This window comes from Pseudomonas sp. VS40 (genome assembly GCF_018587885.1).
Taxonomy (GTDB): domain Bacteria; phylum Pseudomonadota; class Gammaproteobacteria; order Pseudomonadales; family Pseudomonadaceae; genus Aquipseudomonas; species Aquipseudomonas pergaminensis.
Window position 1 is genome coordinate 230,223 of the sequence record NZ_JAGYWD010000008.1, and the last position, 55,498, is coordinate 285,720.

The window sequence follows — 55,498 nt, forward strand, 5'->3', positions numbered from 1 at the left end:
CTGGCCCTGGTGGACTACCACCTGGACCACGGTGAAACCGGTACTGAATTGATGGGGTGGCTGCGCGCGCAATTGGCCGAGCCGATTCCCGGCGTGGTGATCAGCGCCGACGGCCGCCCGGAGATGGTGGCCGAGGTGCATGCGGCCGGGTTGGATTACTTGGCCAAGCCGGTGAAGCCGGCGGCGTTGCGGGCGTTGCTGAGCCGGCACCTACCGCTGTAGGTCATCTGTAGGAGCCTGCTTGCCGGCGATGAGGGCCTTGGGAATGGCGCCGATTGTACCGACGCCATCGCCGGCAAGCCGGCTCCTACAATGGCCGCGTTTATTCGGGCAGGTGCGCTACACCATCGGAGTCGGTCATCGCCCGCTCCAGCAAATCCGTCGGCAAGCTTTTACTGGCGCGCGCACCGAGCAACTTCAATTGCTCTGTGCGGCTGACCAGATTTCCGCGTCCATCTGTCAGCTTGTTCCGTGCTGCGCTGTAAGCCTTATCCAACTGCTGCAAACGGTTGCCCACTTCATCAAGGTCCTGAATAAACAGCACGAACTTGTCGTACAGCCAGCCCGCACGCTCGGCGATTTCGCGGGCGTTCTGGCTCTGGCGCTCCTGCTTCCACAGGCTGTCGATCACCCGCAGGGTGGCGAGCAAGGTGGTGGGGCTGACGATAACGATATGGCGGTCGAACGCTTCCTGGAACAGGTTAGGTTCGGCTTGCAGCGCGGCGGAAAACGCCGCCTCGATAGGCACGAACAGCAACACGAAATCCAGGCTGTGCAGGCCTTCCAGGCGCTTGTAATCCTTGCCGGCCAAGCCTTTGACGTGATTGCGCAGCGACAGCACGTGTTGCTTCAACGCCGCCTGACCGATCACGTCGTCCTCTGCGGCCACGTACTGTTGATAAGCAGTGAGGCTGACCTTGGAGTCCACCACCACCTGCTTGTCGCCGGGCAGCATGATCAGCACGTCCGGCTGGAACCGCTCGCCGTCCGGGCCTTTGAGGCTGACTTGGGTCTGGTACTCGCGCCCCTTCTCCAGGCCCGCATGCTCAAGTACCCGCTCAAGGATCAGTTCACCCCAGTTGCCTTGGGTTTTCTGGCCCTTGAGCGCACGGGTGAGGTTGGTGGCCTCGTCTGACAGACGCAGGTTCAGTTGCTGCAGGCGTTCAAGCTCCTTGGCCAGGGAAAACCGCTCACGCGCCTCGTTCTGGTAGCTTTCTTCCACGCGTTTTTCGAACGATTGAATGCGCTCTTTCAGCGGGTCGAGCAACTGGCCCAGGCGTTCCTGGCTGGTCTCGGCGAAACGCTGTTCACGCTCATCGAAAATCTTGCCGGCCAGCTCGGCAAATTGCGCGCGCAGCTCATCGCGCGAGCCTTGCAGGTCGGTGAGGCGCTGTTGATGGCTGTCCTGTTGCTCGCGCAGTTCGGCACGCAAGGCCGCCGCCAACGCGTCAAGGCGGCGCAGTTCGGTCTCCTTGGCGCTGCGGTCGAGGTTCCAGGCGTGGGCCGCGTCGCGGGCATTGTCGCGGTCGATCTGCAGCAATTCGACTTCACGGCGCACGGCAGCGAGGTCGGCCTGCTTGGCGGCATTGGCTTGGCTCAGGTCGCTGATTTCATCACGACTGGCATCCAACTGGGCGGCGAGGCCCTCCTGGGCCAATTGTGCAGTGGCCAGGCGCTCTTCGAGCAGCTCCCAGCCGGTCATGCGCGCGGTCAAGCGGCGCTGAAGCTGCCAGCACACAGCCAATAAAGGCACGGCAGCGCCAGCGAGGCCCAGGGCAATGCTGGTCCAGTCAAAAGCCATAGACATGTCTGCCATCACCGAAAAAAAACAAGGTTAGCGGAGCGCAGGGCCTGAGGACAGCTCAGTCTTCGACCTGGCCCAGTTCACGTTGGGCGCGGCGGTCACCGGCGCGGGCCGCGAGGCGCAGCAGGTCGTGGCCGATGCGGCGGTCGCGGGCATTCCCGCATTCACGACACATCAGTTGGCCCAGGCGGCTTTGGGCAGCGACCACGCCTTCACGGGCCGGCTGCTTGAGCAAACGCCCAGCGAAGTGTTTGACGTTGGTGTTGTGACCCAGGCGCGGACTGTCGAGCAACCACAAGGCAACTTTCAAGGAGAAGCGCTTGGGGGTGGTAACAGTTTGAGGGGCGTCGGTAACAGAAGGTGATACTGAGCGAAACTTCATAAAGCACTGTGGGACAGATCGGAAGGCGCGCCACTCTACTCTTTTTTTCGTACAGGTAAAGCTGAAAAAACTCTGCACGCCCGTTCTAGAGCAAGCGCTCGGGACAATCCACAGAAGCTGTGGATAACTCAGTGGACAACCCCCCTTTAACTCGCTCAAAGCCGCATGGAATGGGGGCCGCAGTCAAACTGACGATTTTTTCACCAATAAAAAAAAGCCAGATTTTTCATTGACTTAAATTTCCATTGCAGGCAAATGGCAACCCCGCAGGGCAGATGACAGCGCGGTTACACACCCCGCAACTAATGTGCACAAGTACCCATCTGATGGTTATATCAGCAGCTTTTTTTGAAGCGACACGCGTCATAAATGTTACCGCCGGGACAAACCTGGGACTTTTCAAATCTTTCCTGGCTCGCCACACTCCCGGACCTACAGCGCGATGGTAGTAGGGTCGATGAAAGGAATTCTGTTGTTCGCCGTGTTGCTACTGGCCATCTGCGCCATTTCCCTGGGAATCAATGCCGCACTGCCGTCACCGGATGGGGCGTTGTTTGCCATCGCTATCTTGCTGTCGGCAGCGTTTACGGCGGTCAGCCTGTGCATTGAGCTGGGTGAAGGTCGAATCAATGACATGGGCGATGTGATGAAGGTGGTGGAGACTGGCCAGTCCCTGCGACTGACGCTCGCCGCCTACGCGCTGGGCTGCTCGCTGGCAGCCGCGATGACAGTATTGGTCTATCGCGGCCTGCTGGGCGGCTGATTGAAGTTTTTTTGCTATCACACTTCCCTTACCCGATTCAATCCGCTACTATCCGCGCCGTTAGTACCAAGCTGAAAGTCAATTCTGGTCGAACAACTCCCCTGTCCAACACGGGATCGACCACCTCGATGGTTTCCAGGTATCGCTTGTGACGACACTGCCTTTGAACACGCAAAGGGTGTCGCGAAGTTTCAATACTCTGACCGAACCAGCCTGCAAATTGATCAGGATCTTCACCCTGGGCCCAGAACCTTTGCCCCTGTTGTGTTGCCTGCCCTCCTAAGTACCTACCTGCCAGCCCAAGCGCGCCTAACTTATTAGCGCTTCAAACTGGCTGCTTTGTTCCAGTCGGGTTCTTCGTTTGATCAATGGTGATCAACGTTACTGGAACGTTTTAACGTTGCACGGTTCTTAATCCGTGTCATTTGTAGGAACACCAATAATATGAACGCTCAAATCCACACTCAGGATGCCATTCGCACCCTCACTAACGCTTTTGCCCCAATGAACTGCCTGATCATGGCCGCTCGCAAAGGCTGCTTCAGCTTCACCCTGGTCAACGAACACGGCATCGCTCGTCACAGCGAACGCCTGTACCCCGATCAATACTCCAGCGCAGAACCGCTGCAGGCCGTGATCGAGCGTACCCGTCAGGCACTGACTGCCTGATCGACCCGAGTCGCTGAAACACAAAAACCCTGTTTAAAAAGCAGGGTTTTTTATTGCCTGGCTTTTATGCACAGGCGATGGCACTCAGTTCAAATAGATATAAACGTTATAACTAAATGAAGAAGATGTTTTAAAAACAGTCCTTTACATCACAAATATGACACTACACTTCAACTCAAGCGGCATGATCCGCTTCCGGCGAGCCTGAGATCCGATTCACTGCTGCCAAGCCCCCACCTTCTCAGGCCTCGTCGACCACTTTCACGGATTGAGGCTTGTATGGGTATCGCCGCCAGCGAATTGTGTCGTTATGTGATCCGGCCGACCTTGATGTATCTCGGCCGCCATAACCCGACGGCCGAGTCCCTGCTGCTGGGCATTGCCGCCAGCCAGTCGGAACTCGGCTCCGCGTTGCACGATCGCCGTGGGCATGGCTTGTACAGCATCACCGAACCGCGCCACCGCGCCTTGTGGGATGACTACCTGGCACTCGACCCCGAACGTGCCAGCCTGGTACGCGGGTTGGCCAGCCAGCATGCCTTCCTCAGCGCGCCACAACTGGAGCTGACGGTAAACCTGCGTTACGCCACGGCAATCGCCTGGCTTTTGGTCGAACAACACACCCCCGCACTGCCACCGCCTGGAGATGTACTGGCCATGGCGCGTATCTGGAAAGAAATTTTTCACCCACACGGACGACTGCGCGATTTCACTCAAGCCTGGCAAACCTGTGTTTCACCCATGAATCACGTGGTTTGCTGACCGGGCAATTTGCAAGATTCGGCAAAAACCCTGAATTTTGGTCGGATTGTCCTACAAAACCGCTCTATCTCCTGCATTACAGCCTATAGCGCGATCTTAAATTTATTGTTACTTTCCGCAGCGGTGATCACCACGGAGTTCTAATAATGAAAAAAGTAATGCTCAAGACCACACTTAGCCTCGCCGTTGCCATGGCATCCTCCCAACTGTTTGCAAGCGGTTTCGCACTGAACGAACAGAGCGTCAGCGGGATGGGTACGGGTTTCGCAGGCCGCTCTTCTTCTGCCGATGATGCAAGCACTGTTTACGGTAACCCTGCCGGTATGGCTCGCCTGAATGGCCAGCAGATCACGGGCGGCGTTGCGGCAATCGATGCCTCGACTGATCTCAGCGATACTGGCGGTAACTCGCGCGGCTCCAACAAAGGTGACATGGTTCCATTCACCGCGGTGCCATTTGGTTTCTACACCAACAAACTTAACGACCAGTGGGCTATCGGCTTCGGTGTGTACGCACCGTTTGGCTTGGTAACCGACTATGAAAGCGGCTTCCAGGGCAAAGGTTTCGGCAGCAAGAGCGAAGTGAAGGTCATCACCTTCCAGCCAACTGTCAGCTATGCCTTCAATGATCGGGTATCCGTTGGCTTTGGTCCGACCATCAACCGGATCTCTGGTGTGCTGGAGTCAGACAAGACCCTCAACCCTGCCGTCAGCGATACCAACGTCAAAATCAAGGGTGATGACACTGCACTGGGCTTCAACGTCGGTGTATTGGTCCAGGCGACCGATACCACACGTGTGGGCCTGACCTACCACTCCAAGGTCAAGTACAAGCTGGACGGCCATACCACCGTCAGCGGCCCCGCAGCCACTCAACCTTTCCTGCGTAACAACCGTTACGACGCGTCGCTGAAAATCGATACCCCTGAGTCCTACGACCTGTCGGTCACACAAGACCTGACTGACGCCTGGAAACTGTATGGCGGTGCTACCTGGACGCGCTGGAGTCGCCTGAAAGAGATCACCGTCAACAACAAAGGTGTGACCGCGGCAGGCGGTGCATTGGCACCCAGCCAACTCAGCGCTATCACTGAAGAGCAAAACTGGCACGATACCTGGGCCTACGCCGTGGGTACTTCTTACCAGTTGACTAAACAAGTGGTGCTGCGCACCGGCTTGACCTTCGACCAGTCGCCCACTAACAACACCAACCGCTCGCCGCGTATCCCTACGGGCGACCGCACGATCTTCAGCCTGGGCCTGGGCTACAAAGTCATGGATAACATGACCATCGACCTGGCTTACTCGTACTTGAAGGAAGAGGACGTCAAGGTCAACCAGACCGCTGCCGCTCCTTCTACCGCCAGCTACCGTGCCAAATACGAAAACAGTGCCAACGGTTTCGGCCTGGGCATGACCTACACCTTCTGATTCAGACGGGTGTGAAAAAGCCCCGCTCTCCTGCAAAGGAGGCGGGGCTTTTTAATGGCTGACTCTCAAGGCTTGGAGGCTATCGCCGCCTCCACGGCCTTGATCAATTCCGGACTGTCCGGCTTGGTCAGGCTGGAGAAATTGGCGATTACCTTGCCTTGGCGGTCGACCACATATTTATAGAAATTCCACTTCGGCGGCGCGTCAGTCTGCTGCGCCAACACCTTGAACAGGTGCACCGCATCCGGCCCCTTGACCTTCTGCGGCTCGGTCATGGTGAACGTCACGCCGTAGTTCACGTAACAGACCTTGGCGGTCTCTTCGCCAGTCTTGGCTTCCTGCTTGAAGTCATCGGACGGCACGCCGATCACTTCCAACCCTTCGCCCTTGTAGCGCTGATACAAAGCTTCCAGGCCTTTGAACTGTGGAGCGAACCCGCAGAAGCTCGCGGTGTTGACAATCACCAAGGGCTTGCCAGCAAAACGTTCGCACAGGTCGATGGATTCCTTGGCGCGCAGCTTGGGTAATTGGCCTTCCAACAACGGCGGGCAACTGGCGGCCAGGGCGGCACCGCCAATGGCCATCAGGACGGGTACAGCGAGCCAGCGCATCTGCATGTCGTGTGTCCTTGAAAATATTCAGGCTACGAACTTAACAGATCGACATACCCAGTTGCATCAACGCCAGCCCACCGTGTTGCCAGCCCCACCAGGCCAGTAGCACCAGGACCAACCCTGCCGCAAGTATCACACCGCGTACCGCCAGACTCATGCTGCCTCCATCTGCGCCTGCAATCGCGCCACTGGCCGCTCACGCACCGGCCAGTTCAGGGCCGCGGCGAGCAGGCTCAACAGAATTGCCACCTGCCAGATCAAATCGTAGTTGCCCGTTCGATCATAGACCACCCCACCCAACCAGCCGCCCAGGAACGAACCGAGTTGGTGGAACAGGAACACGATCCCACCGAGCATGGAGAGGTTTCGCACACCAAACAGTGTCGCGACGGTGCCGTTGGTCAGCGGCACGGTGGACAGCCACAAAAAGCCCATGGCCATGCCAAACAGGTAGGCCGTGACTTCGGTGACCGGTGCCCACAGAAACAGCACGATCACCACAGCGCGCAGCAGGTACAAGCCGGTCAGCAAACGTGGCTTGGACATGCGCCCGCCTAGCCACCCGGCAGTGTAGGTCCCGAAGATATTGAACAAGCCAATCAGCGCCAACACCGTGGTGCCGACGGTGGCCGGCAGGTGCTGGTCCACCAGGTAAGCCGGCAAATGCACACCGATGAACACCACTTGGAAACCGCAGACAAAAAAGCCAAAGGCCAACAGCCAGAAACCGGAATGGGAGCAGGCTTCCTTCAAGGCTTCACGCAGGGTTTGCTGGCCGGCCATCACCGGCAGCGGCTTATCCTTGAGCATCGCGACCAGCGGCAATATCAGCGCCACCATCAAGCCCAATGCCAGCAGTGCGGCAGACCAGCCGAGCCAACTGATCAGGCCCAAGGTGCCCGGCACCATCGCAAACTGGCCAAATGAACCTGCGGCACTGGCAATCCCCATCGCCATGCTGCGTTTTTCCGGGGCCACCGCACGGCCGACCACGCCGAGGATCACCGAGAACGACGTACCGGACAGACCGATACCGATCAGCAGGCCCGCACTGAGGGACAGCGACCATGCCGAATCGGACATGCCCATCAACACCAGGCCTGCGGCGTACAGGACGCCACCGACGAAGACCGCTTTGGTGGCGCCAAACCGGTCGGCCAGCGCGCCGGTAAACGGCTGCGCCAGGCCCCAGATCAGGTTTTGCAAAGCGATGGCAAAGGCGAAGGTCTCACGGCCCCAGCCGAACTCGCTGCTCATCGGTGCGAGGAACAAGCCGAAGCCGTGCCGCACGCCCAACGACAGCGCCAGGATCAGCGCACTCCCCACAAGAATCCAGCCACTGGTGCGCCACATCGAGTTCATTTCTTATTCTCCGCTCGCGGGTATATACCCGCTTATAGTCGGACAAACCCGCGCTCAGGCGAGTTCGTCTAGCAAGGCCAACAAGGTTTCGCGTTTTTCCGCGCCGAGTTGATCGATCAGTTTCTGCTGTGCCGCTTCCCAGGCGGGTAATGCGGCGGCGAGTCGCGCTTCACCGTCCTCGGTCAACTTCACCAGGCGGTTACGCAGGTCGTCACCCTCAACCAACTGCACCAAGCCCTCGCCTTCCAGCACCCGCAGGTTGCGCCCCAAGGTGCTGCGATCCAGGCCCATCGCTTCCGCCAGGCTGGAAATGCTTGGCTGGTCGAGGCGCTGCAGGTTGCACAGCAGAGAATACTGGGCGACGTTGATCCCGAAGCCATCAAGGGCGCCGTCGTAATGCCTGCTGACGCCACGGGCGGCACGTCGCAGGTTGGTACACAAACATTGGGAGGCAAGCATGGAACGTGTATATACCCGCGATTAAGGAAATGCAAGAAAGTGTTACAGCGCCAGACCGACCACGACCGCTACTTCCAGCAGTTCAAGCATGGCGCCTGCGGTATCCCCCGTGGTACCGCCCAGGCGATTGACCATCAATTGGCGCAGGCCCATGAAGCAGATCGCCGCGAGCAATACGGCCATCCCGCCGCTGACACCGCCGATCAGCACGCAGGCCAGGCCACAGAGGATCAGTACCTGTTGGCCGACAATCCTCGGTAAATGGTCCGACAATGCCTGGCCCAATCCTCCGGCACGCACATAGCGTGTGCAGAGGAACAACGCCAGCATCGACGCGCGTCCAATCAGCGGTGCCAGGATCAGCGCTGCGCCGTTATGTTGCTCGATCAAGGCCACCAGCGCGGTGAATTTGAGCAGCAGCACCAACCCCAGCGTAACCACGGCAATCGGCCCGCTGCGCGGGTCTTTCATGATCGTGAGCGTACGCTCGCGGTCGCCGAAGCCACCCAGCCAGGCATCGGCGCTGTCCGCCAGGCCGTCCAGGTGCAGACCGCCACTGAGCAACACCCAGGCCGTCAGCAACAGTGCGGCGTGCAGCAACAACGGTGCCCCCATCAAGACGGTGTTCAGGGCCCACAACAGCACACCGAACAACAGCCCGACGACGGGATAGAACAGCAACGAGCGTCCCAATTCCTGAGGCTGCGGCATGCCCGGCAAGCGAATCGGCAGGCTGCTGAGAAACTGCAGGGCAATCCAGAATGGCAGCATGTCTACACCCTTTCCTTCAGGACACCGTCCGCCGCGACCTGCACACTGAACAGCCCGCCGTGGCCCACTTCGACATTCAACAGTTGCTCCCGGGGCAAGCCACGCGCTTGTGCCAGCAGAAGACGCATCACGCCACCGTGACTGATCAGCAACACACGCTCACCGGCGTAGGCCTGGTGCAAGCGTGCGACTGCGCCCAGAACGCGGTCGGAAAAAGCGCTAACAGGCTCGCCGTCGGGTGGTGTAAAGCTGTAGGGATCGGCCCAGAACAACCCCAGGCTCTCAGCGTCAGTCTCCATCAAGGCTGCCGCACTCTGGCCTTCCCAAGCGCCGAAGTGCAGCTCTTGCAGGTCCTTCTCCAGTGTCACCGGCAGATTGAGCTGAGCGCCCAATGCCTCGGCAAACCGCGCACAACGCTGCAGTGGCGAACTGACCAAACGGTCCCACGGCCCCTGCTCCACCACCGCCGCGCGCATCTGCGCCCAGCCCTTGGCGGTGAGTGCGTCGTCCAGGCTGCCACGCAAGCCACCCCCCAATTCGGTTTCGCCGTGGCGCAGCAGGTCAAGGCGCAAGGTCATGCCGGGCGATCTGCCACGGCGGCTTCGGCGAAGGTCGCCATCTGCCCGTGCAGCGCGCAGGCCAGGCGCAACAACGGCACCGCCAGCGCAGCACCGCTGCCTTCACCCAGGCGCAGGCCTAGTTCCAGCAACGGCTGCGCGTCGAGGCGCTGCAGCACATGGCGATGACCAGGCTCGGCGCCGCGATGGCCGAACACCAGCCACTCACGGCACGCCGGGTTCAAACGTGTAGCAACCAACGCCGCGACCGTGCAGATGAACCCATCCACCAGCACCACGATGCCTTCCTGGGCACACGCCAGATACGCGCCCACCAGGGCGGCAATCTCAAAGCCGCCCAGATTGAACAGGGTCTGCAACGCATCCCCACGCTGACCGGCATGCAACGCCAGTGCACGCTCGATCACGGCCACCTTGTGGCTGACACCCTGGGCATTCAACCCAGTGCCCGGCCCCGTGAGGTCGCTGACCTGGCAATCGAGCAAGGCACACGCCAGCGCACTGGCGGCGGTGGTGTTGCCGATGCCCATCTCACCGCCGATGAACAGTTGCGCACCGTTCGCCAATGCACGTCGCGCACTGTCGCGACCGGCCTGCAAGGCGAGTTGCCCCTGGGCCTCGGTCATCGCTGGAGCGTTGACGAAGTTGGCGGTGCCGGCACCGATATTCAGGTGACGCACACCCGGCAGGTTCAAGGACGGCGTTACTGTCCCCAGGTCGACCACTTCCAGCTGCGCGTCTAGTTGCAGCGCCAATACGCTGATGGCCGCGCCGCCGGAGACAAAGTTTTGCAGCATCTGCCCGGTGACTTCCTGGGGAAACGCCGACACGCCTTCGGCGACCACGCCATGGTCACCGGCGAAGATGGCGATCCACAGTGAATCCACCGACGGTTTGACCTGGCCCTGCAAGCCAGCCAATTGCACCGCCAGCGCCTCCAACTGACCGAGCGAGCCGGCCGGCTTGGTCAATTGCTGCTGGCGCGCCAGGGCTTGTTCGTACGCTTGAGCGTCGATCGCCTTACAAGGGTTGAGCCACCAGGTGTCAGTCATAACGCAGTACCTTTCAGAGTCAGGGGCAGGCCGGCAACGGTCAGGACAACACGCTGACAACGCTCGGCCAAGGCTTGATGTAGCCAACCGGCTTCATCCACATAGCGGCGAGTCAATTCGCCCAGCGGCACGACACCCAGACCGGTCTCGTTGCTGACAAAAATGATTTCACCCGACAACGACGCCAGGGCGTCCAGCAGTTGATCGCGCTCGGACGCCAAGCGCACGGCGTCTTCGAGCATCAGCAGATTGGTCAGCCACAGGGTCAGGCAGTCCACCAGCAGACACTGCCCGGGGGCCGCGTTGTCCCGCAGCACGCGAGCCAGTTCAATCGGCTCTTCGATCAGGCCCCAATGGTCAGGGCGACGTTGGCGATGCAGCGCGACACGCTCGTTCATTTCGCCATCCAGCGGTTGGCTGGTGGCGATGTAAGTGACTGGCAAGGCGCTGTCGCTGGCGAGCTTCTCCGCCAGGCGACTTTTACCGGAGCGCGCGCCGCCGAGGATCAGTTGAAGCATGGGATGGCACCTTGGATTGGCTGAAATGGGTTGACCGTAAGGCCGCGTTCGCGAGCAAGCCCGCTCCCACATTTTGGGCGTGGTGCGTCCGTTGAATAGTGGTCGGCTGTATGGCCGCCTTCGCTGGCAAGCCCGCGCCCACACGAGGACCACGTCCCCCCGCTCAAATCCCACATAGATTGCGCAACAACTCAGTATCCAAATGATTCTCCACCAGGTCTGCCAGGCGCTCGATATCGCGCTCGCGCAAGGCGTGGTAGTCAACCTCCTGCACATCCTGCAACCCAGCCCAGCGCAATAAGGCACTGCACGCCGCCGGTGTTTCGAACACGCCGTGAAGGTAGGTGCCGAGAATCTGCCCATCAGCACTCTGGGCGCCATCGCTGCGACCGTCGTCCAGCAAAACAGCGGCGTTCGCCAAGGCAGCACCGGTCGTCACGCCCGCATGAATTTCATAACCACTGACGTGCACATCCTCCAGTAACAACCGCCCGCGCACATTGCGCAGTTGCTTCTCTTCCTCCAGCGTGGTGCTGAACGCCAGCAACCCCAGCCCATCACTGGAGCCGGCAGGCCCTTCCAGGCCCAACGGGTCATGCACCTGCTCGCCAAGCATCTGCAAGCCGCCACAGATACCGAGCACCTTGCCGCCATAGCGCAAGTGCCGCGCCACGGCGCTTTCCCAACCGTTGGCGCGCAGATAGGCCAAGTCGCTGCGCACGCTTTTCGAGCCTGGGAGGATGATCAGGTCGGCAGCCGGGATCGGCTGGCCAGGGCCAACGAACTGCAAATCCACCTGGGGATGCAGGCGCAGTGGGTCGAAATCCGTGTGGTTGCTGATACGCGGCAACACCGGCACCACCACCTTGAGCACCTGCGCCGCCTTGTCGATCTGGCGCTGGTCGATGCCGTCCTCGGCTTCCAGGTGCAGGTCCATCACGTAGGGCAGAACGCCCACCACCGGTTTGCCGGTGCGCGCTTCCAGCCAGTCCAGGCCTGGCTGCAATAAGGCGATGTCACCGCGAAAACGGTTGATGATAAAGCCTTTGACCCGCGCCTGTTCCGTGGGCGAGAGCAATTCCAGGGTGCCGACCAAGTGAGCAAAAACGCCGCCACGATTGATGTCGGCGATCAACAGCACCGGGCAGTCCACCGCCTCGGCGAAGCCCATGTTGGCGATGTCGTTGGCGCGCAGGTTGATCTCCGCCGGGGAGCCCGCGCCTTCGACCATCACCACCGGGTAGGCCTGGCTCAAGCGTGCATGGGAAGCCAGCACCGCCTGCATCGCGATGGCTTTGTAGTCGTGATAGGCCACCGCGTTCATGCTGGTCACGGCGCGGCCGTGGATGATCACTTGAGAGCCGGTATCGCTGTTGGGTTTGAGCAGCACCGGGTTCATATCGGTGTGCGGCGCCAGGTTGGCGGCCTGGGCCTGCACCGCCTGGGCGCGGCCGATCTCGCCGCCTTCGGCCGTCACCGCGCTGTTGAGCGCCATGTTCTGTGGCTTGAACGGCGCCACCGCCACGCCCTGGCGTACCAGCCAGCGGCACAGTGCCGTCACCAGCGTGCTCTTGCCGGCGTCGGAGGTGGTGCCTTGCACCATCAGCGTACTCATGTCGCTTCCTTATAGGCGACCAGGGCTGCGTCGAGACGCTGCCAGTCGGCCTCGGTATCGGGCAAGCCAAAGCGCAGGCTGCTGTCGTGGACAAACAGGCGCAGCAGGATGCCGCGCTGGGCCATGAATTCGTGCATGCGTTCGGCGTGGGGCGTGATCAGCCATTGGAACAGGGCACAGCCGCCCTGGGGTTGAAAGCCATGGCGCTCAAGCGAAGCGAACAGACGCTGGCCCGCCTCGATGCATCGTGCGCGTTGCCGCGCTTGCCCGGCGGTGTCGCGCAGGCACACTTGGCCCAGCACCCGCGTCGGCCCGCTGACCGCCCATGGCCCGACCTGTTCGGCGAGCAATTTGAGCAACTTGCGCTCGGCCAACACGAAGCCCAGCCGCACACCGGCGAGACCGAAAAACTTGCCAAACGAGCGCAACACGATCAGGCCGACCTGATGCGCGTGACCCGCCAGGCTCAGTTGGGGCGTCACGTCCATGAACGCTTCGTCCACCACCAGCCAGCCGCCGCGCTGGGCCAACCGCGAGTGCCAATCCAGCAAGCGCTGTGGGCTGAGGCTCAAGCCGGTGGGGTTGTTGGGGTTGACCACCACCAGCACGTCGAGGCCATCAAGGAAGAAGTCGACTTCCTGTTCCTGCACTTCGCGCACCACGTAACCGGCGCGGCGCCAGGCTTCGGCGTGTTCGGCATAGCACGGCGACAGCACGCCGACCTTGCCGGCACGGCGCAGGCGCGGCAGCAACTGGATGGCCGCCTGGGAGCCGGGCACCGGCAACAGGTGCGCAGCGCCGTAATACTCGCTGGCGGCCTGCTCCAGGCCGTCGTCGGTTTCCGGCAGGCGTGCCCAGGCGCGCAGGGGAACCTCGGGGATCGGCCAAGGCCAAGGCGCGAGGCCGCTGGACAGGTCGAGCCAGTCGGCCTCGGCTATCCCGTACTGAATCGCTGCCTTGCGCAGCCGGCCACCGTGTTCAAGCATAGAATTGCGCCCCCGCACATAGGATCAGCAGCCACAACCATACGCCGCGCTGCACCAGTTGCCAGCCCCGCTCGATGGAATCGGCATCCGCCGCCGGGCCTTCGCCCAATTGCGGACGCTGGTGCACTTCACCGTGATAGATCGCCGCACCACCCAGCTCCACGCCCAGGGCACCTGCACCGGCAGCCATCACAGGGCCGGCGTTGGGGCTGTCCCAGGTCGGGCCCTGGGTGCGCCAGCATTTAAGCGCCAGCCGCGTCTTGCCCAGCAGCGCGTAGGTCAATGCCACAAGACGTGCAGGAATGTAGTTCAGCACATCGTCGATTTTTGCCGCAGCCCAGCCGAAACGCTCGAAGCGTTCGTTGCGATACCCCCACATGGCGTCAAGGGTGTTGCTCAGGCGATAAAGCACCACGCCCGGCACACCGGCAACCACAAACCAGAAAATCGCGGCGAATACCGCATCGCTGCCGTTTTCCAGCACCGATTCGGTGGCGGCGCGGGCGACTTCGGTGCGGTCCAGCTCGCTGGTCTGGCGGCTGACCAGGTAGCTCACGCGCGTGCGCGCTTCCTCCAGGTCATCGCTGCGCAGGGCCTGGGCCACCGGCATCACATGCTCGCCGAGGCTGCGCATGCCGAGGGCGCAGTACAACGCCAGGATCTCCAGGACCCAGCCGATATACGGCGCCCACGACAAGGCCGTGGCCAGCAGGGTCAACGGCACCACGGCGATAACCCACGCGGTCACACCATGGCTGCGCCAGCCGCGACCACCGCTGTTGAAACGTTGCTCGATGCGCCCGGCAAAATTGCCGAACGCCACCAGCGGATGCCAGCGCCTGGGCTCGCCCAGCAGCGCATCCAGCGCCACGGCAGCGACACACAGCAAGGCCACACTCATTGACTCACTCCCCACACATTCTCATACAACATGTCACTTAATGGCCGAGGCTCGGTCCAGCCTTCGAGCTGCAACATCGGTGCCGGATAGAACTCGTCCACCGGCCCCAGGCACAGTACGGCCAGGGGTTTGGCACCCGGCGGCAAACCCAGCAGGTCGGCCAGCGCCTGGGGCTCGAACAGCGAGACCCAGCCCATGCCCAGGCCTTCGACGCGGGCTGCCAGCCACAGGTTCTGGATCGCGCAGGACAGCGACGCCATGTCCATTTCCGGCAAGGTGCGCCGGCCGAAAATGTGGCGCTCACGGTCATCCATCAACGCCGCCACCAGCACTTCGGCGCAGTCGTGGATGCCTTCGACCTTGAGCTTCATGAACTCATCGGAGCGCTCGCCCAGGGCTTCGGCAGTGCGTATGCGCTCTTGCTCCACCAGTTGTTGAATCTGGCCACGCAAGGCACGGTCGCTGATACGGATAAAACGCCACGGTTGCATCAAGCCAACACTCGGTGCCTGGTGCGCGGCCTGGAGCAGACGGTGCAGCAATTCGGGGGCGACAGTGCCGCCGCTGAAGTGGCGCATGTCGCGGCGTTCGGCAATGGCGCGGTAGACGGCTTGGCGGTCGGCCTCGGGGAAGGCGTTGTCGGTCATGGCCTCTTCGCGGGCAAGTCGAATCGTCGCACCGCCCCTCCCACCGGCTGGTCTGTTAACACTGTCGATGTGGGAGCTGGCTTGCCTGCGATGCCGGCCTCCCGGAGCGGCGCAAACAACGCGGCCACCGCAGCCGGATTCGACGGAAAATAAAAATGCACATAGGACGCGGTCATCCGCCCCTGTCGATACACCGCCTCGGCACCGCGCCCGCCATTGGGGCTCAGGCCACGGGCAATCGGTTGCCACTCGGTGCTAGTCAGGGAGTGATGATAGGTGTGGCCGCGCAGCCTACCTTCCGGCAATTCGACGCTTTGCAGGGCCAGGGCCGCGAGTTTCTTTTGCATCACGGCATCGCCCTGCAACAGGCCAACCAGTTCGGCGCGGGTGCCGTCGACATCGGTCAGCGAGTCGAGCAGGTAGAGCATGCCACCGCACTCGGCGAGCAAGGGTTTGCCGGCCGCGTGGTGGGCACGGATAGCGTCGAGCATCGAGGTGTTTTGCGACAGCGCCTGGTGGTGCAATTCAGGGTAGCCACCAGGCAGATAAAGACTGTCGGCGTCAGGCAATTCGCGGTCATGGATCGGCGAGAAGAAGCTCAATTCGGCGCCCATTGCCCGCAGCAGGTCGAGGCTCGCGCCGTAGGTAAAGGCGAAGGCTTCGTCACGCGCCACGGCGATGCGCACGCCCTTGAGCAATGGCTCGGCGTCGATCACTTGCGGCGCGGCAAAGGTCACCGGTGGCGGCAACGCCACTTCGCAACTGCTGCCCAACGCTTGGGCAGCCGCGTCCAGGCGCGCATCGAGGTCATTCAGTTCGCTGGCCTGCACCAGGCCGAGGTGACGACTGGGTAATTCGATACCGGTCTCGCGGGACAAGGCGCCGTACCAGCGCAGGCCTTCGGTGAGGCTGCCTTCCAGCAATTGCGCATGGCGCAGGGTGCCGACGCGATTGGCCAGTACGCCAGCGAATGGCAAATCCGGCTGATAACGCGCCAAGCCCAACGCCAAGGCGCCGAACGTCTGCGCCATGGCCGTGCCGTCGATCACACCCAGCACCGGCACGCCGAAGTGTCGGGCCAGGTCGGCGCTGGACGGTGTACCGTCGAACAGGCCCATCACGCCTTCGATCAGGATCAGGTCCGCCTCCCCCGCCGCTTCCCACAGCAGGCGGCGACTTTCCTGTTCGCCGACCATCCACATGTCCAATTGGTAAACCGGCGCACCGCTGGCACGCTCGTGGATCATCGGATCAAGGAAGTCCGGGCCGCATTTGAACACGCGCACCTTGCGCCCCAGGTTGCGGTGCAGCCGCGCCAGTGCGGCGGTGACGGTGGTTTTGCCCTGGCCGGACGCCGGTGCGGCAATCAGGACAGCCGGGCAATGACGGGGCTGATTCAAAGTTCGACGCCCTTCTGTGCCTTGATGCCAGCCTGAAACGCGTGCTTGAGCATGCCCATTTCGGTGACGGTGTCGCCCATTTCGATCAATTCAGGCTTGGCACCCCGACCGGTGACCACCACATGTTGCATCGGCGGGCGGGCTTGCAGGTCGCTGAGAACCTGGTCCAAATCGAGGTAGCCGTGCTTGAGGGCGATGTTCAACTCGTCGAGCACCACCAGGCCGATGGCCGGGTCTTGCAGCAATTCACGGGAAACCGCCCAGGCGGCTTCGGCGGCAGCGATATCGCGCTGGCGGTCCTGGGTCTCCCAAGTGAAACCTTCACCCATCACATGGAAGCGCACTTGCTCGGGGAAGCGGCGGAAGAACAACTCTTCGCCAGTGCTGTTGCGCCCCTTGATGAATTGCACCACGCCGCACTGCATGCCGTGGCCCATGGCCCGGGCCAGCATGCCGAACGCGGAGCTGCTCTTGCCTTTGCCGTTGCCGGTCAATACCAGCAGCAAGCCACATTCGTTGGGGGAGTTGGCGATGCGCTCGTCGATCACGGCTTTTTTGCGCAGCATGCGCGCCAGGTGGCGTTCGTCGCGGTCGGGGGAATCGGTCATGGCAGCTCTCCGTTGGGGCTGGACAAAAACGGCGGGCAGGAAAAAAGAAAAAAGACAGCCAAGCATCGCCCACCGTGATGCTGTTGGATGTTTCAGGCCGGTCTCCGGGCTCATGAGTGACGCTTGCTCTTGTCGAGCAGGCAGGCCGACGGCGCGCCTTCCCATATCGCTCGCGATACAGTGGCAAAAGGCGCCGTCTTGACTCATTTACCGTTGCGGGGGCAGCGCCGGAATCGCGGCAGCACTGTGTACAAGTGCGCTCACTCACCGGCTTCCCTGTTTCACTCCGTCGACCCATGGGTCACAGAGCACCTGGAACAAGCGGCGAAGGTTAGTGGGTTGGGGGTGGAGCGTCAATTAAAGCTGGCCTTGCACTTGAACCATCGCACTGCCGCCCTCCTCTACCCTTACAGGTATCAAGGAGAACACCATGCATAAAACCAGACTCGCCCTACTCATCATGGTCGCCGGCACCCTCGCCGCCTGTGGTGAAAGCTCCACCCTCCAGGTCTCCGACGGCACCGGCCCCTCGCCCAAGCTGCCGGAACCGAACAAGACGCTGATCCCCACCGTGAATATCGCGCCGGCCATCGGCTGGCCCGAAGGCGCGAAGCCCACCGCCGCCGCTGGCACCCAGGTGGCGGCCTTTGCCGACGGCCTGGACCACCCGCGCTGGCTGTATGTGCTGCCCAATGGTGACGTGCTGGTGGCGGAAACCAATGCGCCGCCCAAACCGGATGACGCCAAAGGCATTCGTGGCTGGGTCATGGAAAAAGTCATGGGCCGCGCCGGTGCCGGTGTGCCAAGCCCGAATCGCATCACGCTGCTGCGTGACGCCGACCACGATGGCGTCGCGGAAACCCGCACGGTGTTCCTCGAAAATCTCAATTCACCGTTTGGCATGGCACTGGTCGGCAACGACCTGTACGTGGCCGACTCGGACAAGTTGCTGCGCTTTCCCTATCAACCGGGTGAAACCGCGATCAAGCAAGCCGGCACCAAGGTCGTCGACCTGCCGGGCGGCAGCATCAACCACCACTGGACCAAGAACGTAGTGGCCAGCAAGGACGGCAGCAAGCTGTACGTCAGCGTCGGCTCCAACAGCAATGTGGGGGAAAACGGCCTCGAAGCGGAAGAGGGTCGGGCAGCGATCTGGGAAGTAGACCGCGCCAGCGGCGAGCACCGCATCTTCGCCTCCGGCCTGCGCAACCCCAACGGCATGGCCTGGGAACCCCAGAGCGGCAAGCTGTGGACGGCGGTGAATGAGCGCGACGAGATCGGCAGCGACCTGGTGCCGGACTACATCACCTCGGTCAAGGATGGCGCCTTCTATGGCTGGCCATTCAGCTACTACGGCCAGCATGTCGATGTGCGCGTTTCACCGCAGAATCTGGACCTGGTGGCCAAGGCAATTGCACCCGACTACGCAGTAGGCCCGCACACGGCGTCCTTGGGGCTGACGTTTGCCGAGGGCAGCAAACTTCCGGCGCAGTTCAGCAACGGCGCATTTATCGGCCAGCATGGTTCGTGGAATCGCAAGCCGCACAGTGGCTACAAGGTGATCTTTGTGCCGTTCGAGGGCGGGCAACCCAAAGGACAGCCGGTCGATGTGCTGACGGGGTTCCTCGACAAGGATGAGAAAGCCATGGGCCGGCCGGTAGGCGTGGTGATTGATCAGCAGGGGGATTTGCTGGTGGCCGATGATGTGGGGAACAAGGTGTGGCGCGTGTCGGCCGCTAAATAAACGGTAGGAGCCGGCTTGCCGGCGATGGCGGCATACAGGGCCTCATCGCCGGCAAGCCGGCTCCTACACGGCGATATGTCAGGGGTTGCGCGCCAGGTTTCCTGGCAGCACGCGCTTGGCGCTCAGGTAGGCATTCTGCCAATACGCCTTGGACAGGGTATCCAGCTTGACCGTACCGCCGGTTTGCGGCGCGTGCACGAAGCGGCCCTCCCCCACGTAGATCCCGGCGTGGCTGACCTGGGAACCACCACCGGTGGCGAAGAACAGCAGGTCGCCGGTCTGCAGGTTTTGCTCGCTGACATCCTGCGCGCGCATCACGATCAGTTCGCGGGTGGTACGCGGCAGGGAGATCCCCGCCGCATCGCGGAAGACAAAACCGATCAGGCCGCTGCAATCAAAGCCGGAGTCCGGCGTGTTGCCGCCCCAACGGTAAGGCGTGCCGACCAGGCCCAGCGCGCGGAAGAGCACATCTTCGGCCGCAGGCGAAAAATTCTGGGTGGAATAATTGAACACCGGCTTGGGTTTCACCGCTACAGGAGCGGGAGGCGGTGGACGACTTGCGCAGGCGCTGAGCAGCGCGGCGCAAACAATGAGAATAAGGCGGGCCGAGGTCGACATGTGCAGAACAATCCTGGTCTGGATGCGGCTTTCGCTGCCGAACGCTGAAAACCAGAACGCGCAAGCAAAGCTCGCGCGAACGGATTACAACAATATCCAGGGATTCTAGCGCTTACACGTCAAACTTCAAGTATCACTTTAAGTTTACTTGCTAGCGGTAACCGTAGTCGGGGCCATGGCGAGTGCGCGCTTGGCTTCGATGAAGGTTTTGCTCCAGTAGCTGTCACCCAGGTTGTCGACTCGAACACCGCCACTGCGACGGCTGCTGGAGTGGATAAACTGGTTATCGCCCAGGTAGATACCGGCATGGCTGACGCGACCACGGCCTGCAGTACTGAAGAAAAGCAGATCACCCGGCTTGAGGTTGTTGCGCGCGACCAACGGTGCATTCACGTTGATCATTTCGCGAGTGGAGCGTGGCAAGTTCATGCCAGCTTCTTCACGAAACAGATAGCCGATGAAGCCGCTGCAGTCGAAGCCGGCTTCAGAGGTACCGCCGAAACGGTAACGGGTACCGATCAGGGACATGCCGCGTTCGAGGATGCTGTCGGCCAGAACTGGAAGCTGGTAAGGCTTGCTGCCAGAGAAGTTGGCCAGCTCTTTTTCAGTTGCCACTTCTTCTTCGTAAACAGAGGCAGACTGTGCAGCAACGAATTTTGCCTGATTTTGAACCTGTGTTTTTTGCTGTTCTGCCACCTGCTGAGGGTGGGAGGCGCAACCAAACAACAGGGTAACGAGTGCGAGAGGCACGAGGGGTGCGAAGCGATTTAGCATGGGCACGACCGTGGCTGATATGTAAAGAAGTCGAGACTATGCCCACTATCACATCGATTTGCAAATTCAATCGTGATCTATGTGACTTCTTGTTTGGACTATGACATCTAAGCCCTTAACACCCTGTACCTGCCTTTTGCGTGGCCAAACCGGCTAAAACGCATGTTTTCTGGCGCCTGGAATTTGCCGAAAGCCGCGAAAACAGTGGGCTGGCTACCAGCCGAGGGTTTCTTTCAGGAAGGGGATGGTCAGCTTGCGCTGGGCCTGCAAAGACGCCTGGTCGAGTTGTTCGAGCAAATCGAACAACGCGCTCATGCTGCGCGTGCCACGGGTGAGAATAAAATGCCCGACTTCGTCGGTGAGGTGCAGGCCGCGACGTGAGGCGCGCAGTTGCAAAGCGCGCAATTTGTCTTCGTCGGAGAGCGGGCGCATCTGGAAGATCAGCGCCAGGGTCAGCCGCGACTTGAGGTCGGCCAGCTTGATCGGCAGCTCACGTGGCGAAGTCGACGCGGCAATCAGCAGGCGCCGGCCGCTGTCACGCAAGCGGTTGAACAGGTGAAACAATGCTTCTTCCCAGTCCGCCTTGCCGGCAATTGCCTGCAGGTCGTCAAGGCACACCAACTCGTATTGCTCGAGGTGGTCAAAGATGCCGATACCGCGATCCATCAATTCCGCCAACGGCAGGTATACCGCCGGTTCGCCCATCTGCTCGAAACGCAGGCACGCGGCCTGCAACAGGTGGGTACGCCCTACGCCGTGCTTGCCCCATAGATAGATCAGGCTTTCGGTCCACCCGGCGTCGGCTTCGCAAAGCCGCTCGACATAGCCGAGTGCAGCGGCATTGGCGCCTGGGTAGTAGTTGATAAAGGTGGCGTCATCACGCAGACGCACACCCAAGGGCAGCTGAATCGGTTTCATGCTGACTGAACGGCTCCAATCGAACCGTTAGTGGCCTCTGTGTAAAGTTTGCAAAGTTTATACCCGTGACGCCGGGCGCACAATGCAACAGACCCCAAGCAAAATCAAAGGTTTGCGTTAACTTGTTGGATTTGTGCAGATTGTTTGACGGCCCACCTGCACAAATGACAAACCCGGCCTGGGCCGGGTTTGTGAAGAAACGGTTACAGGTCGGGGTCTTCAACCCCCGTATACGCATCCGAATCCTTGTACAGATCATGCACGTGGCGCACCAGCACCATGATCACCGCCGCTACCGGCAGCGCCAGCAGGATACCGGTGAAGCCAAACAGCTCGCCGCCCGCCAGGATCGCAAAGATCACCGCCACCGGGTGCAGGCCGATCCGATCGCCTACCAGCAACGGCGTCAGCACCATGCCTTCCAGGGCCTGGCCGACCATGAACACCGCCACAATCCCCAGCATCGGGTACAGGTCGCCGCCAAACTGGAACAGCCCCGCCACCAACGCCGCGCCGATACCAATCACAAACCCCATGTACGGCACGATCGCTGCGAGACCGGCGATCAGGCCGATCAACAGGCCCAGTTCCAGGCCGATAGCCATCAGGCCAGCAGCGTAGATGATCCCCAGGGCCAGCATCACCAGCAACTGCCCGCGCACGAATGCCCCGAGCACCTCATGGCATTCTTCAGCCAGCGAGACGATGCGCTCCTCACGGTTGCGCGGCAGCAGGCTGCGGATCTTGGCCATCATGATGTCCCAGTCGCGCAGCAGGTAGAACGCCACTACCGGGATCAGCACCAGGTTGGTCAACCAGCCGATCAGCGCCAGGCTCGACGCTGTTGCCTGGCTGAGGATCACCCCGACGATATCGGTGGTCTGGCCCATGTGTTCGCTGATGGCGGCCTTGACCTTATCGAACTTCCAGAAGCCATCTGCCAGACCCAGTTTGGCCTGGGCCCATGGCATCGCCGTGTGTTGCAACCAATCGAGCATCTGCGGCGCCAACTCATAAAGGCGGAACAGCTGCTTGGCCAGCATCGGAACCAGCACCAACACCAAGGCCGTGATGATCAGGGTAAACAGCGCGAAGACCGCCACCACGCCCCAGGTTCGCGAAAGCCCGGCTTTCTCCAGGCGATCCACCACGGGATCGAACAGGTAGGCCAGCAGCAATGCGACCAGGAACGGCGTCAGGATCGAATGCAGCAAGAACACAAAAACGCACAGCAGGGCAATCCCGCCAAGCCACACCCAACGACGCGTATCCGCCATAAACCACTCCATCTGTCATGTGCTTCTATATAGAAAGAAACTGTTTACCAACGAAAACGCAGCTGCGCCTGAGGCTCGGGTGCCGCAGCCGGCTGGGCACCCTCTGCTACCGGTTGCTGGACCGGCGCCTCGCCCGCAGGAATTTCCTGCAGCTTGGCCAGGCTCAACTGGGTGCGCAATTGATCGGCACTGCCGTTGACGCGATACACAATCCGATTGCCATCCACTAATTGAGGCTGACCACCAAAAGGCTCCAGCAGATGACCCAGCGCGGCATAGCGCTCCAGGGTCATGCCTTGCACTTCGAGCAGTTGCTCAGTGCTCACGCCAGGCTTGACGGCAAACCGCGGGGCCAATTTCTGACTGACCGCCAGCATCACCGCATCGGCCACGGCGCCGGTGTCAGCCCCTTGGGCGGTGCCCTGCTCGCTCTTGTCACCCAGCCACAGGCGCCATTTGGCTTGCCATTGGCTGCCTTCCTGGCGCGCATGCACGGCCAGCAAGGCATCGGCGCCGTAGCGCTCGGAGGCGGCGCGCAGTGGCGTGGCGTCGGCGCTTTCCAGATTCGGCGCGGTGGCCACCACCTGCTCATTCAGGTCCCCCAGCGGCAGACGCAACGGCAAGCCACGGTGTTGCGCCGCTCGACGCAGCGCCTGGGCGACGGTTTGGCCATCCCCCACCAGGCTGCTGCCTTCCGTGGAGTCGTTCAGCCACCAGCCGAGGATCGATGGGCGGTTGCTGCCCCAGATTGACAGGCCCGCTTCACGCAGCGCGCGGTCAGTACTCACCGGGTCGAAATCCACTTGCAGGCTTTCCGGCGGGCCGGCGTCGTAGCCGTATTGGCTGATGATTTGTTGTGGGTCTTTGCGCACTGCTGCCAGCCCCGGGCCGTCGGCGGCCTTGGCGTCGCCGGTCAGGCGGATCACCAGGGTCTGCACGGCTCGCTGGGTGGCCTGGTCGCGCTCTTGCGGCGATTGGCTGCTGACAGGTTCAAGTACTTGATAAAGGCCATTGAGGGTTTCGGCATGACTCGCCAGGCTGACCAACGACAAGCAGCCTACAAAGAAGAATTTACACAGACGCATGGAAGATTCCCGAACGACAAATTTAGCGGTTGGAACAGACCGCGTGAACTCGGTTTGGCAAGGCTGTGACCACAGGCACCGGCAAAACATTCACAGGGTCTTGGCAGTTTTTGTACTGTCATAACGATAGCGGGTTAAAGGCTATACCTTAATACGCGCCAAAGCCGAGCCGATTAGCATTTTTTTAACCGGCTTTTTTTGCCTATATGGCCCTGCCCGTCGGCCCGAGGATGGCCGCTGCCCCTCAAGCCTGATAAAATCGCGCGCCTTCGCAGACCGTCAACGGCTGGGGCTTTTACCAAAAGCGCCTGCCCGCTCGGTCGTTACCCCTGAATCCCCCCTAAAGGCCTGGATCATGAGCAAGCAACCCTCCCTGAGCTACAAGGACGCCGGTGTAGACATCGACGCCGGTGAAGCATTGGTCGAACGCATCAAGAGCGTCGCCAAGCGCACTGCGCGCCCCGAAGTCATGGGCGGCCTGGGCGGTTTTGGCGCCCTCTGCGAAATCCCGGCCGGCTACAAGCAGCCTGTCCTGGTGTCCGGCACCGACGGTGTAGGCACCAAGCTGCGCCTGGCACTGAACCTGAACAAGCACGACACCATCGGCATCGACCTGGTCGCCATGTGCGTCAACGACCTGGTGGTATGCGGCGCCGAGCCGTTGTTCTTCCTCGACTACTACGCTACCGGCAAGCTGAACGTGGACACCGCTGCACAAGTGGTCACCGGCATCGGCGCTGGCTGCGAACTGTCGGGTTGCTCCCTGGTCGGCGGCGAAACCGCTGAAATGCCAGGCATGTACGAGGGCGAAGACTACGACCTGGCCGGCTTCTGCGTCGGCGTCGTGGAAAAAGCCGAAATCATCGACGGCTCCAAGGTTGCCGCCGGTGACGCCCTGCTGGCCCTGCCCTCTTCCGGCCCGCACTCCAACGGTTACTCGCTGATCCGCAAGATCATCGAAGTATCCGGCGCCGAGATCGAGAACACCCAGCTCGACGGCAAGCCGCTGACCGACCTGCTGATGGCCCCGACCCGCATCTACGTCAAGCCACTGCTCAAGCTGATCAAGGACACTGGCGCCGTCAAGGCCATGGCCCACATCACCGGTGGTGGCCTGCTGGACAACATCCCGCGCGTGCTGCCAAAAGGCGCCCAGGCCATCGTTGACGTGGCCAGTTGGCAGCGTCCGGCAGTATTCGACTGGCTGCAAGAGAAAGGCAACGTCGACGAAACCGAAATGCACCGCGTGCTGAACTGCGGCGTCGGCATGGTCATCTGCGTGGCTCAGGAGCATGTTGAAACCGCGCTGAACGTCCTGCGTGAAGCCGGCGAGCAGCCTTGGGTCATTGGCCAGATCGCAACCGCTCCGGAAGGCGCGGCCCAGGTTGAACTGAAGAACCTCAAGGCTCATTGATGTCTCAGACCTGTGATGTCGTGGTGCTGCTTTCCGGCACCGGCAGCAACTTGCAGGCCTTGATCGACAGCACGCGCACCGGCGACAGCCCGGTGCGCATCGCTGCGGTGATCTCCAACCGCAGCGACGCCTACGGCCTGCAACGCGCCAGGGACGCAGGTATCGACACCCGCTCCCTGGACCACAAGGCATTCGACGGCCGCGAAGCCTTCGACAGCGCCCTGATCGAACTGATCGACGCCTTCAACCCCAAACTCGTGGTACTCGCCGGCTTCATGCGCATCCTCAGCGCTGATTTCGTGCGGCATTACGAAGGGCGCTTGCTCAACATCCACCCTTCCCTGCTGCCCAAGTACAAAGGCATGCACACGCACCAGCGTGCGCTCGACGCCGGCGACAGCGAGCATGGCTGCAGCGTGCACTTTGTCACCGAGGAACTCGATGGCGGGCCTCTGGTCGTACAGGCAGTGGTTCCGGTAGAGTCTGACGACTCGGCGCAGAGCCTTGCGCAACGGGTTCACACCCAGGAACACAGGATTTACCCGCTGGCGGTTCGCTGGTTTGCCGAGGGGCGGTTGATTCTCGGTGACCAGGGTGCATTATTGGACGGTCAGTTACTTGCGGCCAGCGGCCACTTGATTCGAACCTAGGAGATTTTATGCGTCGCGCCCTGCTCTTCGCTTTTGCGCTGTTCGCCTTGCCTGCCGTGCAAGCAGCAGACCTTCACCCTTTCTCCGTAAGCTACACCGCCGACTGGAAACAGTTGCCCATGAGTGGCTCGGCTGAACGCAGCCTGGCCAAGAATAGCGATGGCTCCTGGACCTTGAACTTCAAGGCTTCCATGATGATCGCCAGCCTGACCGAAACCAGCGTGATCCAGTTTGACAAGGACACCCTGCAACCGAAGAGCTACACCTTCGAACGCGGTGGCCTGGGCAAGGCGAAGAAGATCAACCTGGACTTCGACCAGACCGCGAAGAAAGTCACCGGCTTTGAAAACAAAGACGCCGTCAACGTGGCCCTGCAAAGCGGCATGCTCGACAAGTCGACCTACCAGTTGGCCCTGCAGCGCGACGTGGCTGCCGGCAAAAAGAGCATGAGCTACAACGTGGTCGAAGGCACCGATGTCGACACTTACGACTTCCGTGTGATCGGCCCGGAAAAAGTCCAGACCAAGGTCGGTTCCATTGATGCGATCAAGGTCGAGCGCGTGCGTGATCCGACACAAAGCAAGCGTATTACCCAGATGTGGTTTGCCAAGGACCAAGGCGGCATCTTGGTTGCCCTGCGCCAGGTGGAAACCGATGGCAAGGAATACAACATCATGTTGCAGGACGGTACGGTTGACGGTAAGGCTGTCAAAGGTAGCTGATCGGTAGATGGAATAAAGAGCCTCGCAGATGCGGGGCTTTTTTTCGTCTGGAGGTTTTGTGTTGACGCGTCTACCGCTATCGCAGGCAAGCCAGCTCCCACATTTGGAATGCATTTCAAAATGTGGGCGCTGGCTTGCCTGCGATAGCGGCGGTCCAGTCAATACGAGGCTGACGCCTTACGCCAACATGAAACTTTTGTCATAAATCTCAACCCCCTGTGCCGCAACATCACGGTTTACGTGGCCTGTAGCACTGTTGCATTTACCGCAATAAATTGTTGTGCAAAAAGTCAGTTTACTTAGCAAGCTAACAAAACATATAACAAAGGCCTGCGACGACTTGCCGCAGATCCACCAGAGATTGGAGCAAGCAGATGACTGTAAAAGTAACTGAACGCGACGACGAACATATGTCCCACGAAGCGCTGGGCCATGGGATTCACATCTGGGATGTACACCAACAAGACCTGTTGGTCGGCATGTTTCACAACGAGAGCGACGCTCATAATTATAAAAACGAGCTCGAAGCCCTTGAGATGAGACGCCAGGCGCAAGGCTCCTGAGACTCTGAAATTCGGCAGGCATCCAGCCCCACACAGCAGCTGGATTGCCTGCACACAAAAACCCCGCCTTTTGAGCGGGGTTTGTTGTTTCTACAGCCTTACCACATCAGATCATCCGGAATCTGGTAGGCCGCGTATGGATCATCCTCGTCCGGCACCTGGCTCTCCGTCAGGATATTGAGCTGCACGATACGCTCCGGTGCACGCTCCTGGATCTTCAGCGCCGCTTCACGCGGGATCACCTCGTAACCGCCACCGTGGTGCACGATCGCCAGGGAGCCGTTGCTCAGCTTGTTGCGCATCAACGTGTTGACCGACAGGCGCTTGACCTTCTTGTCATCCACGAAGTTGTAGTAGTCCTCGGTGGTCAGCTTGGGCAGGCGCGAGGTCTCGATCAATTGCTTGACCTGAGCTGTGCGGGCCTTGGCCTCGGCTTTTTCCTGCTGCTGACGGTTCAGTTCCTGGTCGCGCTTGACCTTCTCGGCCTGGGCCTCGGCCGCCAGGCGGGCCTGGGTGTCATCCGCCTCGATCTGGCCTTTGTGGACCAGGCGCTGCTGCTTCTGTTTCTCTTTGCCGACCTGCTTGGCCTGCTTTTGGTTGACCAGACCTGCTTTGAGCAACTGGTCGCGAAGGGAAAGGCTCATGGTGCTTACTCACTTAGGCAACTGCTCAACCGCAGCTGGACACATTCTTTTCCTGACGCTTGGCTTCGCCCCACAGGGCGTCCAACGTTTCGAGGGTGCAATCTTCTATGGATTGGTGCGTATCGCGCAATGCCTGTTCGATAAATCGGAAACGTCGTTCGAACTTGGCATTGGCGCCACGCAGCGCGGTTTCCGGGTCGACCTTGAGGTGGCGGGCCAGGTTGACCGCTGCGAACAACAGGTCGCCGACCTCGTCTGCGATGGCCGCCGAGTCGTTGTCCGCCATGGCTTCGAGCACTTCATCCAGTTCTTCGCGCACGTTGTCCACCACCGGCAAGGCAGAAGGCCAGTCGAAACCGACCTGGCTGGCGCGCTTTTGCAACTTGGCGGCTCGGGACAAGGACGGCAGCGCCGTGGGCACATCGTCCAGTAGGGAGAGCTGCTCGGGGGCGTCGGACTTTTCCGCGCGCTCCTCGGCCTTGATCTGCTCCCAACGCTCCTTGACCTGCTCTTCGCTCAACTGCGGGACATCCAGCGGTGCGTACAGCTCGCCAGTGGGGAACACATGGGGATGGCGGCGGATCAGCTTGCGCGTGATGCTATCGACTACCCCGGCGAATTCGAAGCGCCCCTCTTCCCGCGCCATCTGGCTGTAATACACCACCTGGAACAGCAGGTCGCCCAACTCACCTTGCAGGTGATCGAAGTCGCCGCGCTCGATGGCGTCGGCGACTTCATAGGCTTCTTCCAGGGTGTGCGGGACGATGGTCGCGTAGGTTTGCTTGATGTCCCACGGGCACCCGTATTGCGGGTCCCGCAAGCGATTCATCAGGTGCAGCAGGTCTTCTAGTGAATACATCGGTCTCTTTCCGCTGAAGTGGGAACGCTAGAGATCAAATGTGGGAGCGGGCTTGCTCGCGAAAGCGGTAGGTCAGCCACTGCATCCGGCACTGACAAACCGCATTCGCGAGCAAGCCCGCTCCCACATTTTATTCCGCGTTTATCCAGCTATTCATGGGGTGCGGTTACGGCGTGTCTCGATGATATTCGGCAACTGGGAAATCCGTCCCAGCAACCGTCCCAATGCGTCCAACCCCGGAATCTCGATGGTCAGGGACATCAGCGCGGTGTTGTCCTCTTTATTCGAGCGGGTGTTGACCGCCAGCACGTTGATCCGCTCATTGAGCAGCACTTGCGACACGTCACGCAGCAAACCGGATCGATCGTACGCGCGGATGATGATATCCACCGGGTAGGTGAGCACCGGCACCGGGCCCCAGCTGACCTGGATGATGCGCTCCGGCTCGCGCCCGCCCAGTTGCAGCACCGAGGCGCAATCCTGGCGGTGAATGCTCACGCCACGGCCCTGGGTGATGTAGCCGACAATCGCATCCCCCGGCAGTGGCTGGCAGCAGCCGGCGATTTGCGTGAGCAGGTTGCCCACGCCCTGGATCTGGATATCGCCACGCTTGCCCGGCTTGTAGCCGGTGGCCTTGCGTGGGATCAGCTCCAGTTGTTCGTTGCCGCGCTCTGGCTCTACCAGCTGTTGGGCCAGGTTGACCAGTTGCGCCAGGCGTAAATCGCCAGCACCCAGGGCGGCGAACATGTCCTCGGCGATCTTCATGTTGGCCTTTTCGGCCAGCTTGTCGAAGTCCACCTGGGGCAGGCCCAGGCGTGCCAGTTCGCGTTCGAGCAAGGTTTTGCCGGCGGCGACGTTCTGGTCGCGCGCCTGCAATTTGAACCAGTGGACGATCTTCGCCCGCGCCCGCGAGGTGGTGATGTAGCCCAGGTTCGGGTTCAGCCAGTCGCGGCTCGGCGTACCGTGCTTGCTGGTGATGATCTCGACCTGCTCACCGGTCTGCAGACTGTAGTTGAGCGGCACGATGCGCCCATTGATCTTGGCGCCCCGGCAGTTATGGCCGATCTCGGTGTGCACGCGGTAGGCAAAGTCCAGCGGCGTAGCGCCCTTGGGCAAGTCGATGGCGTGACCGTCAGGGGTGAAGATATAGACCCGGTCCGGCTCGATATCCACCCGCAACTGTTCGGCCAGGCCACCGATGTCGCCGAGCTCTTCGTGCCATTCCAGCACTTGGCGCAGCCAGGAGATTTTCTCTTCATACTGGTTGGACCCGGCCTTGACGTCGGTGCCCTTGTAGCGCCAGTGCGCGCAGACGCCGAGCTCGGCCTCTTCGTGCATGGCGTGGGTGCGGATCTGCACTTCCAGCACCTTGCCCTCGGGGCCGATCACCGCCGTGTGCAGCGAGCGATAGCCGTTTTCCTTGGGGTTGGCGATGTAGTCATCAAACTCCTTGGGAATGTGCCGCCACAGGGTGTGGACGATACCGAGCGCGGTGTAGCAGTCGCGCATTTCCGGCACCAGCACGCGTACGGCACGCACGTCGTAGATCTGGCTGAAAGCCAGGCCCTTGCGCTGCATTTTGCGCCAGATGGAATAAATGTGTTTGGCACGGCCGCTGATGTCGGCTTCGACACCAGTGGCCTGCAACTCGGAGCGCAGTTGGTTCATCACGTCGGCGATGAAGCGCTCACGGTCGAGCCGGCGCTCGTGCAGCAGCGTGGCAATCTGTTTGTACTGATCGGGTTCGAGGTAGCGGAAGGACAAGTCCTCCAGCTCCCACTTGATATGGCCGATGCCCAGGCGGTGCGCCAGCGGCGCGTAGATGTCAAAGACTTCGCGGGCGACGCGGTTGCGCTTCTCGTCGTCGGCGGTTTTTACCGCACGGATCGCGCAGGTGCGTTCTGCCAGCTTGATCAGGGCGACGCGTACGTCGTCGACCATCGCCACCAGCATCTTGCGCAGGTTCTCGACCTGGCCCTGGGTGCCCAGCACCATGGACTGGCGCGGGCTGAGGCTGGCGCTGATCGCAGCCATGCGCAGCACGCCATCGATCAGCTTGGCCACCACCGAGCCAAAACGCTGGCCAACGGTGGCCAACGGAATATGCCCTTCACGCACGCCGCGATAGAGCACGGCGGCGATCAGCGAATCCTGGTCCAGCTTGAGATCGGCGAGGATCTCGGCGATTTCCAACCCGGTACGAAAGCTTGAAGTGCCTTCGGCCCACAGGTTCTTGGCCGCATTGTCTTGCTGTTCAGACTCACGAGCGAACTCGCAGGCTGCTTTCAAGGCTTCACGGTCCAGTGCCGGGTCGACACTGATGGCATGATCCAGCCATGCCTCGAGATTGATACTGCCGTCGGTGTTGATCGGCTGGTGTGCTCTCACCTGTACCATCTTGCTTACCTTCCCTACGACGCACCTTGGATGCGTCAAAAATCATCGCTGACCTGCTTTACCTTAATAAAGCTTACACACGCTCCCTGGCAGGTCACGGCCTTGGAGAATGCAGGCCAGTCGGATTAAACGGGCATCCTAGCCCGCTTCAAATAACGCCATGGCCTCGACATGCGCGGTTTGCGGAAACATGTCGAGGATCCCGGCACGTTTTAGCCGGTAGCCTTGCTTGACCAACTCAACCGTGTCCCGCGCCAGCGTGGCCGGGTTGCAGGACACATACACCAGACGCTTGGCCTTGAGGGTCGCGAGCTTGCGCACAACCTCCAGGGCACCGTCACGGGGTGGGTCCAAGAGTACCGCAGAAAAGCCTTGTTTGGCCCATTCCGCGTCGGTCAAAGGCTGGGACAAATCGGCCTGAAAAAACTGCGCATTATGCAAATTGTTGCTGACGGCATTCACGGCCGCCCGGTCCACCATGGTCTGCACGCCTTCCACCGCCACCACTTCGCGCACCTGGCGAGCGAGTGGCAAGGCAAAATTGCCCAGGCCGCAAAACAGGTCCAACACCCGCTCATCGGGTTGTGGCGCCAGCCATTCCAGAGCCTGGGCGACCATCGCCGCGTTGACCCCGGCATTGACTTGCACGAAGTCCCCAGGCCGGTAAGCCAGCTCCAGACCCCACTGTTCCAATCGAAAACCCAAGACCGAATCAGCCTCGACCGGTTCCGGTTGGCCCTCGCCATGCAGCCACAATTGGGCGTCATGGAAAGCGCAGAATTCTTTCAACACGTGCAGGTCCGCCTCCGACAGCGGCGCCATATGGCGCAGCAATACGGCGATGGACGTCCCACTGAACAGCTCCACGTGCCCCAGGGCCTGAGGTTTGCTCAAGCGCCGCAGCATGTTCGGCAGGCGCTGCATGATCGGTTGCAAGGCCTGTACCAGCACCGGGCATTCGTCGATGGCGACGATGTCCTGGCTGGCCACGGCGCGGAAACCGACTTCCAGATGTTTCGCCTTGGCATCCCAGCGTACGGCCACGCGGGCGCGGCGACGGTAGCCGAACTCTGGCCCACTCAACGGTGCGGCCCACTCTTGCGGTTCGACACCGGCCACACGGGACAGTTGCTCGGCGAGCATGCGCTGTTTCAGGGCAAGTTGTTCGGCGTGGGGCAAGTGCTGCACGCTGCAGCCGCCGCAGCGACCAAAGTGCGCGCACGGCGCCGGGCGGCGCAGTTCGCTGGCCTTGAACACCCGCTCGGTGCGCGCCTCGACGATCTTGCCGTGGGTGCCCAACACCCGCGCTTCGACCTCTTCGCCGGCCAGCGCGCCATTCACAAACCAGGTGCGGCCCTCAAAGAACACAATGCCACGGCCATCATTGGCCAGACGCTCGATGATCAAGCGTTGCTTCTTGCCTACAGGTATCTGCGGGGCCCGGCTGCCGCCCGTCGGTTGGAAGCGCAGGCCTCTCTCGTGCTTGGCCATCAGTTGGGCGCGTCGAAGATGCCGGTCGACAAGTAACGGTCGCCTCGGTCACAGATGATCGCGACGATCACCGCGTTTTCCACTTCCTTGGACAGGCGCAACATGCCCGCCACGGCGCCACCGGAGGACACGCCGCAGAAGATGCCTTCTTCACGGGCCAGGCGGCGGGTGGTGTCTTCGGCTTCACGCTGGGCCATGTCGATGATGCGGTCCACGCGCGTGGCGTTGTAGATCTTCGGCAGATACTCTTCGGGCCAGCGCCGGATGCCCGGGATGGCCGCGCCTTCCATTGGTTGCAGGCCGACAATCTGGATCGCCGGGTTCTGCTCCTTGAGGTAGCGCGAGTTGCCCATGATGGTACCGGTGGTGCCCATGGAACTGACGAAATGGGTGATGGTGCCCTGGGTCTGGCGCCAGATTTCCGGACCGGTGGTGGTGTAGTGCGCCTCGGGGTTGTCACCATTGGCGAACTGGTCCAGCACCTGGCCACGGCCTTCGGCGGCCATGCGCTCGGCGAGGTCGCGGGCACCTTCCATGCCTTCTTCCTGGGTCACCAGCACCAGCTCCGCGCCGTAGGCAGTCATCGCCGCCTTGCGCTCGGCGCTGCCGTTGTCGGGCATGATCAGCACCATCTTGTAGCCCTTGATCGCCGCGGCCATGGCCAGCGCGATCCCGGTGTTACCGGATGTGGCTTCGATCAGGGTGTCGCCGGGCTTGATCTGCCCGCGCAACTCGGCGCGGGTGATCATCGACAGCGCCGGGCGGTCCTTGACGGAGCCGGCCGGGTTGTTCCCTTCAAGCTTGAGCAACAAGGTATTGCTGGTTTCACCCGCCATGCGTTGCAAGCGGACCAGGGGTGTATTGCCGACGCAATCGGCGATTGTAGGGTACTGCAAGGTCATGGCGTATTCGCAATCCAGACTGCGGGGGCGAACATCATACCGGGAAAGCCTGGCGGGCCATATCACGCAAAGTGCGGTGCTTATGGCTTATAGGAATAAGCAGCGAATCTGTTGCCTGGGAGGACGCTATCGCGGGCAAGCCCGCTCCCACACTAGAAATGCGTGTAGGAGCTGGCTTGCCTGCGATGGCCGCGCCTCGGTCAGCCTGCTAGCCAAGCCGCCCGTCGCCATGATTTTTCTGGAAAACCTCTGCCCCCATCGCCGCAATCTGCCCTTCGATCAATGCTTCAAAGGGCTTGAGCAACGGCTCGAATGACCTAGGTGCTTCCAGCACGTGCAAGGCCTGCACGATGGCTTCAACTGTCGACAACGCCCCCGGCCCTGGCGCCTTGCGCAATCGATAGCGGGAAACAGCGCCCTCCGCCAGCGCTACCCGTGGCAACGCTGCCAGCAACGGATTGAGGTGCAGCAACTTGCGCGCCTTGCGCCAAGTGCCGTCCGGCACCACCAGCAACAACGGTTGGTCAGATGGCGCGTAGGCCTGTAACGGTTGCGCGTCGTCCGCCGGAAACAACAGCCGCGCCTGATAACCGGGCAGGTTCAACAACGTCGGCAGATCCTCGAACACTTCCCCCACCACCAGCTGCGCGTTATTCAAACCCAACGCCGCCAGCCTTGCCGTATTAAGCGCGTGGTTGACCTCGCTCGGGTGCTGCAACAGCAACACACGGGTGCGGCTCTCGAGGCTGGGGATCAGTGCGCACAGGCAATGGGTGGCAGGCCGAAGGCAGCGGGGGCATTGGGGTCTGGACATGGTGATTTCAGGCCTGGTTGAGCTGGGCTTTGAGTAGGTCGCGGAAAGTCTGGATCAGTGGTTCACGGCTGCGACCACGGCGCATGATCATCGAGAATGGCGCCTGGTAGCCGAAGGTGGCCGGCAGCAATACGCGCAGATCCCCTTTGTCAGCCCAGGCCTGAGCGTAGTGTTCGGGCAGGTAGCCGATATAGGCGCCAGAGAGCACCAGGATCAGCTGCGCTTCCATACTTTCTACCGTCGCCGCGCTGTGTTTGAAACCGTGGCGCGCCAGTTCAGCCTGGCTCCAGTAGCCGCGACCGACCATGCGTTGCTGGGTGATGACTTGTTCGGGGATACGCCGCTCGTTGAACAGCGGGTGCCGGGTGCTGCAATACAGCCAGTGCTGCTCGCGGTACAGCGGCATGTAGATCAGCCCGCTCATGCGGTTGGAGAAGGCGCCGATGGCCAGGTCGAGGCGGTTGTCCTGCACACCCAGTTGCAGTTCGTAAGGGCTCATCACCGACAAATGCAGGTGCACCGCCGGGTGCTCCAGGCTGTAGGCGCCGATGACTTCGGCGAACGGCAAGGCCTTGTCGCTGACGGTGGAGTCGAGCACGCCGAGCTTGAGGGTGCCGCGCAACTCGCCTTTCAAGGCGGCAGCGTATTGCTCGAAGCCTTCCAGCTCACCCAATAGCCGCAATGTTTCATGATGGAACAGCTCGCCCTTGCTGGTCAGGCTGAAACCGCCCCGGCCGCGATGGCACAGCACCAGGCCCAAGGCTGATTCCAGTTGGCTCATATACGTGCTGATGGCCGACGTCGACAGGTTGAGTTCGTGCTGGGCATTGGCGAACCCCTGGTGCCGCACGACGCTGACGAAGATGCGCAGGAGTTTCAGGTCGGGCAAGGCATTGGCCATGGGTTCTCCAGAGGCACATACAAAACCTGTGGGAGCTGGCTTGCCTGCGATGCGGACATCTCGGAGCAGCAGGCACACCGAGTTGAGGCCATCGCAGGCAAGCCAGCGCCTACAGATGAACCAGGTTCTAGGTAAGGAGTTTACCTCAGGCAATAGTTTAGAAAAATCTGAACTAAGTATTTGCCCCTGCCGATTCTTTCGTTTCTACGTATTTCGCAGAATCGGCCCCTAATAAACAAAACAACGATGAGGCAATCCCGTGGACAAGATTTTCCACCAACCACTGGGCGGCAACGAAATGCCGCGCTTCGCCGGCATCGCCACCATGATGCGTCTTCCCCACCTGCAAACGGCCAAGGGTCTGGATGCCGCCTTTATCGGCGTGCCTCTGGACATCGGCACCTCGCTGCGCGCCGGCACCCGTTTCGGGCCGCGTGAAATCCGCGCCGAATCCGTGATGATCCGCCCCTACAACATGGCCACCGGTGCCGCACCGTTCGACTCGCTGTCGGTAGCGGACATTGGCGACGTAGCGATCAACACCTTCAACCTGCTCGACGCCGTGCGCATCATCGAAGAAGCCTACGACGAGATTCTCGAGCACGACGTGATCCCCCTGACACTGGGCGGCGACCACACCATCACCCTGCCGATCCTGCGGGCGATCCACAAGAAACACGGCAAGGTCGGGCTGGTGCACATCGATGCCCACGCCGATGTGAACGACCACATGTTCGGCGAGAAAATCGCCCATGGCACCACCTTCCGCCGCGCAGTGGAAGAAGGCTTGCTGGACTGCGACCGGGTGGTGCAGATCGGCCTGCGCGCCCAGGGCTACACCGCCGAAGACTTCAACTGGAGCCGCAAACAGGGCTTCCGTGTGGTCCAGGCCGAAGAATGCTGGCACCACTCCCTCGCGCCGCTGATGGCCGAGGTGCGTGAAAAAGTCGGCGGAGGCCCGGTGTACCTGAGCTTTGACATCGACGGCATCGACCCCGCTTGGGCGCCGGGCACCGGCACCCCGGAAATCGGCGGGCTGACCACCATCCAGGCGATCGAGATCATCCGTGGCTGCCAGGGCCTAGACCTGATTGGTTGCGATCTGGTAGAAGTCTCGCCGCCCTACGACACCACCGGCAACACCTCGCTGCTGGGCGCCAACCTGCTGTACGAAATGCTCTGCGTACTGCCTGGCGTGGCGCACCGCTGATGAGCACCCGCGAGGTGCTGCAAGCCGCTGCCGAGCTGGTGGCGGCCTTCGCCCGCAATGACCGCGCCGCCTACTTCGGCGCGTTCACGGCCGACGCCAGCTTTGTGTTCTACACCCTCCCCCAGCCGCTGCTGAGTCGCGATGCCTACCAGGCGTTGTGGGACAGCTGGCGCCGGGACGAGGGGTTCGAGGTGCTCTCGTGCACCTCGAGCAACGCCTTTGTCAGCCTGCAGGGTGACGTGGCGATTTTTATTCATGACGTGGCCACCGAGCTGCGCATGAACGGGGAGCAATTCAATAGCCAGGAACGCGAGACCATTGTCTTCAAACGGCAAGGGCTTGGCGCAGAACAACAAGAAGGCCTGTGGCTGGCCTGTCACGAACATTTGTCCGCTATGCCGGAAGGGCTGCCGCCCCCTTAGCCAATGTGATCGGAGCTGATCATGAATAATAAAAACAACGATAAAAGTATTCGAAAGATAGAAACCAACGGGGTCGAACAGATCCCGGACCACGAACGTACCGCCGGCCCCAAGGATCTGTTCCGACTGATCTTCGGCGGTGCCAATACCTTTGCCACCGCCGTGCTGGGCTCCTTTCCGGTGTTGTTCGGCTTGTCGTTCCAGGCCGGCGCCTGGGCGATTGTGCTGGGTGTGCTGGTGGGCGCGCTGATCCTGGCACCCATGGGCCTGTTCGGGCCGATCAATGGCACCAACAACGCGGTGTCATCCGGCGCGCACTTCGGTGTGCACGGGCGAATTGTCGGCTCGTTTCTCTCACTGCTGACCGCCATTGCCTTCTTCTCACTCTCGGTGTGGAGTTCGGGTGATGCGCTGGTGGGCGGTGCGAAACGTCTGATCGGCCTGCCGGAAACTGACCTGACCCTGGGCCTGGCCTATGGCCTGTTCGCCCTGCTCGTCCTCACCGTATGCATTTACGGCTTTCGCTTCATGCTGTGGGTTAATCGCATTGCGGTATGGGCCGCGAGCCTGCTGTTTTTGCTGGGCATCTTCGCCTTCGCGCCGGCGTTCGACAGCCACTTCGCGGGCACTGTAGCCATGGGCCAGGCCGGCTTTTGGGCGGCCTTCATCGGCGCCGCGCTGGTGGCCATGAGCAACCCGATTTCCTTCGGTGCGTTCCTGGGTGACTGGTCGCGCTACATCCCGCGTGAGACGCCAAAAATGCGCATCATGCTGGCGGTGGTGCTGGCGCAAATCGCGACGTTGATCCCGTTTCTTTTCGGCCTGGCCACCGCGACCATCGTGGCGATCAAGGCACCGGACTACATTGCGACCAACAACTATGTGGGCGGTTTGCTGGCGGTGGCGCCGACTTGGTTCTTCCTGCCGGTGTGCCTGATCGCGGTGATCGGCGGCATGTCCACCGGCACCACCTCGCTGTATGGCACCGGGCTGGACATGTCCAGTGTGTTCCCGCGCCTGTTGTCGCGGGTCAAGGCCACGCTGCTGATCGGGGTGATGTCGATTGCCTTCATCTTCATCGGACGTTTCGCCGCCAACCTGGTGCAGAGCGTGTCGACCTTTGCCGTGCTGATCATCACCTGCACCACACCGTGGATGGTGATGATGATCATCGGCTTGATCGTGCGTCGCGGCTTCTACTGCCCGGATGACCTGCAAGTATTCACCCGGGGTGAAACCGGCGGCCGCTACTGGTTCAGCCATGGCTGGAACTGGCGCGGGCTGGGCGCGTGGATCCCGAGTGCGTTGGTGGGCCTGTGCTTCGTCAACCTGCCGGGGCAGTTTGTCGGGCCGCTGGGCAACCTGGCCGATGGGATTGATATCAGCCTGCCGGTGACGCTGGGGCTGGCGTCGGTGGTGTACCTGACGTTGCTGCGGGTGTTCCCGGAACCTGCGGCTGTCTACGGGCCGACGGATCCCCGCAGTAGGCGCATGGATGCGCGCGTTAAACCGGCACTGCAACCCGCCGCCTGATCCTCATAAAAAAGATAATTGGAGACTCGCCGTCATGGCTTTGGATTTATTCGTCGTACTCATCTACGCCGCCGGCATGCTCGTGCTCGGTTATTACGGCATGCGCCGCGCCAAGACCCACGAAGACTACCTGGTAGCCGGGCGCAACCTCGGCCCGTCACTGTACATGGGCACCATGGCCGCCACGGTGTTGGGCGGTGCGTCCACCGTCGGCACCGTGCGACTGGGGTATGTGCACGGTATCTCGGGCTTCTGGCTGTGTGCCGCGCTGGGCATGGGCATCATTGCGCTCAACCTGTTCCTGGCCAAGCCGCTGCTGAAGCTGAAGATCTTCACCGTGACCCAGGTACTGGAAAAACGCTATAACCCCATGGCCCGCCAGGCCAGCGCCGTGATCATGCTGGCCTACGCACTGATGATCGGCGTGACCTCGATCCTGGCCATCGGCACCGTGCTGCAAGTGCTGTTCGGCCTGCCGTTCTGGATCTCGGTGTTGCTGGGCGGTGGCGTGGTGGTGGTGTACTCGACCATCGGCGGCATGTGGTCGCTGACCCTCACCGACATCGTGCAATTCGTGATCAAGACCGTTGGCCTGATGTTCATCCTGCTGCCGATCTGCCTGTACCGCGTCGGCGGCTGGGACGAACTGGTGGCCAAGCTGCCGGCATCGAGCTTCAGCTTCACCGCGATCGGCTGGGACACGATCATCACCTACTTCATGATCTACTTCTTCGGCATCCTGATCGGCCAGGACATCTGGCAGCGCGTGTTCACCGCCCGTGACGAAAAAGTCGCCAAGTACGCAGGCACGTTCGCCGGTTTCTACTGCATCCTCTACGGCCTGGCCTGTGCACTGATCGGCATGGCGGCGCATGTCCTGATCCCGGACCTGGATAACGTCAACAATGCGTTTGCCGCTATCGTGAAAGCCTCGCTGCCCGACGGCATTCGTGGCCTGGTGATTGCCGCCGCCCTCGCTGCGATGATGTCCACCGCCAGCGCCGGCCTACTCGCCGCCTCCACCGTACTGACCGAAGACCTGCTGCCGCGCCTGCGTGGCGGCAAACAGTCGAGCCTGGCCATCAACCGCCTGTTCACGATGCTGACCGGCGTTGCCGTGCTGGGAATCGCACTGGTAGTGAGCGATGTGATCAGCGCCCTGACCCTGGCCTACAACCTGTTGGTGGGCGGCATGCTGATCCCGCTGATCGGCGCGATCTTCTGGAAACGCGCGACCACCTCGGGTGCGATTACGTCCATGACCCTGGGCTTTGTGACGGCACTGGTGTTCATGATCAAGGATGGCTTGGACGCGAACACACCGATCTACTACAGCCTGGCGGTAGGGCTGGTGAGTTTTGTGGTGGTGAGTTTGTTGTCGCGCCGGCCAGCGGGTGTGGCGGCCAACGCGGTTTGAGATACAACTGGATTTAGAGCGGTTTCTTCAGCGGGCGCGACGTCGGATGTCGTGCCCGTTTTTTTATCAGTACATTGCCGAACTTGCAGAAGCTTTTGCCTGGATGATTTCCTGGACTAAGCAGGCCCATAACAACCCTTGCGTAGTGCCCCCGGCATAGGTTGCCCCGGCCACAATTTGGTTGTAGGCAGACCAACAAACTATTGAAAGTCCATCTGAGGTGCCGGGCCGGGCACATTCGATAATGTGCAAGTCACCACTCTCGACCGCCCCGCGATAGGACTTTGGAAAGTGCCGGGAAACAGCGGCCAGACACGCCGCCAATATCTGCGCCTTGTACTCCAACGTCGAATCAGGTGGAACCTGCCCACCGGAGACAAGGATGTAATCCCCATCCAAGCGGCAATTCATGACGCCGATTGGTAAGTCGTACTGAAGCTTGAGCCCACGCATTTCGGCACCCTCATTACCGATAGCACGTAACTTGAAAAACCAGCCGATGATCGCGATTGCCTCTGGCCCCTCTACGCCCATGGCAGTGACGACGAAGTGCTCTCTGCTCAACTCGGCAATTTGAACCGCACTCAGGTGGCCGGGGAGGAACTGAACCCCGGAACGCAGCAAAAGCGCACCGACCTCCTCCATAAGATGGCTGAATTCCAGATCGTAGCCCGACACCTCAATAGCCCGCCCAATCCCAGGGACCCCATAACGTTCTTGGAATTGCAGTGGACTGATCTCAGCAAGTCCACCTCCCGGCTTGCCACTGGGCCATTGCCTGTTTTCGATATCGCGTTGCTCTTGGATCGCGAGCTCCACGCCATTGGCATCACGCCTATAGGCTCGTACGATCCGCGACTGCGCAAATCGGCCCAGCGACGGGTTGTCGGCCAGAAGCTTTTCAAACAGTTCAATGCCCGCACGATTGCATTCAACGGCCAAATACTGATTACCAGGAGTCAGATGGTCGTTTTGCAGCGGCTTTGCAGTCGTCTCCGTTGCTGACAGATGCCGCATATTTACAGGCTTATGACTAGCTCCATCGCTCGCCTGATTTCCTCCGTATACGGTGACCCGATAATTTGCCAGGCGGAACATCAAGGCTTGCAGCAGGCCGTTGATACCTCTGCCGATGATGGACACACGCGGTGCATCGGCATAAGCCTGTTGAGAGGGGATAATCAATGACTGGGCAAGTTTGCGCCTGACAATGCCGCGCAAGGCAGTCAAGCTGAGCTGAACCGAGACCGCATAGTCAAGGTCGCAATGACAGGCTTCGGTGGTTGCTGCCTGCGTAGTCAGCGTCGCGGGTTTGCGCCATGTGGCGACACCGCATCCGAGCGCTTGTGCGCGCATTCGAAACGCATCCAGTGTCCCAGGCCCATAGTCCAATACCAACTGGATATTTTCAGACGTTGCCAGCGCCCGCACAGCACCATCAGTGAAGACATCCGGCTTGGCGACACACACCAACCGAGCGTGTGGGTGCAGGCTTTGAATCAGGGCTTGATCAATGCGATGGGCGGTTTCATCATTCATGGATACACATAGGGCAACAGCATAAGCACCCTCCAACGCCTCGAACCAGTCCGTCACAAATGACACGCGGCTGTCGATATTGGCCGGTGAGCGGCCTTGTCGACCCAACACCTTGACCCGAACATCCGGATCTCGATCCAGCAACAATTTGACAAGCTCTTTACCCACATTGCCGTATCCCAGTACACAGATATCAAGCGGTAAGGAGCCATCGGCCTGTTTCAGCCAATGCGCGATATAGGCAGCAACATGCGGTGCGTTGACCCCCGGTGTATTGAACACTCGAATATCGTTGGAGTCGCACAAGTCCAGCCGCACCTTATCCAGACTCGTGCCCCTGCGAACCAAAGAGAGGTTTCCAAAGGGATGGGAGGTACGCCACTGCTCAATGACGTCTGCATCAATGACTTGGTCCCCCACAATGAGCGTTGATGGACGCAGTAGTCCGATCTGCATGAGCAGAGTTTGCTTGGTCAATGTTTGAGGAAGAAACACTACGTTGCTGGGTGCGTCAGCCTTCCAGCCTCTTGATGCAGGTGCGATATGTAAAATGCTTTCGGTGGTGGCGATGAGTGACACGGCAACAGGCGGAACTGAAGAGAGTGACATAGCTGTGTCTCCAACATTTCTGAATGAGTGACCCCTCGAAAAGAGGAACTCAATAAAGTTGGGGCGCTACGAAGAGGCGCTTGAGTTTCAAGCTATGCGTATTTCCAGAATTAGATAAGTCAGCCGATTCCGACTGACAGGCAGTCCCTTTCCGACGATGTTCAGGGTCAAGGATGAGTTAGACGGAAATACAGCCCTGTGCGGAAGCAGGGAGCGGCGACAGCTGTCGCACATTTCTTTTGCCTGATGCAAAAGAACTGTGGGAGCGGGCCTGCCAGCGAACGCGGCGTATCAGTCAACTTTTCATCGGCTGACACACCGTTTTCGCGAGCAAGCCCGCTCCCACATGGATTCTGAGGCGTTATAAAGACTGCAGTTTATCGCCGACGTGGACGACGTTGCTCGTCATCTGTGCGAATCGGCACAGGCTGCAGTGGAGGCTCGATCAAGCCCAATGCAACACCCAGATCATGGAGCCAGTTTTGAATTTTCTCTTTCATGGTTGCCCCCTTTGAGGGTAATGCTGGTAGGCGCAAGATCTGTCGCCCTTTCCTACACTGATAGTAGCCCTAAGTCCTACGCATTGCTTGAACGAAACCACAACGAACTATTACTGAATTGATCCAAATCCTGACGGATCGTTCAAGCAATCGCACGTGTGTCTTGCAGGACCTCGGCCTTGCCCTCTTGCTGCAGGTCGATCCATGCGTTGAGGTTAGCGCCGAGCATACCCTTTCGCCACATCAGCCAGGTCGTCGCAGTGGCAAAAGGCCCTGTCAGCGGATGAACGGACACGCTGTCCTTGCCTGGCAGGCTGGCGAGCATGGATTCGGACATCAACGCCACCCCGGATCCGGCGATCACACACGCGAGCATGCCTTGGTAGGATTCGATCTCAATTGCGCGCCCCATGGCCACCCGCTCGTGGGAAAACCAGGTTTCCAGGCGCGTGCGGTAGGCGCAACTGCGGCGAAAGGTAAACACTGAGCGGCCCGCCACATCCTGCGGCCCGCGCACCGGCGGGTGATCGGCTTCGCAGATCAGCACCAGGCGTTCCTCGCACAGGGCCACCCCGTCCAGGGAGGCGATGGTGATGGGGCCGTCCACAAAGGCAGCATCCAGGCGACCGGTAATCAAACCTTCGAGCAACTCGCCGCTGGGCGCCGATTGCACCTGAAGGTTCACCATCGGGTAAGCCTTGTGATAACGCGCCAGCAGCTTCGGCAAATGCACCGCTGCCGTGCTGTACATGCTGCCCAGGACAAAATCACCCGCCGGCTGCCCGCCTTGCACGGCACCGTGGGCTTCGTCGTGCAGCGCCAGCAGACGGGTACTGTAGTCCAACAACACTTTGCCCGCAGGAGAAAGCTGCAAACGCTGGCGCTCGCGCACGAACAACTCGACGCCGAGTTGTTCCTCCATTTGCTTGAGGCGCGTTGACAGGTTGGACGGCACCCGGTGCAAACGGTCAGCCGCTCGCGTGATGGAGCCCTCTTCCGCCACGGCTTGGAAGATGCGCAATTGACTGAACTCCATACCTTTCTCCAAAACAGAACAAGTTACTCACTATTATTCAATTTTACAGAAAGTCAATCGGCTTTAGCCTGAAGGTATTCGTTTACCCGCAGGAAACCAGACCATGTCCCCGTTGATTCGCTTACTTGCCAGCTTTGTCGCCTTGATGATGGCGATGGGCATTGGCCGCTTCGCCCTTACCCCACAAATGCCCCATCTGCTCAGTGAAGGGCAGATCGATCTGACCGGCGCCGGCCTGATTGCCGCTGCCAATTACCTGGGCTACTTCGTCGGGGCGGTGGATTCGATCTTTGCGCGCAGTCATCACCACGTGCGTGGACGCTTGTATGGCGGGTTGTGGCTGTGTGTGCTGCTGACCCTGGCGTCGTACTGGGCCCATGGGTTCTGGCCGCATCTGTTGTTGCGCTTCGGCACCGGGGTCGCGAGTGCCTGGGCCCTGGTGATGATTACCAGCCTGAGCCAACCATTGGCGATTGCCGCCGGGCGCCCGCGCCTGGGCGCACTGGTATTCGCCGGGCCCGGACTGGGGATTCTGCTGACCGGATTACTGGCGCTCGGCGCCAACCTGCTGGGGCAAAACTCGGCCACCCTGTGGTTGGTGTACGGCGTGGTGGCGCTGGTGATGTTGCTGGCGATTCTGCCGTTCCTGCCCAAGCCGTCTGCCGCCGCGAGCCCCGTAGCTGGCCACTCCGACGCGGGCAGCAATGGCAGCATTGCGCATTTGTGCTGGATCTACGTGTTGTACGGCCTTGGCTATATCATCCCGGCAACGTTCCTGTCGCAGATGGCCAGCGCGCAATTCAAGGGCGCCTGGCAGGCCGACCTGTTCTGGCCGTGTTTTGGCCTGGCAGCGGCGATAGGTGTGGTGGTGGCAACCCTGCGTCGCAAGGATCCAGACACCACTCGCCGGTGGCTGATGACCACCCTGTGGCTGCAAGCAGCCGGGGTGTTTGCCTGCCTGCTGGGCAATGGTTGGGGCCTGGCACTCGGGGTATTGCTGTGTGGCGCGCCGTTCCTGGCGTGCATGCAGTTGGTGATGGCACGCCTGCGGGACGTCGCCCCCCATGGCTACCAACGCAGCACCGGGCTACTGACCGCCAGCTTCGCCATCGGCCAGTTAAGTGGCCCGTTGCTGGCGTCGGTCAGCAGCCACCTGAGCGGCGGCCTGCAACCGGCGCTGGTCGTCGCCGGCGCGGGCTTATTGGTGGCAGGCTCGGTGTTGGTCAGCCGGCAACCATCGGCGCAGGCACACGCACCTGTTCACGCCGTGCCAGCACCAGGAAAAACAGCCCACCCAGGAAGCACCCGGTAAACCAGGCGAAGTTGGCCATGCCCTGCAGCGCCGGGGTGAAGGTGATCGCGACGCCCACCAGCGTCGCGGGCACCAGGGCCTTGACCGCCGTCCAGTTCACGCCGCCGTCGAAGTAGTAACGCCCGCTGGGGCTGTCGTCAAACAGTGCATCCACATCAATCTTCTGTTTTTTGATCAAGTAGAAATCCACCAGTAGGATCCCGAACAGCGGCCCGATGAAGGCTGCGAGGATATCCAGGGTGTAGTGGATCATCAGCGGGTTGTTGAACAGGTTCCACGGGGTGATGAAGACCGACGCCACGGCAGCGATCATCCCGCCCGCGCGCCAGCTGATTTTGCTCGGGGCAACGTTAGCGAAGTCAAACGCCGGCGAAACGAAGTTGGCGACAATATTGATGCCGATGGTTGCCGTGACAAAGGCAAACGCGCCCAGCAATACGGCCATGCTGTTATCGATGCGCGAAACCGTCGCGATCGGGTCATGCAGCATTTCACCGAACACCGGCAAGGTGCCCGAGACAATCACCACCGTCACCAGGGAAAACGCCAGGAAATTCACCGGCAGCCCCCAGAAATTACCGCGTCGCACATCCTGCATGCTGCGGCAGTAGCGGCTGAAGTCGCCGAAATTCAGGGTCGGTCCGGAGAAATACGACACCACCAACGCCGTGGCCACAATTACCTGGCCAAATGCTTGCCAGCCCGACAGCGACTTCTCCGCCAGGGTGAAGCTGATGTTTGACCAACCGGCCTTCCACACGATCCAGCCCGCCAGGGCAAACATCACCGCATACACCACCGGTCCCGCCCAATCGATAAAACGGCGGATGGACTCCATGCCCGCCCAGAACACCGCCGCTTGCAGCACCCACAGGCTGAGGAAACCCAACCAGCCAAGGTAGGACAGGCCTGCAAAATGTGGCTCTGCATACACCGCCATCTGTGGGAAGAAACGCAGCACCACGATGATCAACGCACTCGAGGCCAAGTACGTTTGAATCCCGTACCAGGCCACCGCGATCAAACCGCGAATCACCGCCGGAATATTCGCACCGAACACCCCAAACGCCAGCCGGCAAATCACAGGATAAGGCACCGCTGCCTTCTGGCTGGGCTTGGCCACCAGGTTGGCGATCAACTGCACGATGCAGATACCCACGAGCAAGGCGATCAACACCTGCCAGCTGGCCAGCCCGAGGGCAAACAGGCTGGCGGCAAACACATAGCCGCCAACGCTGTGAACATCACTCATCCAGAAAGCAAAGATGTTGTACCAGTTCCACTTTTGCGGCAGTGGACCCAGGTCCTGGTTATACAGGCGCGGGCTATAGCCTTTGGGCAATTGTTCGGACATCGCTGGGCTCCTCGAAATACCGGCCTGCGCTACCGTTGCAGGGTGCATACGGGAGGCGGCATGGTTTGTATACGAGATAGTCAGCAGAATGCGTGCCAATTGAGCGCAATCCCTCTGGCACGCCGCTCCAAAGGGTTGGATACAGGGTTATAGGGTGGGGCTACGCTCAGCAACGGTGCATGTACATCCTGTACACAATCAGCGGTGCACTCGTTGTGCACACAGGTAACCCACCGTGCAGCACGCAGCGGTCAGGAACGTGCCCCAGGCCATGTCCATGACCGCAAGCTGGGCCGACCAGCCTTGCAGCGTGGCCCAGTTGCTCAGGTCGTACGTGCCGTAGGCGACCAGGCCGAGCAACGCACCCATTCGGGCCGCACGCTGCCAGCTGGCGCTGGGCAATACCACGAACACCACACAACCTATGACATAGAGGAGATAGAACAACACCGCCGGCAACAGCCGTGGTTGATCGAGCATCAACGGGCCGAGCAGCGATTTATAGGTGGGGCCCATCAAGACGCCGAGCCAGAGGCCGTCGAGGAGCAGAAACGCGAGCAAGGTACCGAGGAAGGCGAACAAGGATTTTTTCGACATGGGTGCAGCCCTTTTATAGGAGCGAGGGGGACGCCTAGCTCCTACAAAAGAGCAAATCGCACTCAGCTTAGTTCAATGCGATCCGCATGAATCACGATCTGGCCTTGCTTATACAGCGCACCGATGGCTTTCTTGAAGTTGCCCTTGCTCACGCCGAACAAGTTACTGATCACCGCCGGATCGCTTTTATCGCTGACCGGCAAGGTGCCGTTGTTTTCGCGCAACTTGGCGAGGATCTTCGAGTTCAGGCTGGAGGCTGCTTCCTGCCCAACCGGTTGCAGGCTCAGGCTGATGTTGCCGTCGGCACGGATCTCTTTGATAAAGCCTTTTTCTTCCTTGCCCGGGCGCAGGAACTTGAACACTTCGTTCTTGTGGATCAGGCCCCAATGCTTGTTGTTGATGATCGCCTTGAAGCCCATGTCAGTGGCTTCGGCCACCAACAGGTCGACTTCCTGGCCCACCTGGTAGTTGGCGGGGGTCTTGTCCAGGTAGCGATCCAGGCGTGCGGTGGCGGTGATGCGCTTGGTGTGCTTGTCGAGGTAGACGTGCACCACACAGTATTCACCGGCGCTCAACTGGCGTTTTTCTTCCGAATACGGCAGCAGCAAGTCCTTGGGCAAACCCCAGTCGAGAAACACGCCAATACTGTTGACTTCCACCACTTTCAAACTGGCGAATTCACCCACTTGAACTTTGGGCTTCTCAGTGGTGGCGATAAGTTTGTCATCGCTGTCCAGATAAATGAAAACGTTAAGCCAGTCTTCATCTTCACTGGGAATATCTTTGGGGATATACCGATTAGGCAAGAGGATTTCACCGTCTTGCGCACCGTCCAGGTACAAACCAAAGTTAGTGTGTTTAACCACTTGCAAGCTGTTGTAGCGCCCGACTAAAGCCATGTTCAATACCCTCATTACGTGGGCGGCATTCTACCCGAGTTGCGCCTGCCACGCGCGCGCGCCTGAAAAATCGCGGCCTGGCGTGGCTTTCCAATGGCACTGCCCCGCTCGTCCGATCACTGGGCTGAATTTTCCGGCGCTGCCAACCGTCCTCCCTGCCTGTCGTTTCGAGTTAAAACAGCAAGTTAGAGGCTTATTTCAAAAATAAACTTTGGCTATTTTCGACCCCGCAACTTATTACCGGGGGATATTTACCAAGCAATTGTCAAGTATTTCCTGTACGATGCCTGGCCAAGTTAATTTTCTACAGGTTAGTGGCCGCCATGCGCGTAAAAGCATCCAACAGCAAAGCAAAGCCAGCTCCCGCCGTTGAAACCAGCGAGTCGATCAACAGCCAGATTGCGGCATTCCTCAAGTCCGGCGGCGAAATCCAGCAAATTGCCAAGGGCGTCAGTGGCCAGACATTCGGCCCGTCCAAGCAGATCAGCCTGGGTAAAAAGTAATACTGCGCAACACCCCTGGTCCCTAAGCGTCTTGCCTTCAAGGCGCTAGGACTAGAGCCCGAAATACCCTCGCCAGCCATCCCACAACCACGCTAATCGACGAACGGGCCTCATCTCCTGGCATTCGCCGGTATGCTTGCACACGTCTAGCACGGGCATCTGCCCGATTTTCCCCGTCACTGCTCCTCGCTTTTCATGGAGTGAAGCATGTTCAAATCCTGCATGTTCCTGGTCGGTGCCCTGGTGGCCAGCCCACTCGCCGAAGCGCAGATTTTCCAGCGCGAATTGGGCGACTTCGACCTGAAATTGGGCACGACCCCCAGTCGCAGCATGGCCCAGGGTCTGGTCAAGCCAACCTCTCCGGGCAGCGACTCGTTCCACGGGGGTCTGGACTTGAGCCACGACAGCGGCCTGTACTTCGGCCAATTCTCACCGAACATGGGCTTGTCCTCGTCCAGCAATCTCGAAGTCGACTCCTACATGGGCTTCAAACACCCCTTCGACCAGACCCTGGGCTACGAAGTGGGCCTGATCCACTACAGCTACCCCAAGCTCAGCCCTCTGGACAGCCAGGAGTTCTACGGCGGCCTGAACCTGTTGGGCAATCGCTTCGGCGCGTCCTTCAGCAATGACCCGGATCGCCAGGACAGCACCCTGTTTGCCGACCTGGGCGGCACTCAGCCTTTTGGCATCGGTGTCAGCATGAAATACACCACTCATCAGCTGGGCACCCCGGTCTCGGTGGAAGGCGGCTCCATTCGCACCTTCAGCGACTGGTCGGTGCAATTCTCCCGAGAGTGGAAGGGCGTTGACTTGGATCTTATCTACAGCGACTCGAGCCTCAGCGGCGGGGATTGCTCAGCCTATTCCGGACACAATTCGCAATGCGATGGCCTGTTGACGCTGAAGGCGGTGCGGTCGTTTTATTAATGGGCTGAACTGTCGCACCCGGCACAGGTTCACATGCAATAACCCACATTGTGAAGGACCCGCCCATGCTGCGTCGGCTCAAACTACTGGTGGTATTACTGACCCTGAGCCTGGTGCTCGCTGGCTGTAATCGCGTAGGCCTGGCCTATCGCAACCTGGACGTGATCATTCCCTGGACCCTCAATGACTACCTGGACATGAACGCCGGGCAGAAGAGCTGGTTCAACGACAAACTCAAGGAGCACCTGGCCTGGCACTGCACCACGCAATTGCCGGGCTACCTGGATTGGCTGGACCGACTGCAACAGATGGTCGACGACAATCAGGTCACCGACGCCGCCTTGCAGACCCGCACCGCCGAAGCCAAAACGGCCATCGCCGAAGTCGCCCGCGAAATTACGCCGTCGGCCATCGAATTGTTGCAAGGGCTGGACGATCAGCAGGTCAAGGAAATGAATGAAGCCCTGGCCAAGGACCTGCGCAAACGCCAGGACGACTACCTCAAGCCACCACTGGCCAAACAGATCCAGGAACGCGCCGAGCGCATGAATAAGCGCCTGGATGCATGGATGGGTCCCCTGAGCGACAGCCAGAAAAACCGCGTGACGGCCTGGTCCATCAGCCTGGGTGAGCAAAACCAGCAATGGATCGGCAACCGCGCCCATTGGCAGGCGCAATTTATCGACGCCGTAAAACAACGCAAGAGCGCCGACTTCCCGCAGAAAATGCAGCAATTGCTGGTAGACCGGGAAAGTCTATGGACGCCTGAGTACCGCCTCGCCTATGCACAGACAGAAGCCGCAGCGCGCAGCCTGATCGTGGACCTTATGGCGGAAAGTACCGTGCAACAGCGCCTGAAACTGACGCAGAAAATCGACGGTGTACGCAGCGACTTCAAGGCACTTAAATGCCTCAAGGCCGCCGCACTGTAACGCATTGGATCAGGCAATCTGAGCCTTGGAAGCCACCTCGGCAAAGGTCGCCGGATCCAGCGCATCCGCCTGCTCATCGAGCACCTGGCGCGGGTGATCATTGCCCGGAATCGAGCTGTCGATCAGCGCCAGCAACTGCGCACCCAGCGCCGTCAGGATGAAATTCTCGCCGTTACCGCCCTCTTCCTCGGGGCGCGATTCAATAAAACCACGCTTGAACAACAGCGCTTCATAATCTGCCGCCGTCTTCTTGAGTGCGTCCAGGTTGCCGGTGGACTCGCCCGCCGTGGCCTTCTCGGCCGCTTCCTGCTCGGCGTATTTGCGCGGGGCGAAGCTGCCCTCGCCGTTCTGCACTTCATGCAGCAGACGTTCGATCAGATCCCAGTTGTAAGTCGTCATCCTGATTCCTCCTGCAGGCTGGTGGAAAGTAGCCCGTCAAGGTTGTGACAGGCCGCGTCAGTAGCCGTTCAGCCTAATAGACAGACGTCATTTCTCTGAACTTTCCAGACGTTCGCGGCCTCAACAGCACATAACCGCCAAGGAGGTCTACCATGAAAACCCTGATGAACCTGGCCATCGCCGCCGCGTTGTTGAGCGCGCTGCCCGCCTGGGCCTGCACGCCCGACGAGGCCACAACCAAGCGCGAGCAATTGGCCCAGGAAGTGGCCAAGTTGACTGAACAGAACCCGAACAAGGCCAAGGAGATGAACAACGAGCTCCAGAAGATGGACCTGGATACGGAAAGCGCTGAGTTCCCCGACAAATGTCAGCTCATCGACGCCCGCCTCAAGGAACTCAAGGAAGCCGCGGCCAAAACTCAAAACTGATGGCAAAAAAAACCGGACAATCGTCCGGTTTTTTTACATCACCCGAGCCTTATTCCGCAGCAGGTGCTTCTGGCTTGCGGCGCTTGAGTGGTGCCATGCCATCCTTGCTGACGAGCGACAGGTTGTCAGTCTTCGGGCGGTTGGCGATCTTGCGCTTGGTCGGCGACTTGGCACCGGTCTTCTTCTTGTCGCCCTTGGCGTCAGTCTTTTTCTTCTTCACGCCAACGGCTTTGCCCGACGCCTTGACCTTCTTCGGCCCGGTGTAGGTGCCTTTGACTTCCTTGATAGTGCGACGCTCGAACGACTGCTTGAGGTAGCGCTCGATGCTCGACATCAGGTTCCAGTCACCGTGGCAGATCAGCGAGATAGCCAGGCCATCGTTGCCGGCACGCCCGGTACGACCGATACGGTGCACGTATTCGTCACCGCTGCGGGGCATGTCGAAGTTGATCACCAGGTCCAGGCCGTCCACGTCAAGGCCGCGCGCGGCAACGTCGGTGGCAACGAGGATCTTCACACCGCCCGCCTTGAGGCGGTCGATGGCCAGCTTGCGGTCCTTCTGGTCTTTCTCGCCGTGCAGCACGAACGCCTTGTATTCCTGGGCTACCAGGCGGCCGTAGATGCGATCAGCGGCGGCGCGGGTGTTGGTGAACACGATGGCCTTCTGATAGGTCTCGTTGGCCAGCAGCCAGTTGAGGATCTGCTCTTTGTGCACATTGTGGTCAGCGGTGACGATCTGCTGGCGCGTGGTCGCGTTCAGGTCGCTGACGTTGTTGACCTGCAGGTGCTCAGGGTTGTTCAGTACCTTGGCGACCATCTCGCGCAGGGTCGAACCACCGGTGGTGGCGGAGAACAGCATGGTCTGCTGGCGATTGACGCATTCGCCCACTAGGCGCTGCACGTCGTCGGCAAAGCCCATGTCGAGCATGCGGTCGGCTTCGTCCAGCACCAGCACTTCGACTTCCTTGAGGTCGAGGTTGCCAGCGTTGAGTTGCTCGATCATGCGACCTGGGGTGCCGATCAGGATGTCCGGGACCTTGCGCAGCATGGCGGCCTGGACCTTGAAGTCTTCACCGCCGGTGATGATGCCGGACTTGATGAAGGTGAACTGCGAGAAGCGCTCGACTTCCTTCAGGGTCTGCTGGGCCAGCTCGCGGGTAGGCAGCAGGATCAGGGTCTTGATGCTGACGCGAACCTTGGCCGGGCCGATCAGGCGGTTCAGCACAGGCAGGACGAAAGCAGCGGTCTTGCCGCTACCGGTTTGAGCCGTCACCCGCAGGTCACGCCCTTCGAGCGCGAGCGGGATGGCCGCTGCTTGCACAGGCGTAGGCTCGACAAATTTAAGCTCGGCCACGGCTTTGAGCAGGCGTTCGTGCAGGGCGAATTGGGAAAACACGGGTGCTACCTCGAAGAAATACAAAAAATCAGCTGCATAGGGTACCGGTTTCGGGCGTCCAAACCGAGTTTCTTTACGCGAACGGTGCTATTGAACCGCTTTTTTGTCAGGACATTTGTCCATGACGTCAACTTTGATGCACTTAAATGCTCTAATCGCCCCGTCTTGTCCCACAGAAGAATCGGTTTCACCCATGGATATCAAACAGCTCTGGCTCAACGCCCAGGACCTCTGGGGCGCCCTCGATGAACACCCGCTGCTGCATGCCAGCCTCGGCTTGCTGGTGTTGCTGGTGGTGGCCCTGTTGCTCGGGCGCGTGGCGCGCTACCTCATCCTCCACGCCGTCAAACTGCTCGGCCGGCAACCGGCGCTGCACTGGCTCAATGACCTGCGGCACAACAAAGTCTTCCATCGCCTGGCGCAGATGACGCCATCCCTGGTGATCCAGTTCGGCCTGTACCTGGTGCCGGACCTGAGCAAGACCGCCATCCTGTTCATCGGCAACGTGGCCCTGGCGCTGACCATTCTGTTCCTGGTGCTGGCCATGAGCGCCCTGCTCAGCGCCCTGCTGGACATCTACGCCCGCACCGAACATGCCCGCACCCGCTCGATCAAGGGCTACGTGCAGTTGGCGAAGATGGTGCTGTTCGTGTTTGGCGCGATCATCATCGTCGCCACCCTGATCGATCGCTCGCCCCTGTTGCTGCTGTCAGGCCTGGGTGCGATGTCGGCGGTGATCCTGTTGGTGTACAAGGACACCCTGCTGTCGTTCGTCGCCAGCGTGCAGTTGACCAGCAACGACATGTTGCGGGTCGGCGACTGGATCGAAATGCCCCAGGTCGGCGCCGACGGTGACGTGGTGGACATCACCCTGCACACGGTCAAGGTGCAGAACTTCGACAAGACCATTGTCTCCATCCCCACCTGGCGGCTGATGTCCGAGTCGTTCAAGAACTGGCGCGGCATGCAGGCCTCCGGCGGGCGCCGCATCAAGCGCAGCCTCTACATCGACGCCAGCGGTGTGCGCTTCCTGCGCGACGACGAAGAACTGCGCATGACCCAAGTGCACCTGCTCACCGACTACATCGGGCGCAAGCAGGCCGAGCTTAAAGCCTGGAATGAAGCCCAGGGCCACAGCGCAAAGTTGTCGGCCAACCGCCGCCGCATGACCAACCTTGGCACCTTTCGCGCCTATGCCCTGGCTTATCTGAAAAGCCACCCGGACATCCAGCCAAACATGACCTGCATGGTGCGCCAGATGCAGACCACCGCCCAGGGCGTGCCGCTGGAGATCTACTGCTTTACCCGTACCACGGCGTGGGCGGATTACGAGCGGATCCAGGGGGATATTTTTGATTATCTGCTGGCGGTATTGCCGGAGTTTGGCTTGAGCTTGTATCAGCAGCCAAGTGGTAATGATTTAAGGGCTGGGATGCTACCGGCCTTGCTCGGCGCCAGTCATTTGCCGACGCAGGAAAACAAATCTGCCTGACACCAGTCCCCCTGTGGGAGTGGGCTTGTGTGGGAGCGGGCTTGCTCGCGAAAGCGGTGTTTCAGCTAGTAAATCTGGTACTGATACACCGCATTCGCGAGCAAGCCCGCTCCCACAAGGGGGGTCAGCGCAGGATCGGCTGTTTGCGCACACCCAATCGACTGATCCACACCGCCCCCACAATCACCAACCCACCCAAGGCCAAACGGCCCAGCGGTTCATGCTGGTTCCAGATCAGCAAGTTGAGCAGCAAGCCCACCGGCACATGCAGGTTGTTCATCACCGCCAGGGTTCCGCCCTGGACCAGGCAGGCGCCCTTGTTCCACCAGTACATGCCCAGCGCCGTACTGACGAGCCCGAGGAACACCAGCACGCCCCATTGCAGCGGCGCGTCGGGCAAGTAGTTGGCTTTGCCGAACAGCAGGAACGCCGGCAACACCACCAACAACGCGCCCACATAGAAGTAACCAAAGCGCCGGTAGTGCGGCAGGTCACTGGGGTAACGCGCCACCAGGTGCTTGTACATCACCTGCCCGGCGGCATAGGTGAAGTTGGCCAGTTGCAGCAGCAGGAAGCCCCCAAGGAAGTGCGGGGTGATCTGGTCAAAGCGGATCACCGCCGCGCCCGCCACCGCCACCAGCGCGGCGATCAGCGCCCAGGGGTTGAAGCGACGGTTGAGGGCATCTTCGATCAAGGTCACGTGCAGTGGCGTGAGGATGGTGAACAGCAGCACCTCCGGCACCGTGAGCACACGAAAGCTCAGGTACAGGCACACGTAGGTCACGCCAAACTGCAACGCGCCGATCACCAGCATGCCGCGCATGAAGGCCGGCTCCACGGAGCGCCAGCGGGTCAACGGAATGAAGACCAGCCCGGCGAGCAACACGCGCACCAGCACGGCGAAGTAGCTGTCGACGTGACCGGCGAGGTATTCGCCGATCAAGCTGAAGGAAAATGCCTGAATCAGGGTGACAACCAGTAAATAGCCCATGCGCGCCTCGTTTTGAATGGGCGGGACATTAAAGGTTTTCGGCGGTTGAAGAAACTCGGGGCAAAAAAAACCCGACCTCGCTAAAGCGTCAGTCGGGCAGGAGCACTCAGGAGCAAAAGTGCAAAGGGAGGTCTGTTACGCGTACTTGAAGGGTTTGCGTGGGGCTAGATAAACATCGCGGGATTATCTGGCGATTAAAGGATCAGGCAACCTGTGCCAGCAACGCCTTGGCGTGGTTGATGCCCTTTTCCTGGAAGTCTGCGCTCAGGTTCACCCCTTCGGCGTGAATGAAAGTGACGTCATGAATGCCGATAAAGGCCATGACCTGACGCAGGTACGGTTCCTGGTGATCGGAGCTCGCGCCGGTATGGATACCGCCGCGCGCAGTGAGCACGATAGCGCGCTTACCGGTGAGCAAACCTTGTGGCCCGGTGGCGGTGTACTTGAAGGTCACACCGGCCCGTAACACGTGGTCCAGCCAGGCTTTGAGGGTGCTGGGGATGGCGAAGTTGTACATCGGCGCGGCCATTACCAGTACGTCGGCGGCCAGCAGTTCGTGGGTCAATTCGTCGGAGCGATCCAGGGAGACTTGCTCCTGTTCATTGCGCTGATCCGCAGGCTTCATCCAACCGCCCAGCAAGTTGGCGTCCAGGTGCGGGACCGGGTTGAGGGCGACGTCACGCACGGTGATCTGATCGGCTGGATGGGTGGCCTGCCATTGGCTGATGAACTGCTGGGTCAGTTCGCGGGAAATCGAATCCTGCTGGCGGGCACTGCTTTCGATGATCAGAACATTGGACATGGCTATGTAGGCTCCATCTGTAATTGCTGTAAGTCGATGGAGTGAAGAGTAGACAGAGCCAATTCGATAAAAAAGCGCAAAAAACTGCTATAACCGATCTATA

The 55,498-nt window shown here is 60.5% G+C and carries 57 protein-coding genes and 1 riboswitch (1 of these 58 running past the window's edge); of the genes, 20 read left to right on the plus strand and 37 right to left on the minus strand.

Annotation, left to right across the window (positions count from 1 at the left end; all coding sequences use genetic code 11):
* Positions 1–222, plus strand: partial view of a hybrid sensor histidine kinase/response regulator gene (locus KHP07_RS23320; RefSeq protein WP_214498102.1) — the 3' end only. It extends 3,249 nt beyond the left edge of the window; 222 of the gene's 3,471 nt are visible here — the last part of the coding sequence; its start codon lies beyond the left edge, outside the window; its stop codon occupies positions 220–222.
* Between the two features lie 100 nt (positions 223–322).
* Here KHP07_RS23320 and KHP07_RS23325 read toward each other — a convergent pair whose 3' ends face one another.
* Positions 323–1,687 carry a DNA recombination protein RmuC gene (locus tag KHP07_RS23325; RefSeq protein WP_214498126.1) on the minus strand — a complete coding sequence of 455 codons (1,365 nt, stop codon included), beginning with the start codon at positions 1,685–1,687 and terminating at the stop codon, positions 323–325.
* Positions 1,688–1,862: 175 nt separating this feature from the next.
* Entirely contained in the window at positions 1,863–2,186 is a 324-nt protein-coding gene (locus KHP07_RS23330; protein ID WP_214498103.1) for an SEL1-like repeat protein, read from the minus strand.
* Positions 2,187–2,643: 457 nt separating this feature from the next.
* Between KHP07_RS23330 and KHP07_RS23335 the strand changes: the two genes are divergently transcribed.
* From KHP07_RS23335 to KHP07_RS23350, 4 genes are all read left to right on the plus strand, one after another.
* Entirely contained in the window at positions 2,644–2,949 is a 306-nt protein-coding gene (locus tag KHP07_RS23335) for a hypothetical protein (RefSeq protein ID WP_078049645.1), read from the plus strand.
* 444 nt (positions 2,950–3,393) lie between these two features.
* Positions 3,394–3,618 (plus strand): hypothetical protein, encoded by a 225-nt coding sequence (locus KHP07_RS23340; RefSeq protein WP_005790139.1) that lies wholly within the window; start codon positions 3,394–3,396, stop codon positions 3,616–3,618.
* Between the two features lie 279 nt (positions 3,619–3,897).
* Positions 3,898–4,380: a hypothetical protein gene (locus tag KHP07_RS23345; RefSeq protein WP_078049646.1), complete on the plus strand. Its 483-nt coding sequence runs from the start codon at positions 3,898–3,900 to the stop codon at positions 4,378–4,380.
* 146 nt (positions 4,381–4,526) lie between these two features.
* Positions 4,527–5,810, plus strand: a complete 1,284-nt coding sequence (locus KHP07_RS23350; RefSeq protein WP_100492387.1) for an OmpP1/FadL family transporter — start codon at positions 4,527–4,529, stop codon at positions 5,808–5,810.
* Positions 5,811–5,875: 65 nt separating this feature from the next.
* Here the strand turns inward: KHP07_RS23350 and KHP07_RS23355 are convergent, their stop codons facing one another.
* From KHP07_RS23355 to cobO, 13 genes are all read right to left on the minus strand, one after another.
* A complete protein-coding gene (locus tag KHP07_RS23355) occupies positions 5,876–6,427 on the minus strand; it encodes a glutathione peroxidase (protein ID WP_214498104.1) in 552 nt (183 codons plus the stop codon).
* A gap of 150 nt (positions 6,428–6,577) precedes the next feature.
* Positions 6,578–7,777 carry an MFS transporter gene (locus KHP07_RS23360; protein ID WP_178076835.1) on the minus strand — a complete coding sequence of 400 codons (1,200 nt, stop codon included), beginning with the start codon at positions 7,775–7,777 and terminating at the stop codon, positions 6,578–6,580.
* Positions 7,778–7,840: 63 nt separating this feature from the next.
* Positions 7,841–8,245 carry a MarR family winged helix-turn-helix transcriptional regulator gene (locus tag KHP07_RS23365; RefSeq protein ID WP_034108018.1) on the minus strand — a complete coding sequence of 135 codons (405 nt, stop codon included), beginning with the start codon at positions 8,243–8,245 and terminating at the stop codon, positions 7,841–7,843.
* 42 nt (positions 8,246–8,287) lie between these two features.
* The gene (locus KHP07_RS23370; RefSeq protein ID WP_214498105.1) at positions 8,288–9,016 is read right to left on the minus strand and encodes an adenosylcobinamide-GDP ribazoletransferase; all 729 of its coding nucleotides are present in this window, start codon (positions 9,014–9,016) and stop codon (positions 8,288–8,290) included.
* A gap of 2 nt (positions 9,017–9,018) precedes the next feature.
* Positions 9,019–9,594 (minus strand): alpha-ribazole phosphatase family protein, encoded by a 576-nt coding sequence (gene cobC / locus KHP07_RS23375; protein ID WP_078049651.1) that lies wholly within the window; start codon positions 9,592–9,594, stop codon positions 9,019–9,021.
* Positions 9,591–10,646 (minus strand): nicotinate-nucleotide--dimethylbenzimidazole phosphoribosyltransferase, encoded by a 1,056-nt coding sequence (cobT, locus tag KHP07_RS23380; protein WP_214498106.1) that lies wholly within the window; start codon positions 10,644–10,646, stop codon positions 9,591–9,593. Before cobT ends, cobC begins: the two co-directional genes overlap by 4 nt.
* On the minus strand, positions 10,643–11,164 hold the full coding sequence (gene cobU / locus KHP07_RS23385) for a bifunctional adenosylcobinamide kinase/adenosylcobinamide-phosphate guanylyltransferase (RefSeq protein WP_214498107.1): 522 nt from the start codon (positions 11,162–11,164) through the stop codon (positions 10,643–10,645). Before cobU ends, cobT begins: the two co-directional genes overlap by 4 nt.
* 163 nt (positions 11,165–11,327) lie before the next feature.
* A complete protein-coding gene (locus KHP07_RS23390) occupies positions 11,328–12,779 on the minus strand; it encodes a cobyric acid synthase (RefSeq protein ID WP_214498108.1) in 1,452 nt (483 codons plus the stop codon).
* The gene (gene cobD, locus KHP07_RS23395) at positions 12,776–13,765 is read right to left on the minus strand and encodes a threonine-phosphate decarboxylase CobD (RefSeq protein ID WP_078049655.1); all 990 of its coding nucleotides are present in this window, start codon (positions 13,763–13,765) and stop codon (positions 12,776–12,778) included. Before cobD ends, KHP07_RS23390 begins: the two co-directional genes overlap by 4 nt.
* Entirely contained in the window at positions 13,758–14,666 is a 909-nt protein-coding gene (gene cbiB, locus KHP07_RS23400; RefSeq protein WP_099493550.1) for an adenosylcobinamide-phosphate synthase CbiB, read from the minus strand. Before cbiB ends, cobD begins: the two co-directional genes overlap by 8 nt.
* On the minus strand, positions 14,663–15,313 hold the full coding sequence (gene bluB, locus KHP07_RS23405; protein WP_099493551.1) for a 5,6-dimethylbenzimidazole synthase: 651 nt from the start codon (positions 15,311–15,313) through the stop codon (positions 14,663–14,665). Before bluB ends, cbiB begins: the two co-directional genes overlap by 4 nt.
* Complete coding sequence (locus tag KHP07_RS23410) at positions 15,310–16,713, minus strand: cobyrinic acid a,c-diamide synthase CobB (protein WP_214498109.1); 1,404 nt, start codon at positions 16,711–16,713, stop codon at positions 15,310–15,312. Before KHP07_RS23410 ends, bluB begins: the two co-directional genes overlap by 4 nt.
* A complete protein-coding gene (gene cobO, locus KHP07_RS23415) occupies positions 16,710–17,321 on the minus strand; it encodes a cob(I)yrinic acid a,c-diamide adenosyltransferase (protein WP_025855821.1) in 612 nt (203 codons plus the stop codon). Before cobO ends, KHP07_RS23410 begins: the two co-directional genes overlap by 4 nt.
* 78 nt (positions 17,322–17,399) lie before the next feature.
* Positions 17,400–17,652: riboswitch (cobalamin riboswitch) on the minus strand.
* Positions 17,653–17,751: 99 nt separating this feature from the next.
* On the opposite strand from cobO, the gene KHP07_RS23420 reads away from it, so the two are divergent.
* Positions 17,752–19,065 (plus strand): PQQ-dependent sugar dehydrogenase, encoded by a 1,314-nt coding sequence (locus KHP07_RS23420; RefSeq protein ID WP_078049659.1) that lies wholly within the window; start codon positions 17,752–17,754, stop codon positions 19,063–19,065.
* A 78-nt stretch (positions 19,066–19,143) separates the two neighbouring features.
* On the opposite strand, the gene KHP07_RS23425 is transcribed toward KHP07_RS23420, so the two are convergent.
* The 5 genes from KHP07_RS23425 to KHP07_RS23445 form a co-directional block, all read right to left on the minus strand.
* Positions 19,144–19,683, minus strand: a complete 540-nt coding sequence (locus KHP07_RS23425) for a C40 family peptidase (protein WP_025855819.1) — start codon at positions 19,681–19,683, stop codon at positions 19,144–19,146.
* Between the two features lie 144 nt (positions 19,684–19,827).
* A complete protein-coding gene (locus tag KHP07_RS23430; protein WP_078049660.1) occupies positions 19,828–20,457 on the minus strand; it encodes a C40 family peptidase in 630 nt (209 codons plus the stop codon).
* Between the two features lie 213 nt (positions 20,458–20,670).
* Positions 20,671–21,375 (minus strand): DnaA regulatory inactivator Hda, encoded by a 705-nt coding sequence (gene hda / locus KHP07_RS23435; protein ID WP_025855817.1) that lies wholly within the window; start codon positions 21,373–21,375, stop codon positions 20,671–20,673.
* A 203-nt stretch (positions 21,376–21,578) separates the two neighbouring features.
* Positions 21,579–22,652 carry an AI-2E family transporter gene (locus tag KHP07_RS23440; RefSeq protein ID WP_078049661.1) on the minus strand — a complete coding sequence of 358 codons (1,074 nt, stop codon included), beginning with the start codon at positions 22,650–22,652 and terminating at the stop codon, positions 21,579–21,581.
* Between the two features lie 44 nt (positions 22,653–22,696).
* On the minus strand, positions 22,697–23,737 hold the full coding sequence (locus KHP07_RS23445) for a DUF2066 domain-containing protein (protein WP_214498110.1): 1,041 nt from the start codon (positions 23,735–23,737) through the stop codon (positions 22,697–22,699).
* A 355-nt stretch (positions 23,738–24,092) separates the two neighbouring features.
* Between KHP07_RS23445 and purM the strand changes: the two genes are divergently transcribed.
* The 4 genes from purM (at position 24,093) to KHP07_RS23465 (ending at position 27,086) form a co-directional block, all read left to right on the plus strand.
* The gene (purM, locus tag KHP07_RS23450; RefSeq protein ID WP_010208661.1) at positions 24,093–25,151 is read left to right on the plus strand and encodes a phosphoribosylformylglycinamidine cyclo-ligase; all 1,059 of its coding nucleotides are present in this window, start codon (positions 24,093–24,095) and stop codon (positions 25,149–25,151) included.
* Entirely contained in the window at positions 25,151–25,801 is a 651-nt protein-coding gene (gene purN, locus KHP07_RS23455) for a phosphoribosylglycinamide formyltransferase (RefSeq protein ID WP_078049663.1), read from the plus strand. Before purM ends, purN begins: the two co-directional genes overlap by 1 nt.
* 8 nt (positions 25,802–25,809) lie before the next feature.
* Positions 25,810–26,523, plus strand: a complete 714-nt coding sequence (locus KHP07_RS23460) for a DUF3108 domain-containing protein (RefSeq protein ID WP_078049664.1) — start codon at positions 25,810–25,812, stop codon at positions 26,521–26,523.
* A 374-nt stretch (positions 26,524–26,897) separates the two neighbouring features.
* A complete protein-coding gene (locus KHP07_RS23465) occupies positions 26,898–27,086 on the plus strand; it encodes a hypothetical protein (RefSeq protein ID WP_010208657.1) in 189 nt (62 codons plus the stop codon).
* 98 nt (positions 27,087–27,184) lie between these two features.
* Here the strand turns inward: KHP07_RS23465 and KHP07_RS23470 are convergent, their stop codons facing one another.
* From KHP07_RS23470 to KHP07_RS23500, 7 genes are all read right to left on the minus strand, one after another.
* Complete coding sequence (locus KHP07_RS23470; RefSeq protein ID WP_010208656.1) at positions 27,185–27,730, minus strand: DUF2058 domain-containing protein; 546 nt, start codon at positions 27,728–27,730, stop codon at positions 27,185–27,187.
* 25 nt (positions 27,731–27,755) lie between these two features.
* Positions 27,756–28,589: a nucleoside triphosphate pyrophosphohydrolase gene (gene mazG / locus KHP07_RS23475; RefSeq protein ID WP_099493557.1), complete on the minus strand. Its 834-nt coding sequence runs from the start codon at positions 28,587–28,589 to the stop codon at positions 27,756–27,758.
* Positions 28,590–28,742: 153 nt separating this feature from the next.
* Entirely contained in the window at positions 28,743–30,986 is a 2,244-nt protein-coding gene (relA, locus tag KHP07_RS23480; RefSeq protein WP_078049666.1) for a GTP diphosphokinase, read from the minus strand.
* Positions 30,987–31,124: 138 nt separating this feature from the next.
* The gene (rlmD, locus tag KHP07_RS23485; protein ID WP_099493558.1) at positions 31,125–32,477 is read right to left on the minus strand and encodes a 23S rRNA (uracil(1939)-C(5))-methyltransferase RlmD; all 1,353 of its coding nucleotides are present in this window, start codon (positions 32,475–32,477) and stop codon (positions 31,125–31,127) included.
* Positions 32,477–33,379 carry a cysteine synthase CysM gene (gene cysM, locus KHP07_RS23490; protein WP_025855807.1) on the minus strand — a complete coding sequence of 301 codons (903 nt, stop codon included), beginning with the start codon at positions 33,377–33,379 and terminating at the stop codon, positions 32,477–32,479. Before cysM ends, rlmD begins: the two co-directional genes overlap by 1 nt.
* 208 nt (positions 33,380–33,587) lie before the next feature.
* The gene (locus KHP07_RS23495; protein WP_099493559.1) at positions 33,588–34,193 is read right to left on the minus strand and encodes a tRNA-uridine aminocarboxypropyltransferase; all 606 of its coding nucleotides are present in this window, start codon (positions 34,191–34,193) and stop codon (positions 33,588–33,590) included.
* 7 nt (positions 34,194–34,200) lie between these two features.
* Entirely contained in the window at positions 34,201–35,094 is an 894-nt protein-coding gene (locus KHP07_RS23500; protein ID WP_078049670.1) for a LysR family transcriptional regulator, read from the minus strand.
* Between the two features lie 259 nt (positions 35,095–35,353).
* On the opposite strand from KHP07_RS23500, the gene speB reads away from it, so the two are divergent.
* The 4 genes from speB to KHP07_RS23520 are packed head-to-tail and all read left to right on the plus strand — an operon-like array spanning position 35,354 to position 39,676.
* Positions 35,354–36,304 carry an agmatinase gene (gene speB / locus KHP07_RS23505; protein WP_021490873.1) on the plus strand — a complete coding sequence of 317 codons (951 nt, stop codon included), beginning with the start codon at positions 35,354–35,356 and terminating at the stop codon, positions 36,302–36,304.
* Positions 36,304–36,726, plus strand: a complete 423-nt coding sequence (locus tag KHP07_RS23510; RefSeq protein WP_099493562.1) for a YybH family protein — start codon at positions 36,304–36,306, stop codon at positions 36,724–36,726. Before speB ends, KHP07_RS23510 begins: the two co-directional genes overlap by 1 nt.
* A gap of 21 nt (positions 36,727–36,747) precedes the next feature.
* Positions 36,748–38,259 (plus strand): purine-cytosine permease family protein, encoded by a 1,512-nt coding sequence (locus KHP07_RS23515; RefSeq protein ID WP_099493563.1) that lies wholly within the window; start codon positions 36,748–36,750, stop codon positions 38,257–38,259.
* Between the two features lie 34 nt (positions 38,260–38,293).
* Entirely contained in the window at positions 38,294–39,676 is a 1,383-nt protein-coding gene (locus KHP07_RS23520) for a sodium:solute symporter family protein (RefSeq protein ID WP_078049673.1), read from the plus strand.
* Between the two features lie 66 nt (positions 39,677–39,742).
* On the opposite strand, the gene KHP07_RS23525 is transcribed toward KHP07_RS23520, so the two are convergent.
* The 3 genes from KHP07_RS23525 to ptrR form a co-directional block, all read right to left on the minus strand.
* Positions 39,743–41,824, minus strand: coding sequence for an FAD-dependent oxidoreductase (locus tag KHP07_RS23525; RefSeq protein ID WP_214498111.1), 2,082 nt, complete (start codon positions 41,822–41,824; stop codon positions 39,743–39,745).
* 377 nt (positions 41,825–42,201) lie between these two features.
* The gene (locus KHP07_RS29725) at positions 42,202–42,324 is read right to left on the minus strand and encodes a PA1414 family protein (RefSeq protein WP_003193089.1); all 123 of its coding nucleotides are present in this window, start codon (positions 42,322–42,324) and stop codon (positions 42,202–42,204) included.
* Between the two features lie 142 nt (positions 42,325–42,466).
* Positions 42,467–43,360, minus strand: coding sequence for a putrescine utilization regulator PtrR (ptrR, locus tag KHP07_RS23530; protein WP_078049676.1), 894 nt, complete (start codon positions 43,358–43,360; stop codon positions 42,467–42,469).
* A gap of 103 nt (positions 43,361–43,463) precedes the next feature.
* Between ptrR and KHP07_RS23535 the strand changes: the two genes are divergently transcribed.
* Positions 43,464–44,672 carry an MFS transporter gene (locus KHP07_RS23535; RefSeq protein ID WP_214498112.1) on the plus strand — a complete coding sequence of 403 codons (1,209 nt, stop codon included), beginning with the start codon at positions 43,464–43,466 and terminating at the stop codon, positions 44,670–44,672.
* Here the strand turns inward: KHP07_RS23535 and KHP07_RS23540 are convergent.
* From KHP07_RS23540 to KHP07_RS23550, 3 genes are all read right to left on the minus strand, one after another.
* Entirely contained in the window at positions 44,584–46,026 is a 1,443-nt protein-coding gene (locus KHP07_RS23540; RefSeq protein ID WP_214498113.1) for an NCS1 family nucleobase:cation symporter-1, read from the minus strand. The two genes, KHP07_RS23535 and KHP07_RS23540, sit on opposite strands and share 89 nt — an antisense overlap.
* A 198-nt stretch (positions 46,027–46,224) precedes the next feature.
* Positions 46,225–46,623 (minus strand): DUF2177 family protein, encoded by a 399-nt coding sequence (locus KHP07_RS23545; RefSeq protein ID WP_078049679.1) that lies wholly within the window; start codon positions 46,621–46,623, stop codon positions 46,225–46,227.
* Between the two features lie 62 nt (positions 46,624–46,685).
* Entirely contained in the window at positions 46,686–47,522 is an 837-nt protein-coding gene (locus KHP07_RS23550) for a CvfB family protein (RefSeq protein ID WP_034099624.1), read from the minus strand.
* A 323-nt stretch (positions 47,523–47,845) separates the two neighbouring features.
* On the opposite strand from KHP07_RS23550, the gene KHP07_RS23555 reads away from it, so the two are divergent.
* The 3 genes from KHP07_RS23555 (at position 47,846) to KHP07_RS23565 (ending at position 49,887) form a co-directional block, all read left to right on the plus strand.
* Positions 47,846–48,025, plus strand: a complete 180-nt coding sequence (locus KHP07_RS23555) for a PFL_1563 family small protein (protein WP_003193095.1) — start codon at positions 47,846–47,848, stop codon at positions 48,023–48,025.
* 207 nt (positions 48,026–48,232) lie between these two features.
* Positions 48,233–48,955: a TorF family putative porin gene (locus tag KHP07_RS23560; RefSeq protein WP_078049680.1), complete on the plus strand. Its 723-nt coding sequence runs from the start codon at positions 48,233–48,235 to the stop codon at positions 48,953–48,955.
* 65 nt (positions 48,956–49,020) lie between these two features.
* Entirely contained in the window at positions 49,021–49,887 is an 867-nt protein-coding gene (locus tag KHP07_RS23565) for a DUF6279 family lipoprotein (RefSeq protein WP_078049681.1), read from the plus strand.
* Positions 49,888–49,896: 9 nt separating this feature from the next.
* Here the strand turns inward: KHP07_RS23565 and KHP07_RS23570 are convergent, their stop codons facing one another.
* Entirely contained in the window at positions 49,897–50,286 is a 390-nt protein-coding gene (locus KHP07_RS23570) for a hypothetical protein (protein WP_017134854.1), read from the minus strand.
* 152 nt (positions 50,287–50,438) lie between these two features.
* Here KHP07_RS23570 and KHP07_RS23575 point away from each other — a divergent pair, with 152 nt between their 5' ends.
* On the plus strand, positions 50,439–50,714 hold the full coding sequence (locus KHP07_RS23575) for a hypothetical protein (protein ID WP_214498114.1): 276 nt from the start codon (positions 50,439–50,441) through the stop codon (positions 50,712–50,714).
* A gap of 49 nt (positions 50,715–50,763) precedes the next feature.
* On the opposite strand, the gene KHP07_RS23580 is transcribed toward KHP07_RS23575, so the two are convergent.
* Positions 50,764–52,110, minus strand: coding sequence for a DEAD/DEAH box helicase (locus tag KHP07_RS23580; protein ID WP_025855790.1), 1,347 nt, complete (start codon positions 52,108–52,110; stop codon positions 50,764–50,766).
* Positions 52,111–52,303: 193 nt separating this feature from the next.
* Between KHP07_RS23580 and KHP07_RS23585 the strand changes: the two genes are divergently transcribed.
* Positions 52,304–53,602, plus strand: coding sequence for a mechanosensitive ion channel family protein (locus KHP07_RS23585; protein ID WP_214498115.1), 1,299 nt, complete (start codon positions 52,304–52,306; stop codon positions 53,600–53,602).
* Positions 53,603–53,726: 124 nt separating this feature from the next.
* Here KHP07_RS23585 and KHP07_RS23590 read toward each other — a convergent pair whose 3' ends face one another.
* Positions 53,727–54,593, minus strand: coding sequence for a carboxylate/amino acid/amine transporter (locus KHP07_RS23590; protein ID WP_078049685.1), 867 nt, complete (start codon positions 54,591–54,593; stop codon positions 53,727–53,729).
* A gap of 202 nt (positions 54,594–54,795) precedes the next feature.
* Positions 54,796–55,395, minus strand: coding sequence for an FMN-dependent NADH-azoreductase (locus tag KHP07_RS23595; protein ID WP_078049686.1), 600 nt, complete (start codon positions 55,393–55,395; stop codon positions 54,796–54,798).
* Positions 55,396–55,498: the final 103 nt, after the last annotated feature.

Coding starts and splice junctions, on each gene's coding strand:
- KHP07_RS23515 (WP_099493563.1), top strand. CDS start 36,748: ATGAATAATAAAAACAACGATAAAAGTATTCGAAAGATAGAAACCAAC.
- KHP07_RS23540 (WP_214498113.1), bottom strand. CDS start 46,026: ATGTCCGAACAATTGCCCAAAGGCTATAGCCCGCGCCTGTATAACCAG.
- cysM (WP_025855807.1), bottom strand. CDS start 33,379: ATGACCTTGCAGTACCCTACAATCGCCGATTGCGTCGGCAATACACCC.
- KHP07_RS23390 (WP_214498108.1), bottom strand. CDS start 12,779: ATGAGTACGCTGATGGTGCAAGGCACCACCTCCGACGCCGGCAAGAGC.
- ptrR (WP_078049676.1), bottom strand. CDS start 43,360: ATGGAGTTCAGTCAATTGCGCATCTTCCAAGCCGTGGCGGAAGAGGGC.
- KHP07_RS23545 (WP_078049679.1), bottom strand. CDS start 46,623: ATGTCGAAAAAATCCTTGTTCGCCTTCCTCGGTACCTTGCTCGCGTTT.
- KHP07_RS29725 (WP_003193089.1), bottom strand. CDS start 42,324: ATGAAAGAGAAAATTCAAAACTGGCTCCATGATCTGGGTGTTGCATTG.
- KHP07_RS23440 (WP_078049661.1), bottom strand. CDS start 22,652: ATGGCGGATACGCGTCGTTGGGTGTGGCTTGGCGGGATTGCCCTGCTG.
- bluB (WP_099493551.1), bottom strand. CDS start 15,313: ATGACCGACAACGCCTTCCCCGAGGCCGACCGCCAAGCCGTCTACCGC.
- KHP07_RS23340 (WP_005790139.1), top strand. CDS start 3,394: ATGAACGCTCAAATCCACACTCAGGATGCCATTCGCACCCTCACTAAC.
- KHP07_RS23430 (WP_078049660.1), bottom strand. CDS start 20,457: ATGCTAAATCGCTTCGCACCCCTCGTGCCTCTCGCACTCGTTACCCTG.
- KHP07_RS23350 (WP_100492387.1), top strand. CDS start 4,527: ATGAAAAAAGTAATGCTCAAGACCACACTTAGCCTCGCCGTTGCCATG.
- KHP07_RS23345 (WP_078049646.1), top strand. CDS start 3,898: ATGGGTATCGCCGCCAGCGAATTGTGTCGTTATGTGATCCGGCCGACC.
- cbiB (WP_099493550.1), bottom strand. CDS start 14,666: ATGAGTGTGGCCTTGCTGTGTGTCGCTGCCGTGGCGCTGGATGCGCTG.
- mazG (WP_099493557.1), bottom strand. CDS start 28,589: ATGTATTCACTAGAAGACCTGCTGCACCTGATGAATCGCTTGCGGGAC.
- KHP07_RS23585 (WP_214498115.1), top strand. CDS start 52,304: ATGGATATCAAACAGCTCTGGCTCAACGCCCAGGACCTCTGGGGCGCC.
- rlmD (WP_099493558.1), bottom strand. CDS start 32,477: ATGGCCAAGCACGAGAGAGGCCTGCGCTTCCAACCGACGGGCGGCAGC.
- KHP07_RS23500 (WP_078049670.1), bottom strand. CDS start 35,094: ATGGCCAATGCCTTGCCCGACCTGAAACTCCTGCGCATCTTCGTCAGC.
- KHP07_RS23575 (WP_214498114.1), top strand. CDS start 50,439: ATGAAAACCCTGATGAACCTGGCCATCGCCGCCGCGTTGTTGAGCGCG.
- purM (WP_010208661.1), top strand. CDS start 24,093: ATGAGCAAGCAACCCTCCCTGAGCTACAAGGACGCCGGTGTAGACATC.
- KHP07_RS23360 (WP_178076835.1), bottom strand. CDS start 7,777: ATGTGGCGCACCAGTGGCTGGATTCTTGTGGGGAGTGCGCTGATCCTG.
- KHP07_RS23330 (WP_214498103.1), bottom strand. CDS start 2,186: ATGAAGTTTCGCTCAGTATCACCTTCTGTTACCGACGCCCCTCAAACT.
- KHP07_RS23590 (WP_078049685.1), bottom strand. CDS start 54,593: ATGGGCTATTTACTGGTTGTCACCCTGATTCAGGCATTTTCCTTCAGC.
- KHP07_RS23460 (WP_078049664.1), top strand. CDS start 25,810: ATGCGTCGCGCCCTGCTCTTCGCTTTTGCGCTGTTCGCCTTGCCTGCC.
- KHP07_RS23425 (WP_025855819.1), bottom strand. CDS start 19,683: ATGTCGACCTCGGCCCGCCTTATTCTCATTGTTTGCGCCGCGCTGCTC.
- KHP07_RS23555 (WP_003193095.1), top strand. CDS start 47,846: ATGCGCGTAAAAGCATCCAACAGCAAAGCAAAGCCAGCTCCCGCCGTT.
- KHP07_RS23465 (WP_010208657.1), top strand. CDS start 26,898: ATGACTGTAAAAGTAACTGAACGCGACGACGAACATATGTCCCACGAA.
- KHP07_RS23495 (WP_099493559.1), bottom strand. CDS start 34,193: ATGTCCAGACCCCAATGCCCCCGCTGCCTTCGGCCTGCCACCCATTGC.
- KHP07_RS23335 (WP_078049645.1), top strand. CDS start 2,644: ATGAAAGGAATTCTGTTGTTCGCCGTGTTGCTACTGGCCATCTGCGCC.
- cobD (WP_078049655.1), bottom strand. CDS start 13,765: ATGCTTGAACACGGTGGCCGGCTGCGCAAGGCAGCGATTCAGTACGGG.
- cobC (WP_078049651.1), bottom strand. CDS start 9,594: ATGACCTTGCGCCTTGACCTGCTGCGCCACGGCGAAACCGAATTGGGG.
- relA (WP_078049666.1), bottom strand. CDS start 30,986: ATGGTACAGGTGAGAGCACACCAGCCGATCAACACCGACGGCAGTATC.
- KHP07_RS23570 (WP_017134854.1), bottom strand. CDS start 50,286: ATGACGACTTACAACTGGGATCTGATCGAACGTCTGCTGCATGAAGTG.
- KHP07_RS23525 (WP_214498111.1), bottom strand. CDS start 41,824: ATGTCACTCTCTTCAGTTCCGCCTGTTGCCGTGTCACTCATCGCCACC.
- KHP07_RS23420 (WP_078049659.1), top strand. CDS start 17,752: ATGCATAAAACCAGACTCGCCCTACTCATCATGGTCGCCGGCACCCTC.
- hda (WP_025855817.1), bottom strand. CDS start 21,375: ATGAAACCGATTCAGCTGCCCTTGGGTGTGCGTCTGCGTGATGACGCC.
- KHP07_RS23365 (WP_034108018.1), bottom strand. CDS start 8,245: ATGCTTGCCTCCCAATGTTTGTGTACCAACCTGCGACGTGCCGCCCGT.
- KHP07_RS23565 (WP_078049681.1), top strand. CDS start 49,021: ATGCTGCGTCGGCTCAAACTACTGGTGGTATTACTGACCCTGAGCCTG.
- KHP07_RS23560 (WP_078049680.1), top strand. CDS start 48,233: ATGTTCAAATCCTGCATGTTCCTGGTCGGTGCCCTGGTGGCCAGCCCA.
- KHP07_RS23355 (WP_214498104.1), bottom strand. CDS start 6,427: ATGCAGATGCGCTGGCTCGCTGTACCCGTCCTGATGGCCATTGGCGGT.
- KHP07_RS23510 (WP_099493562.1), top strand. CDS start 36,304: ATGAGCACCCGCGAGGTGCTGCAAGCCGCTGCCGAGCTGGTGGCGGCC.
- KHP07_RS23595 (WP_078049686.1), bottom strand. CDS start 55,395: ATGTCCAATGTTCTGATCATCGAAAGCAGTGCCCGCCAGCAGGATTCG.
- KHP07_RS23445 (WP_214498110.1), bottom strand. CDS start 23,737: ATGCGTCTGTGTAAATTCTTCTTTGTAGGCTGCTTGTCGTTGGTCAGC.
- cobO (WP_025855821.1), bottom strand. CDS start 17,321: ATGACCGATTCCCCCGACCGCGACGAACGCCACCTGGCGCGCATGCTG.
- KHP07_RS23535 (WP_214498112.1), top strand. CDS start 43,464: ATGTCCCCGTTGATTCGCTTACTTGCCAGCTTTGTCGCCTTGATGATG.
- cobT (WP_214498106.1), bottom strand. CDS start 10,646: ATGACTGACACCTGGTGGCTCAACCCTTGTAAGGCGATCGACGCTCAA.
- KHP07_RS23520 (WP_078049673.1), top strand. CDS start 38,294: ATGGCTTTGGATTTATTCGTCGTACTCATCTACGCCGCCGGCATGCTC.
- KHP07_RS23370 (WP_214498105.1), bottom strand. CDS start 9,016: ATGCTGCCATTCTGGATTGCCCTGCAGTTTCTCAGCAGCCTGCCGATT.
- cobU (WP_214498107.1), bottom strand. CDS start 11,164: ATGCTTCAACTGATCCTCGGCGGCGCGCGCTCCGGTAAAAGTCGCCTG.
- purN (WP_078049663.1), top strand. CDS start 25,151: ATGTCTCAGACCTGTGATGTCGTGGTGCTGCTTTCCGGCACCGGCAGC.
- KHP07_RS23550 (WP_034099624.1), bottom strand. CDS start 47,522: ATGGCTTTAGTCGGGCGCTACAACAGCTTGCAAGTGGTTAAACACACT.
- KHP07_RS23470 (WP_010208656.1), bottom strand. CDS start 27,730: ATGAGCCTTTCCCTTCGCGACCAGTTGCTCAAAGCAGGTCTGGTCAAC.